The sequence below is a fragment of the Croceitalea rosinachiae genome, assembly GCF_031846445.1.
In the GTDB taxonomy this organism is placed as follows: domain Bacteria; phylum Bacteroidota; class Bacteroidia; order Flavobacteriales; family Flavobacteriaceae; genus Croceitalea; species Croceitalea rosinachiae.
The window spans coordinates 461,371-519,041 of record NZ_JAVRHR010000001.1 but is presented as its reverse complement, the minus strand read 5'-3'; the positions used below and the strand labels follow the sequence as shown (position 1 = coordinate 519,041).

The 57,671-nt window shown below is 35.9% G+C and carries 53 protein-coding genes, 1 tRNA gene and 1 pseudogene (2 of these 55 only partly in view); 37 read left to right on the top strand and 18 right to left on the bottom strand.

Translation table 11 applies throughout. From position 1 onward, the window contains the following. The 6 genes from RM706_RS02325 to RM706_RS02300 all read right to left on the bottom strand — a co-directional run. Nucleotides 1-341: the 5' portion of an aminotransferase class V-fold PLP-dependent enzyme gene (locus RM706_RS02325; protein ID WP_311349410.1), read on the bottom strand. The gene continues 928 nt to the left of window position 1, outside the view; the window shows 341 of its 1,269 coding nt (coding positions 1-341); it begins with the start codon at nt 339-341; the stop codon falls past the left edge of the window. A 96-nt stretch (nt 342-437) separates the two neighbouring features. Beyond that, on the bottom strand, nt 438-1,616 hold the full coding sequence (locus tag RM706_RS02320; RefSeq protein ID WP_311349409.1) for an acyl-CoA dehydrogenase family protein: 1,179 nt from the start codon (nt 1,614-1,616) through the stop codon (nt 438-440). Between the two features lie 56 nt (nt 1,617-1,672). Then, on the bottom strand, nt 1,673-2,386 hold the full coding sequence (locus RM706_RS02315; protein ID WP_311349408.1) for a tRNA1(Val) (adenine(37)-N6)-methyltransferase: 714 nt from the start codon (nt 2,384-2,386) through the stop codon (nt 1,673-1,675). Continuing rightward, nucleotides 2,383-3,813, bottom strand: coding sequence for a sulfatase family protein (locus tag RM706_RS02310; protein WP_311349407.1), 1,431 nt, complete (start codon nt 3,811-3,813; stop codon nt 2,383-2,385). Before RM706_RS02310 ends, RM706_RS02315 begins: the two co-directional genes overlap by 4 nt. 43 nt (nt 3,814-3,856) lie before the next feature. Then, entirely contained in the window at nt 3,857-4,384 is a 528-nt protein-coding gene (gene rimM, locus RM706_RS02305) for a ribosome maturation factor RimM (protein ID WP_311349406.1), read from the bottom strand. Nucleotides 4,385-4,393: 9 nt separating this feature from the next. Next, the gene (locus RM706_RS02300; protein ID WP_311349405.1) at nt 4,394-5,044 is read right to left on the bottom strand and encodes a 30S ribosomal protein S16; all 651 of its coding nucleotides are present in this window, start codon (nt 5,042-5,044) and stop codon (nt 4,394-4,396) included. A gap of 234 nt (nt 5,045-5,278) precedes the next feature. Between RM706_RS02300 and dnaE the strand changes: the two genes are divergently transcribed. The 12 genes and pseudogenes from dnaE (at nt 5,279) to RM706_RS02245 (ending at nt 19,300) form a co-directional block, all read left to right on the top strand. Beyond that, a complete protein-coding gene (gene dnaE / locus RM706_RS02295) occupies nt 5,279-9,664 on the top strand; it encodes a DNA polymerase III subunit alpha (RefSeq protein WP_311349404.1) in 4,386 nt (1,461 codons plus the stop codon). A 101-nt stretch (nt 9,665-9,765) separates the two neighbouring features. Continuing rightward, entirely contained in the window at nt 9,766-10,083 is a 318-nt protein-coding gene (gene trxA, locus RM706_RS02290; RefSeq protein WP_311349403.1) for a thioredoxin, read from the top strand. An 81-nt stretch (nt 10,084-10,164) separates the two neighbouring features. Beyond that, on the top strand, nt 10,165-11,094 hold the full coding sequence (locus RM706_RS02285) for a DUF58 domain-containing protein (protein ID WP_311349402.1): 930 nt from the start codon (nt 10,165-10,167) through the stop codon (nt 11,092-11,094). A gap of 115 nt (nt 11,095-11,209) precedes the next feature. Further along, nucleotides 11,210-11,283, top strand: a tRNA-Asp gene (locus RM706_RS02280). Nucleotides 11,284-11,518: 235 nt separating this feature from the next. Continuing rightward, nucleotides 11,519-11,791: pseudogene (locus tag RM706_RS16510) on the top strand (Arm DNA-binding domain-containing protein); the annotation flags it as partial. Between the two features lie 9 nt (nt 11,792-11,800). After that, complete coding sequence (locus RM706_RS02275) at nt 11,801-12,775, top strand: site-specific integrase (RefSeq protein ID WP_311349401.1); 975 nt, start codon at nt 11,801-11,803, stop codon at nt 12,773-12,775. A 767-nt stretch (nt 12,776-13,542) separates the two neighbouring features. Then, nucleotides 13,543-14,697, top strand: a complete 1,155-nt coding sequence (locus RM706_RS02270; RefSeq protein WP_311349400.1) for a helix-turn-helix domain-containing protein — start codon at nt 13,543-13,545, stop codon at nt 14,695-14,697. 122 nt (nt 14,698-14,819) lie between these two features. Beyond that, entirely contained in the window at nt 14,820-16,004 is a 1,185-nt protein-coding gene (locus tag RM706_RS02265; RefSeq protein WP_311349399.1) for an acyltransferase family protein, read from the top strand. 25 nt (nt 16,005-16,029) lie between these two features. Continuing rightward, entirely contained in the window at nt 16,030-16,734 is a 705-nt protein-coding gene (locus RM706_RS02260) for a DUF6090 family protein (RefSeq protein WP_311349398.1), read from the top strand. Between the two features lie 52 nt (nt 16,735-16,786). Continuing rightward, nucleotides 16,787-17,680 (top strand): alpha/beta fold hydrolase, encoded by an 894-nt coding sequence (locus RM706_RS02255; protein ID WP_311349397.1) that lies wholly within the window; start codon nt 16,787-16,789, stop codon nt 17,678-17,680. Nucleotides 17,681-17,720: 40 nt separating this feature from the next. Further along, nucleotides 17,721-18,158, top strand: a complete 438-nt coding sequence (locus tag RM706_RS02250; RefSeq protein ID WP_311349396.1) for a hypothetical protein — start codon at nt 17,721-17,723, stop codon at nt 18,156-18,158. A gap of 140 nt (nt 18,159-18,298) precedes the next feature. After that, on the top strand, nt 18,299-19,300 hold the full coding sequence (locus RM706_RS02245) for an adenylate/guanylate cyclase domain-containing protein (protein ID WP_311349395.1): 1,002 nt from the start codon (nt 18,299-18,301) through the stop codon (nt 19,298-19,300). Nucleotides 19,301-20,005: 705 nt separating this feature from the next. On the opposite strand, the gene RM706_RS02240 is transcribed toward RM706_RS02245, so the two are convergent. The 5 genes from RM706_RS02240 to RM706_RS02220 all read right to left on the bottom strand — a co-directional run bounded on the left by RM706_RS02240 (nt 20,006) and on the right by RM706_RS02220 (nt 26,905). Then, nucleotides 20,006-21,139 carry a serine hydrolase domain-containing protein gene (locus RM706_RS02240; protein ID WP_311349394.1) on the bottom strand — a complete coding sequence of 378 codons (1,134 nt, stop codon included), beginning with the start codon at nt 21,137-21,139 and terminating at the stop codon, nt 20,006-20,008. A gap of 613 nt (nt 21,140-21,752) precedes the next feature. After that, complete coding sequence (locus RM706_RS02235) at nt 21,753-22,592, bottom strand: LytTR family transcriptional regulator DNA-binding domain-containing protein (protein WP_311349393.1); 840 nt, start codon at nt 22,590-22,592, stop codon at nt 21,753-21,755. After that, the gene (locus tag RM706_RS02230; RefSeq protein WP_311349392.1) at nt 22,593-23,444 is read right to left on the bottom strand and encodes a GIN domain-containing protein; all 852 of its coding nucleotides are present in this window, start codon (nt 23,442-23,444) and stop codon (nt 22,593-22,595) included. 17 nt (nt 23,445-23,461) lie between these two features. Then, nucleotides 23,462-25,774 carry a S41 family peptidase gene (locus RM706_RS02225; RefSeq protein WP_311349391.1) on the bottom strand — a complete coding sequence of 771 codons (2,313 nt, stop codon included), beginning with the start codon at nt 25,772-25,774 and terminating at the stop codon, nt 23,462-23,464. Between the two features lie 120 nt (nt 25,775-25,894). Then, a complete protein-coding gene (locus RM706_RS02220; RefSeq protein ID WP_311349390.1) occupies nt 25,895-26,905 on the bottom strand; it encodes a helix-turn-helix domain-containing protein in 1,011 nt (336 codons plus the stop codon). 390 nt (nt 26,906-27,295) lie between these two features. On the opposite strand from RM706_RS02220, the gene RM706_RS02215 reads away from it, so the two are divergent. Further along, on the top strand, nt 27,296-27,469 hold the full coding sequence (locus RM706_RS02215; RefSeq protein ID WP_311349389.1) for a hypothetical protein: 174 nt from the start codon (nt 27,296-27,298) through the stop codon (nt 27,467-27,469). 243 nt (nt 27,470-27,712) lie between these two features. Here RM706_RS02215 and RM706_RS02210 read toward each other — a convergent pair whose 3' ends face one another. Next, entirely contained in the window at nt 27,713-28,726 is a 1,014-nt protein-coding gene (locus RM706_RS02210) for a formylglycine-generating enzyme family protein (RefSeq protein ID WP_311349388.1), read from the bottom strand. Nucleotides 28,727-28,825: 99 nt separating this feature from the next. On the opposite strand from RM706_RS02210, the gene RM706_RS02205 reads away from it, so the two are divergent. Beyond that, nucleotides 28,826-30,160, top strand: a complete 1,335-nt coding sequence (locus tag RM706_RS02205) for a GntP family permease (protein ID WP_311349387.1) — start codon at nt 28,826-28,828, stop codon at nt 30,158-30,160. A gap of 172 nt (nt 30,161-30,332) precedes the next feature. Next, nucleotides 30,333-31,289 carry an ROK family protein gene (locus tag RM706_RS02200; RefSeq protein ID WP_311349386.1) on the top strand — a complete coding sequence of 319 codons (957 nt, stop codon included), beginning with the start codon at nt 30,333-30,335 and terminating at the stop codon, nt 31,287-31,289. Nucleotides 31,290-31,406: 117 nt separating this feature from the next. On the opposite strand, the gene hutG is transcribed toward RM706_RS02200, so the two are convergent. The 4 genes from hutG to hutH are packed head-to-tail and all read right to left on the bottom strand — an operon-like array spanning nt 31,407 to nt 37,211. After that, a complete protein-coding gene (gene hutG, locus RM706_RS02195) occupies nt 31,407-32,360 on the bottom strand; it encodes a formimidoylglutamase (RefSeq protein WP_311349385.1) in 954 nt (317 codons plus the stop codon). Nucleotides 32,361-32,365: 5 nt separating this feature from the next. Beyond that, nucleotides 32,366-34,366: a urocanate hydratase gene (gene hutU / locus RM706_RS02190; RefSeq protein ID WP_311350445.1), complete on the bottom strand. Its 2,001-nt coding sequence runs from the start codon at nt 34,364-34,366 to the stop codon at nt 32,366-32,368. An 18-nt stretch (nt 34,367-34,384) separates the two neighbouring features. Then, nucleotides 34,385-35,629, bottom strand: a complete 1,245-nt coding sequence (gene hutI / locus RM706_RS02185) for an imidazolonepropionase (protein WP_311349384.1) — start codon at nt 35,627-35,629, stop codon at nt 34,385-34,387. 1 nt (nt 35,630) lies between these two features. Further along, entirely contained in the window at nt 35,631-37,211 is a 1,581-nt protein-coding gene (gene hutH, locus RM706_RS02180) for a histidine ammonia-lyase (protein ID WP_311349383.1), read from the bottom strand. A 94-nt stretch (nt 37,212-37,305) separates the two neighbouring features. On the opposite strand from hutH, the gene RM706_RS02175 reads away from it, so the two are divergent. After that, complete coding sequence (locus RM706_RS02175) at nt 37,306-38,184, top strand: LysR family transcriptional regulator (RefSeq protein ID WP_311349382.1); 879 nt, start codon at nt 37,306-37,308, stop codon at nt 38,182-38,184. Between the two features lie 31 nt (nt 38,185-38,215). Further along, nucleotides 38,216-38,770 (top strand): nitroreductase family protein, encoded by a 555-nt coding sequence (locus RM706_RS02170; protein ID WP_311349381.1) that lies wholly within the window; start codon nt 38,216-38,218, stop codon nt 38,768-38,770. Between the two features lie 201 nt (nt 38,771-38,971). Here RM706_RS02170 and RM706_RS02165 read toward each other — a convergent pair whose 3' ends face one another. Next, a complete protein-coding gene (locus RM706_RS02165) occupies nt 38,972-39,484 on the bottom strand; it encodes a DUF456 domain-containing protein (protein WP_311349380.1) in 513 nt (170 codons plus the stop codon). A gap of 107 nt (nt 39,485-39,591) precedes the next feature. On the opposite strand from RM706_RS02165, the gene RM706_RS02160 reads away from it, so the two are divergent. The 16 genes from RM706_RS02160 (at nt 39,592) to RM706_RS02085 (ending at nt 51,333) form a co-directional block, all read left to right on the top strand. Continuing rightward, nucleotides 39,592-40,071, top strand: coding sequence for a hypothetical protein (locus RM706_RS02160; RefSeq protein ID WP_311349379.1), 480 nt, complete (start codon nt 39,592-39,594; stop codon nt 40,069-40,071). Nucleotide 40,072: 1 nt separating this feature from the next. Beyond that, nucleotides 40,073-40,624 (top strand): crossover junction endodeoxyribonuclease RuvC, encoded by a 552-nt coding sequence (ruvC, locus tag RM706_RS02155; RefSeq protein ID WP_311349378.1) that lies wholly within the window; start codon nt 40,073-40,075, stop codon nt 40,622-40,624. Next, nucleotides 40,624-41,757, top strand: a complete 1,134-nt coding sequence (gene hemW / locus RM706_RS02150; RefSeq protein ID WP_311349377.1) for a radical SAM family heme chaperone HemW — start codon at nt 40,624-40,626, stop codon at nt 41,755-41,757. Before ruvC ends, hemW begins: the two co-directional genes overlap by 1 nt. A 16-nt stretch (nt 41,758-41,773) precedes the next feature. Next, the gene (locus RM706_RS02145) at nt 41,774-42,529 is read left to right on the top strand and encodes a cyclase family protein (RefSeq protein ID WP_311349376.1); all 756 of its coding nucleotides are present in this window, start codon (nt 41,774-41,776) and stop codon (nt 42,527-42,529) included. Then, a complete protein-coding gene (locus RM706_RS02140) occupies nt 42,519-42,881 on the top strand; it encodes a DUF4260 domain-containing protein (RefSeq protein WP_311349375.1) in 363 nt (120 codons plus the stop codon). The genes RM706_RS02145 and RM706_RS02140 overlap by 11 nt, the downstream gene beginning before the upstream one ends. After that, on the top strand, nt 42,874-43,497 hold the full coding sequence (locus tag RM706_RS02135) for a DUF4230 domain-containing protein (RefSeq protein ID WP_311349374.1): 624 nt from the start codon (nt 42,874-42,876) through the stop codon (nt 43,495-43,497). The genes RM706_RS02140 and RM706_RS02135 overlap by 8 nt, the downstream gene beginning before the upstream one ends. 6 nt (nt 43,498-43,503) lie before the next feature. Continuing rightward, complete coding sequence (locus RM706_RS02130) at nt 43,504-43,902, top strand: Dabb family protein (protein ID WP_311349373.1); 399 nt, start codon at nt 43,504-43,506, stop codon at nt 43,900-43,902. After that, nucleotides 43,902-44,255 (top strand): MmcQ/YjbR family DNA-binding protein, encoded by a 354-nt coding sequence (locus RM706_RS02125; RefSeq protein ID WP_311349372.1) that lies wholly within the window; start codon nt 43,902-43,904, stop codon nt 44,253-44,255. The genes RM706_RS02130 and RM706_RS02125 overlap by 1 nt, the downstream gene beginning before the upstream one ends. A gap of 155 nt (nt 44,256-44,410) precedes the next feature. Then, entirely contained in the window at nt 44,411-44,809 is a 399-nt protein-coding gene (locus RM706_RS02120) for a response regulator (RefSeq protein WP_311349371.1), read from the top strand. Between the two features lie 78 nt (nt 44,810-44,887). After that, a complete protein-coding gene (locus RM706_RS02115) occupies nt 44,888-45,430 on the top strand; it encodes a heme NO-binding domain-containing protein (RefSeq protein ID WP_311349370.1) in 543 nt (180 codons plus the stop codon). After that, nucleotides 45,423-47,783: a PAS domain S-box protein gene (locus tag RM706_RS02110; protein ID WP_311349369.1), complete on the top strand. Its 2,361-nt coding sequence runs from the start codon at nt 45,423-45,425 to the stop codon at nt 47,781-47,783. The genes RM706_RS02115 and RM706_RS02110 overlap by 8 nt, the downstream gene beginning before the upstream one ends. 5 nt (nt 47,784-47,788) lie before the next feature. Next, on the top strand, nt 47,789-48,916 hold the full coding sequence (locus RM706_RS02105) for an FIST signal transduction protein (RefSeq protein ID WP_311349368.1): 1,128 nt from the start codon (nt 47,789-47,791) through the stop codon (nt 48,914-48,916). Then, nucleotides 48,917-49,969: a sensor histidine kinase gene (locus RM706_RS02100; protein WP_311349367.1), complete on the top strand. Its 1,053-nt coding sequence runs from the start codon at nt 48,917-48,919 to the stop codon at nt 49,967-49,969. Continuing rightward, entirely contained in the window at nt 49,969-50,292 is a 324-nt protein-coding gene (locus RM706_RS02095) for an Hpt domain-containing protein (RefSeq protein WP_311349366.1), read from the top strand. The genes RM706_RS02100 and RM706_RS02095 overlap by 1 nt, the downstream gene beginning before the upstream one ends. 1 nt (nt 50,293) lies before the next feature. After that, entirely contained in the window at nt 50,294-51,010 is a 717-nt protein-coding gene (locus RM706_RS02090; protein ID WP_311349365.1) for a LytR/AlgR family response regulator transcription factor, read from the top strand. A gap of 20 nt (nt 51,011-51,030) precedes the next feature. Next, nucleotides 51,031-51,333, top strand: coding sequence for an STAS domain-containing protein (locus tag RM706_RS02085; protein WP_311349364.1), 303 nt, complete (start codon nt 51,031-51,033; stop codon nt 51,331-51,333). A 61-nt stretch (nt 51,334-51,394) separates the two neighbouring features. Here RM706_RS02085 and RM706_RS02080 read toward each other — a convergent pair whose 3' ends face one another. Then, entirely contained in the window at nt 51,395-53,128 is a 1,734-nt protein-coding gene (locus tag RM706_RS02080) for a T9SS type A sorting domain-containing protein (protein ID WP_311349363.1), read from the bottom strand. A 416-nt stretch (nt 53,129-53,544) separates the two neighbouring features. Here RM706_RS02080 and RM706_RS02075 point away from each other — a divergent pair, with 416 nt between their 5' ends. The 4 genes in view from RM706_RS02075 to RM706_RS02060 are tightly spaced (at most 2 nt apart) and all read left to right on the top strand, a layout consistent with a single transcriptional unit that may run on beyond the window. Then, the gene (locus RM706_RS02075) at nt 53,545-53,910 is read left to right on the top strand and encodes a response regulator transcription factor (RefSeq protein ID WP_311349362.1); all 366 of its coding nucleotides are present in this window, start codon (nt 53,545-53,547) and stop codon (nt 53,908-53,910) included. A 1-nt stretch (nt 53,911) separates the two neighbouring features. Next, nucleotides 53,912-55,138: a sugar transferase gene (locus RM706_RS02070; RefSeq protein WP_311349361.1), complete on the top strand. Its 1,227-nt coding sequence runs from the start codon at nt 53,912-53,914 to the stop codon at nt 55,136-55,138. A 2-nt stretch (nt 55,139-55,140) separates the two neighbouring features. Continuing rightward, on the top strand, nt 55,141-55,881 hold the full coding sequence (locus tag RM706_RS02065) for a TolC family protein (protein WP_311349360.1): 741 nt from the start codon (nt 55,141-55,143) through the stop codon (nt 55,879-55,881). A 2-nt stretch (nt 55,882-55,883) separates the two neighbouring features. Continuing rightward, nucleotides 55,884-57,671, top strand: partial view of a GumC family protein gene (locus RM706_RS02060; protein WP_311349359.1) — the 5' portion only. The gene runs 444 nt beyond the window's last position; 1,788 of the gene's 2,232 nt are visible here — the first part of the coding sequence; the start codon lies at nt 55,884-55,886; its stop codon lies beyond the right edge, outside the window.

The following is a 57,671-nucleotide window of genomic DNA, read 5'->3' as shown; positions in this document are numbered from 1 at the left end:
AGCTGAGCAACTTTTTCTCGTACTTTTTCTTTTTCACCTTCCCAACCGCCCCACATATATTTTGAAGGGAAACCATCCAGTAAATTCCTGAATTTACTGGTCTCTTGTTGAATATGTGTAGAAGAAGCTCCTAATGAAGCATTGTTGAAATAATGAAGTCCTTCGGCCAAATTGAATTGTTCCTTGACTAAACCCCAGTAGTTTTCAGAATTATCATTGGGTAAATGAAGTCCAACTTCTTTCCAATAGCTACCTAAAGTTTCCCCATAAACCGGCACGGCTAAAGAGGCAATAGTTCCTTGACTAAATCGCTGTAAAAATTTTCTTCTTGTCGTTCCCACTGTCCTTCATTTTATGAGTTGTACTGCTCATAAAAATACGAGAGAAAACATACTTGAAGTAACTAATAAAGCAAGAAAAATCTAAAAAAGCTACATTTACTTAAAAGCTGGGTGGCCTGTAATGTCCGCACCCGTAATCAGAAGATGTATATCATGAGTGCCTTCATAGGTGATTACACTTTCTAAGTTCATCATATGTCTCATAATACTGTACTCACCTGTAATACCCATTCCGCCTAGCATTTGCCTTGCTTCACGAGCAATTTTAATAGCCACATCTACATTGTTGCGTTTGGCCATGGAGATTTGTGCAGTTGTAGCACGCCCTTCATTTTTTAATTGTCCCAGACGAAAAGCCAATAATTGTGCTTTAGTGATTTCAGTAATCATTTCCGCCAATTTTTTTTGCTGTAGCTGAAAAGCAGCAATAGGTTTGCCAAATTGAATGCGCTCTTTTGCATAACGCAATGCCGTATCATAACAATCCATGGCGGCACCAATAGCACCCCAGGCAATACCATATCGAGCAGAATCTAAACACCCTAATGGAGCACCTAAACCAGATTTATTGGGAAGTAAATTTTCTTTAGGCACTTTTACATCAGAAAAAATAAGTTCTCCAGTAGCCGAAGCACGTAAAGACCATTTGTTATGGGTTTCAGGAGTTGAAAAACCTTCCATACCACGTTCTACTATCAATCCGTGAATGCGCCCTTCTTCATTTTTGGCCCATACTACAGCTACATCTGCAAAAGGAGAGTTAGATATCCATAATTTGGCACCATTCAATAAGTAATGGTCACCCATATCTTTATATTTTGTTTCCATTCCACCGGGGTTGGAACCATGGTTTGGTTCTGTTAATCCGAAGCACCCCATCCATTCACCAGAGGCTAATTTTGGAAGGTATTTTTTACGTTGTTCTTCGGTTCCATAAGTGAAAATGGGATACATCACCAATGAGGATTGTACGGAAGCCGTTGAACGAACTCCACTATCTCCACGTTCAATTTCTTGCATGATTAGCCCATAACTTATCTGGTCTAATCCAGCTCCCCCATACTCTTCAGGAATATAAGGTCCGAATGCGCCTATCTCGGCTAAACCGCCAATAATTTGTTTAGGAAATTCCGCTTTTTGGGCATATTCCTCTATGATGGGTGAGATGTCTCTTTTGACCCACTGACGAGCGGCATCGCGAACCAATACATGTTCTTCAGAAAGTAAATCGTCTAAATTGTAGTAATCTGGAGCTTCAAATAAATCGGGCTTCATGCAAAATAATTTTAGTCAAAGGTACTAAGCAAATGTAACAATTAACGCTTGTAATGTTACATTTTTAAATAGAATGATTTGGTCAATTCTTGATAATCGAACGTGTATTCATGGCGGTTTATTTCAATAACTAATTCGTTTTTTATACAGGTAATATTTTCAAAAGAGAATTGTAGTAAAGTTCTTTTGATTTTGGCTGTAGGTGTTCCTTTAATTCTCGTAATACGAAAGGGATATAGTCCAGACTTTTCTGATAATGAAAGAAAACGTTCTTCTTGGGTAAATGGAATAATAGTGGCGAAAGTGCCTTTTTTTGAAAGTAGTTTACTAACTGCATTTGTCAAATCTTCAAAAGGCATCGAATTTTCTTGACGGGCTATTGTTCTTGATGAAGTTTTGCGGCCAACATCTTCAGAATAGAATGGTGGATTTGTGGCGATAAGGTCATAAGTTTCTTCGATTTCATCAGCGAATTCTAGCAAACTAGCATGGTAACAAAAAAGACGGTCGCCCCAATCGGATTCTTCAAAATTCTGAACACATTGCTCATAAGCCTTATCATCCAATTCAATTGCGTCAATGGTCTCAGCATTGGAGCGTTGTGCCAATTGTAACGCAATCAAACCTGTACCTGCCCCGATATCCAAAATAGAAGTTGGATTGCTATCTAATGAGGTCCAAGCGCCAAGTAATACGCCATCCGTTCCAACTTTCATGGCACAGCGGTCTTGATGAATTGTGAATTGTTTGAATTTAAATGGTTTGTTCATTCTAATCTACCTGGTTCACGGGTTTCTGAACCTTCTAATTCCAATAAAGAATCCCCTAATCGATAACGCATTTTATTAGCCAATAATTTGATTTCTTCTACCACTTCAGTATTTGAATCTGCTACATTGTTTGTTTCACCAATATCATTTTCTAAATCATACAATTCAATTTCTTCAATAGCTCTCATCTGGTACTCTCCAGGGATTCCATCTTTCCCAGGTTCTTGACCTAACATTGTTCTGTAATGGTGCGGAAAGTAAAGTTTCCATTTTTTATAGCGTACACCAAATAGCTCGTTAGTTCTATAATAAAAGAAATAAGCATCTTGTGGGCTTTCTTTGGTATCACCAACCAATAATTTCCAAATACTTTTGCCGTCTATAACCTCTTTGGGAAGACGGGCATCGGTAAGCTCAGCAATTGTTGGTAATAAATCAATGGCCATAACAGGTGTTTCAATGACACTTCTTTTAGGGTATTTGATGATGAATGGCTCTCTTTGACCTCCCTCCCAAGCGGTACCTTTTCCTTCGCGAAGTGGGTAGGCGCTGCCAGCATGGTTACCGTACGATAACCAAGGACCATTATCTGAAGTGAAAATAACGATAGTATTCTCTTCTAAGCCATTGTCTTTTAGCGCTTGGTTTATTTGACCTACGGACCAGTCGATTTCCATAATAACGTCTCCGTATAACCCATTATCAGATTTTCCTTTGAATTTATCCGAAACATATAAGGGCACATGAGGCTGTGGATGCGGAACGTACAAAAAGAAGTGGTTGCCCTTATTCCGATTTATGAAATCCACACTTTTTTCTGTAATTAATGTGGTTAACTGTGATTGATCCTCTAAAATCGTCGTAATTGTCTCATTTTCATAAAGAGGTAAGTCTGGAAAATTAAAGATAGGACCCTGTTGGGGATGTTTAGGCCACATATCGTTAGAATACGGAATGCCAAACCATTCATCAAAACCATGTTGGGTCGGTAAAAATTGAGAAGCATCACCAAGATGCCATTTCCCAAAAATTGCCGTTTTATACCCTTCATTTTTAAGCATTTCAGCAATTGTAGTTTCCTTAGGATTCAATCCTATTTTTGCATTGGGCATCAAAGCGTTATGAATACCGATTCGATTAGGGTAACAACCTGTAAGTAAGGCTGCCCTTGAGGCGGAGCAAACGGCCTGTGCGACATAAAAATTAGTTAATTTTACACCTTGCGAAGCCATTTTGTCTAGATGGGGTGTTTTGATTGTGCTACCAAAGACCCCTAAATCATTATAACCCTGATCATCAGTAAATATGATTACTATGTTTGGTCGTTGTGGTGTTTCAATCTGTTTATCAGTAGAGGAGTGCTTGCATGAAATCAAGCAAAATACCAAGAAAAAGAAAGAAACCCGCTCGGGTGATATAAAATGCATATGAACTTAAAGATAAACTAATATCGTGAGATTATCTTTAACCCTAGTCAAGGTAGAGTTCAACCAAACCGTCAGGGGTTTTTACGTGAATGGCTTTAGATTTTCTGTCTACTTTTGTGATGATGTCATCCGTAACAGGAATCAACAATTCTTTTTCCCCTTTTTTGGCTTCAAATAGTACTTGTGAAGCAGAATCATTCACAGATTCGATAACCCCAATATCCCCATGGGTAGCATCTATTAATGTGAAACCAATGACTTCATGATAATAGAATTTATTTCCCGATAATTTAGGAAGTAGTGTAAGAGGCAAATAAAGTTCTGCGCCAAGAATCCGATCTGCTGCCGATTCATCTTTGACTTCTTCAAAATCTATGCGTAGCAGCGCAGATTTATGTAAACGACACCTATCAATAAAAAATGGAACCAGATTGTTTCCTAATAAAACAAGAACTGATTCCATGCTTTCATATAAATGGGGCTCATCAGCATCAATTTTGGCTAATACCTCACCCTTAAAACTGTATTTTGAAACAACTTTGCCCAGGTAGAAACAATCTTCCTTGCGCATCCGTTAAGCTTACTCTTTTGGAGCTTCTTCTTCACTAGCTTCAGGTGCAGCCTCCTCAGCTTTTGCTTCAACTGCAGGAACTTCCTCCTTAACTTCTTCCACAGCCTCAGCCACTTCTTCTTTTGCTTCTTCCACAATTTCTGCGGCTTCTGCCGTAGCCTCTTCAACAACTGGAGCGCTTTCTTCAACTACTTCTTCGGTCTCTTCAACTTCTGGTAAAGCAGCGGCAGCACGTTTGTCACTAAATTCCTTTTCAGCTTCCAAAGCTTTTGCCTTAGCAGCAGCTTCTTCTTTGCTCAAACCATCTCTTTTGGCCTGTATAGAAGCTTCCTTCTCAGCAAGCCAAGCATTGAATTTTTCTTCGGCTTGCTCTTCTGTCAAAGCTCCTTTTCGCACACCTCCTAAAAGGTGATGCTTCATCAATACTCCTTTATAGGAAAGAATAGCTCTAGCAGTATCTGTTGGTTGCGCACCATTGCTTAACCATTTAACTGAGCCATCAACATTTAAGTCTATAGTTGCCGGGTTGGTATTAGGGTTGTAGATACCTAATTTTTCTAAAAATTTACCATCTCTTTTTGAACGTGCGTCAGCCGCAACTATCCAATAAAATGGTTTTCCTTTTTTACCGTGTCTTTGCAATCTAATTTTTACTGGCATATCACATTAATTTGTAGGGTGCCCGACCCTGATTATTAATTCTTTTTAATTCACTTTAAATACAAAGCGGGTGCAAAAATACATCAAAACCTTAATTTTACAATAACTATTTGCTGTTTTTTATTGGTTAATAACTGCTTACAACTCGATTTTATCAAAAAATCCATTTTAAGTATTTTTATTCATTGCATTTTTAACAGTTCTTGACTCCGCTTGAACTAAGATAATTTATATATGTACCTCATCTTTGACACCGAAACTACTGGTCTTCCCAAGCGTTGGGATGCACCAATTACTGATTCAGGCAACTGGCCTCGATGTATTCAGATTGCATGGCAATTGCATGATGATATGGGTAATATATTAGATCATCAAGATTATTTGGTAAAACCAGATGGTTTTAATATTCCCTATGAGGCTGAACAAATACACGGAATCTCAACCACCCTTGCAGAGCAAAAAGGAATTTCACTTACAGAAGTCTTAGAGAAATTTAATAAAGTGATGTCTAGAACTAAATTTATTGTCGGTCAAAATGTAGGTTTTGATGTCAATATTATTGGGGCGGAATTTCATAGGCTTGGTATTGAAAATTTGTTGCAAGAATTACCTGTTTTAGATACTTGTACAGAACATACAGCTCAACTCTGTCAAATACCGGGTGGTCGTGGAGGCAAGTTCAAACTGCCCACACTTACTGAACTCCATGAGTATTTGTTCAAGCAATCCTTTGCTGAAGCCCATAATGCAACTGCAGACGTAGAGGCAACGACACGTTGTTTTTTAGAACTCATTCGCAGAAAGCAATATACTCAGGAACAATTGGATGTTCAGCCAGATTATTTCCAAAATTTTTCTGAAGCTAATCCTCAAGAAATTAAGTTGATAGGTTTAAAGCATATCAATCTTAAAAAAGCTTCGAAAAAAATAGCAGATGCCTTATGGGAGAAAGATACCGTTGGCGTTTCTCAAGAAGAACTCAATGAGAATATTGCAAGTTTGGAAGGAGCTTCTTTTTCGCACCTTCATAACCATTCTCAATTCTCCGTATTACAATCGACGATTAATATCAAATCACTTGTAAAAGCAGCAGTAGAGAATCAAATGCCAGCTGTAGCCCTGACTGACCATGCCAATATGATGGGAGCTTTTCATTTTGTAAAAGAAATAAAAGCTCATAATAAAATAGTAAAAGAACAAAATGCGGAATCCATAGCGAATGGTGAAGAAGCAAATGCAAAAGAATTAAAGCCGATTATTGGCTGTGAATTTTTTGTTTGTGAAGATCATACCAATAAAAATGTAAAAGACTATGGCTACCAAATTGTGTTATTGGCCAAGAACAAGAATGGGTATCATAATTTAGCTAAGATGTCTTCTATCGCCTATACTGAGGGCTTTTATTATGTGCCTAGAATTGATAGAAAAGTCATTCAACAATATAAAGAAGATATCATCGTATTGACCGGAAATCTTTATGGTGAAGTGCCCAATAAAGTTCTGAATGTTGGTGAAAACCAAGCAGAAGAGGCTTTGCTTTGGTGGAAAGAACAGTTTGGTGATGACCTTTATATAGAATTAATGCGACATGGTCAAGAAGATGAAGACCGTGTAAATAAAGTATTACTAGAATTTTCAAAGCAACATAGTGTTAAAATCATCGCATCTAATAACACCTATTATTGTGATAAAGAAGATGCTGAAGCCCATGATATTCTGCTTTGTGTAAAAGATGGCGAAAAACAAACAACACCAATAGGTAGAGGTCGTGGTTACCGATACGGATTGCCTAATCAAGAATATTATTTTAAATCTCAAGATGAGATGAAGGCTTTATTCAAAGATACACCTAGTGCAATTTTTAATATTCAGGAGCTTGTTGCCAAGGTAGAGCCTTTTGAATTGGCAAGAGATGTGTTACTTCCAAAATTTGATATTCCTGAAAATTTTAAAGTTCCTGAAGATTTAGAAGATGGGGGTAACCGTGGTGAGAATGCCTATTTAAGACATATTACCTACGAAGGGGCTAAAAAACGATATGAAGAAATTACCCCTGAAATTAAAGAACGAATTGATTTTGAGCTGGAGACCATTAAAAATTCGGGGTATCCAGGCTATTTCTTGATTACCGAAGATTTTATACGAGAGGCTCGAAATATGGATGTTTCTGTTGGTCCTGGTCGGGGTTCTGCCGCTGGGTCGGTAGTGGCTTACTGTTTGACTATTACTAATATTGACCCATTAAAATACGACTTACTTTTTGAGCGATTCTTAAACCCTGATAGGGTATCCATGCCTGATATTGATATCGATTTTGATGATGAAGGGCGTGGCCGTGTTATGGATTATGTCATTAATAAATATGGTGCTAATCAGGTTGCTCAAATTATTACCTACGGTACTATGGCTGCAAAATCATCTATTCGCGATACTGCCCGCGTATTAGATTTGCCATTGGGAGATGCGGACCGAATTGCCAAGTTGATACCTACAATGTCAAAATTGGGAAAAATCTTTGGTCAGTCTGATGCTGATTTAAAGAAGAAATTCAGATCTGATGATTTAGACAAAGTACATCAATTATTAAATATAGCTGAGGGAGACGACCTAGAAGGTCAGACCTTAAAAATGGCGAGAACCTTAGAGGGTTCGGTACGAAATACAGGCATTCATGCTTGTGGGGTTATTATCACTCCAGATGATATTACCAATTTTGTTCCAGTAGCCACCGCAAAAGATTCTGATTTATATGTTACCCAATTTGACAACTCTGTTGTAGAAAGCGCAGGATTGTTGAAAATGGATTTCTTGGGATTAAAGACCTTAACTTTAATTAAGGATACTGTCAAAATTGTAAAAGCTAAACATGGTATCGAGTTGGTACCGGATGAATTTCCATTAGATGATGAAAAGACCTATGAGCTTTTTCAAAGAGGAGAGACCGTAGGGATATTCCAGTATGAATCCCCTGGAATGCAAAAACACATGAAGGATTTAAGACCTTCTGTTTTTGATGACCTCATCGCTATGAATGCGCTTTATCGCCCTGGGCCAATGGAATATATTCCAGATTTTATTCAACGTAAAAATGGCATGGCAGAAATCAAATATGACCTTCCGGCCATGGAAGAGTATTTGAAAGAAACCTATGGCATTACAGTATATCAAGAACAGGTGATGTTATTGTCTCAGAAGTTAGCCGGATTCTCTAAGGGTGATGCCGATGTATTGCGAAAAGCAATGGGGAAAAAGATATTCGCCTTACTACAAAAATTAAAACCCCAGTTTTTAGATGGTGGCGAGAAAAACGGACACCCAAGGGATACTCTTGAGAAAATTTGGAAAGACTGGGAGGCATTTGCTGCGTATGCCTTTAATAAAAGTCATTCTACCTGTTATGCGTATATCGCTTATCAGACTGCTTATTTAAAAGCGCATTATCCAGCCGAATATATGGCCGCTGTTTTGTCAAATAATATGAACGACATCAAACAAGTGACTTTCTTTATGGAGGAATGTAAGCGCATGGGATTGGATGTGTTAGGACCCGATGTCAATGAATCTTATTACAAATTTGCTGTAAATAAAGATGGGGCTGTTCGCTTTGGTATGGGTGCTATTAAGGGCGTTGGACGTTCTGCTGTTGAAACGATTGTAGAACATCGTAAAAAGGATGGTAATTTTCAATCTGTTTTCGATTTGGCAAAGCGAATCGATTTGAGGTCAGCAAACAAAAAAGCTTTTGAAAATTTAGCTGTTGCTGGTGGGTTTGATTCTTTTGGTACGACGCATAGAGCTCAATATTTTCATGATGAGGGAGATGGAATCACATTTTTAGAAAAAGTGATTAAATCTGCTGCAAAATATCAAGAGAATAAAAACTCATCACAAATGGATATGTTTGGTGGTATGAGCGAAGCACAAATTCCCGAACCAGTTGTACCGCCTTGTGAAGAATGGGGTACTATGGAAAAGCTGCGTCGTGAAAAAGAAGTGGTTGGAATTTATATTTCTGGACACCCGCTAGATGATTTTAAAACAGAGATCAATGCTTTTTGCAATGCAAGTGTTTCCCATCTGAACGAGATGGAGAATTACATTAATAGAGAATTATCAGTAGCTGGGGTAATTACCGATGTTCAACATCGAATTTCAAAAAATGGAAAAGGATGGGCGGCCTTTACAATGGAAGATTATACAGATTCGTATGAATTTCGAATTTTTGGTGAAGAGTACCTTAAGTTTCGCCATTTTTTAATGGTCAATTCTTTCGCCTATGTGAAAATTTTCATTCGGGAAGGCTGGGTAAATCGAGAAACTGGAAAAAAAGGGGACCCTAGAATGCAGTTCAACAGTTTTATGCTCTTGCAAGAAGTTATGGAGAGCTACGCTAAAAAGTTGACCATTAAATTAGATATTGCAGCATTGCAAGAGAAAAGAATACAGACCCTAAAAGATACACTGAGGTCTTTTAAAGGTAATCACCCTCTAAACTTTATTGTTTACGAGATGGAAGAGGAGATTAAATTGAATTTATCAAGCCGCAAACAAAAAGTACAGATTACGAGTGAGTTATTAAATACCCTAGAAGAGCAAGAGGTACACTATAAGTTAAATTAGTATAAGTTTTACTAATGCTTTTATAGCCAAAACGAATATGCAATGGGTAAGGAATCAGCTATATATTTGACTAACTTTGCGTAATAGTAAAATAAATAAACATGGCACTAGAAATAACAGATGCAACTTTTGATGAAGTTGTTTTAAAAAGTGATAAACCGGTAGTAGTAGATTTTTGGGCAGCTTGGTGCGGTCCTTGTCGTATGGTAGGCCCCATCATTGATGAGGTAAGTTCAGAATATGATGGAAAAGCCGTTGTAGGTAAGGTAGATGTTGATGCAAACCAAGAATTTGCAGCTAAGTATGGTGTACGTAATATTCCTACGGTTTTAGTATTCAAAAACGGGGAAATTGTAAATCGTCAAGTTGGTGTTTCACCAAAAAAAGTTTATACAGATGCTCTTGATGCGCTTTTGTAAGTAATACAATACGTTAAAATTTATAAAAGGTCTGGTTCCGATGCCTCGGGGTCAGGCCTTTTTATTTTATCTTAGACTGCAATGGATATTAAATCTGAACTTAATAAAGCTAAACTATTCTCTAATTTAGAACTTCTCGCTAAACAAGTAGTAGAAGGTTTTATTAGTGGTATTCATAAAAGCCCTTTTCATGGTTTCTCGGCTGAGTTTGCAGAACACAAGATTTATAATAGTGGAGAAAGTACGAAGCATATTGATTGGAAGCTTTTTGCACGTACCGACAAATTGTACACCAAACGTTACGAAGAAGAAACCAATCTTCGCTGTCATATGATATTGGATAATTCAACTTCAATGTATTATCCTGAGGTGAAAAATCTATCCATCGAAAACTTAAATAAAATAGGTTTTGGAGTATTGGCCATTGCAGCTATTATGAACCTTCTAAAAAAACAACGTGATGCAGTAGGATTGAGTATTTATTCTGATGCGTATGACTTTTATATCAATGAAAAAAGTAGCGAGCGCCATTTTCAGATGCTTTTAGATAAATTAAATTCAGTGGCTGTAAACACTAATGTATCAAAAGAAACAAGAACCTATCATTATCTCCATCAAATAGCTGAAAAGATTCATCGTAGAAGTTTGATTTTTCTGTTTTCCGATATGTTTCAAACTGAAGTGGAAGAAACACAGCTATTTGAATCACTACGTCACTTAAAGTACAACAAACATGAGGTGGTGCTTTTTCATATGATGGATGCAGTCCATGAGCATAATTTTGATTTTGATAATTCTCCAAAACGCTTTGTAGATGTAGAAACGGGTAAACATATTGATTTATATGCCGATACTATCAAAGAAGCATATGAACAAAAAATTTCAGATTATCTCAATGATTTAAAATTGAAATGTTCTCAATATAAAATTAAGTATGTTGAGGTCGATGTGCGTTCAGACTTTTCTAAAGTCTTGAATACATTCATGATGGAGCGACAAAAATTTAATTGAAAATTTTGTTTGTTCAAAAGAAAAAGTGAGTGTATATTTGCCCTCGCTTTGAGAGAAGCAATTTGAACAAGATTTGAACCTAACTGTAGTTAGGGTCTTTTAAGATAAAATCATTGGTCTGGTAGTTCAGTTGGTTAGAATACCTGCCTGTCACGCAGGGGGTCGCGGGTTCGAGTCCCGTCCAGACCGCTTTAAAGATTCAATAAGAATCAAAAAGCCCTGATAAACAATTAGTTATCAGGGTTTTCCTTTTTTTGGCAATCATATAATATCAGATGGAACCAATAAAATAGGTGACCAATTCGGTTACCATGGTTGCTACCATTTATAAAATCCTCAAAACTTAGGGAATATCATGTTAAAACAATGTACATCAGCCTTTTGTGCCTAAAGGATTGGTGAAATTAACTGTAAAGCCTAAGTTATGAGACAGAAATTTTCATTGTTGTTCTACCTAAGGAACAACAGAATGGATTCCAACGGTATGATCCCCATATTTATGAGGGTGACCGTCGATGGAAAACGTAGCGAGGTGAGTACCGGGAAAAAGATAAGGCGGACATCCTGGAACCCACAAGCTGGGAGGGTCAAGGGATATGGTCAAGAAGCACAAGAGATAAACGGCCATCTCCAACAAATGGAATCAGGAATCTGTAAGATACAACAACAATTAGTTGATGAGGGGAGGATCTATACTGCGAAGATATTGTCCAACACCTTTTTGGGAAAAGGCGAACAGCCGAAACTACTCCTAGAAATCTATCGAGGCCACAATAATGACCTTAAAGGCAACGTAGGCTCAGGATATTCCCATAGCGCGTACATGAAGCACGTAAGAACGTGTAAACACCTTGGTAAATTCTTAGAAAAAGAATACGGAATGGGCGATATCCGTTTGGGCCTTATAGACCTCATGTTCATAAAACGTTTTGAACGCCACCTCAAAGACCAAAGGATAGGACAGCAGAACACCATAACCAAATATGTGACCAATTTCAAGAAAATTGTACGGATCGCCCATGCGCATGGATGGATAGAACATGACCCCTTTTACCATTGGAAAGCAGTATGGATTCCGGTACAAAGGGAGGCGCTAAGCGAATCAGAATTGAAAAGTTTAAGTGAGGCCTATATGAATACCCCAAGACTGGAAGAGGTCAGAGATATATTCTTGTTCTGCTGTTTTACTGGATTGGCCCACTCCGATGTAAAGCGACTTTCCGAAAACGATATGACCATCGACATAAAAGGAAGGAAATGGATTCGGATAAATAGAAAAAAGACCAAGGTACGCTGCGATATCCCACTTTTGGGAATGGCGGAGGAAATCATGCTAAAGTATAAAGATAGATGTCCTAAGAGGGGAGGTACGGGTCTACTTCCTGTAATCAGTAACCAAAAGACCAATCTTTATCTAAAAGTAGTGGCCAAGCGGTGTGGAATAAAAAAGAACCTTACCCATCATTTGGCAAGGCATACCTTTGCCACTACCGTAACACTTTCCAATGGCGTACCCATCGAATCCGTGAGTCGGATGCTCGGCCATCGTTCCCTTAAGACCACGCAGATATATGCCAAAGTGGTAGACAGGAAACTTCGAGAAGATATGGACGACCTCCAGGAACGATTGGTAGGGAAAAGGTTTATGGGTTGGACAAACACAAGACAAGGCAACATATAATGTCCCCAAATTTTACCCCAAAACTTTGCGCTTGGATCCTGTCGGGTTTTTGTAGTGTTCCGATAGATAAGCGTAAAGCAAAAACACGATAGGGCGCAATCTATTTTTTGCAAGGCCGAAGGTATACCGAACAACGACTTTAAAGAGTTGGGTGGTATAGCAAGAGGGTAGCGCGCTAAAGCGACGCTACGACAACACACTTTTCTTACAAACCCTTATCTCAAAGAAGGTTAGAAGTGAAATTACAACTATGTAAATCTTAAAAATTTGGCGCAAAACCTCTCGAATCCCCTATAAAAACCGAAAAAGTTTGGCGCAAACCCTTCATTTATCCATGGGTTTCACTTTACCTCGCTCAGTAGTATTAGTCCCTGGTAAGACATGGGGCTTGCAGCGTGAAACTTTGTTTCACTCGCTTTTCATTTCTTGGTTCTAAGTGATTTCCTAATGTGTAGTTTTCTTTTGCAACCTACGGGAGCAAAAGCAAGATTGTCATGACAATGACACATCTTGAATTATCTGACTTTTCCATGAAATGTTTCTGAAAAATTCATTTTCAGTCTAAGCGTTCAATTGTTCCTTAAAACGTTCTTTTTGTGAGACTATCCTTGGCTTATATAATACTACCATTGACATGTTATAATTCTCATGGGATATAAATCTTGAATTTTGCAGCCCGTTTGGTAAATGTCAGATTCTAACATGGGAATCTTTTTTTTGACTGCTTTTACATCCACCCATGGAATTATCGTTACTTTGAATATAATATGGAAATTCCTATACATATAGATTTTATAGCCTTAGTTATATTGTTAGGGGTTTTTCTTGGCCTATTCGTATCCTACTTCATCATCAAAAAATCACTACGCAACAATCTCCCCAACCTTTTTATGGGGCTTTTTATTCTTGCCATATCGCTAACGATGTTGGAAGGCTGGCTGAATTACACAGGGTATATTTTTAGGTTTTTATGGTTATCGAATTTTGCTGAGCCACTGAACTTTTTAATGGCGGGGTTACTCTATTTATTTATCGACTCACAACTTGATGGCCATAGGAAAAAATGTTATTGGGTGCATTTTATCCCTTCACTGCTCTGGTTTGGCATTTGTATGTTTTATTTCTTGCAACCGGATGCAGTGAAATTTAATGATAGTCTTGAGGTAATGGATATGGATTATCCCAGATTAGATGAAAACCAAACTTTTTCAGATGATCCCCTTGGCGTTCGTTCGTATACAAATCTATTGACGGGCATTTATTTTGTAGTTTACATAATTCTTGGGTCACGTAAACTATTGCTTAAAACCAAATCTTCGGGAGAGTCAATTTTTGTGACGAAAAACAAAACCCTTAAGACTATTCGTAATATCTCGTTGCACATAATAATCGTGACGATAATTTTTATTCTGGTAAAGAATACTTTTCATGACGACGTAGGTGACCATTTTATATATCTCTACGTTTCTTTTATGATATTTATGACCGCAATCCAAATCATGAATCAATCTACCTATTACAACGAGGTTTCTTCCTTTTTAGAAGTCCCATCGCTAAAATATATAAAGTCGTCTTTGGAGGAATCTGAAAAAAATACCATTCTCGAGAACATTTTTTCCCAAATGGAGAATGAAAAGTACTTTAAAAGTAGTACGGCCTCATTGTCCGGGTTGGCGAAAGCCATTCATGAAACCCCGCATCATGTTTCACAGGTCATAAATGAGAAAATTGGTAAGTCTTTTTTCGAGCTTTTGGCAACCTATCGTGTCAAGGAAGCGCAGGCCATTTTAAAAACGGATTTGGGTAAAAAACTGACCATTGAAGAAGTTGCGGAACGTGTGGGCTACAATTCAAAGTCCGCCTTCAATTCCGCTTTTAAGAAAATTACTTCTGAGACTCCCTCCGCCTTTCGGGATTCGTAACTCGCTGATATACAATATAAAAATGTGCTTTCCGATAAGGACGAACACCGTACTTATAGGCGAGGTCGTTGGAAGGAGGCGTTGTACAATAGCTTTGTTTCATAATCAAAGAACGAACAGTTATGTACACACAGGCTACACCTAAAAAACCAAGAAAGTATTTTATCGATTGGCTAAGAATCGGACTTATAATAAGCGTATTCTTCTTCCATGTTGGAATGATTTTTAGACCGGAACAATGGCACGTGAACAGTGCGGAATCATTTGAGTTTTTAGACCCTATAATGTGGTGGTTACATCTATGGCGCATGCCGCTATTGTTTCTGGTCTCTGGCATCGGAACATTCTACGCTATGGGCCATAGAACAACTTGGCAATATGTGAAAGAGCGATTGAGAAGACTGTATATCCCATTTACAGTCGGCTTTTTCACTTTAGTACCACTTATGGTCTATGTAGAACGAATTGATCTATACGGCTCATTCTTGGATTTCATCCCCCATATGTTCGATGGAGGACCTTATCCAGTTGGAAATATCTCATGGCACCACTTATGGTTCATTCTTTATTTATTGTTGATTTCATTGATAATAGCACCGTTTTTAAATTATACCAAAAGTGGACATTACAATATGGTCAGGGGAAAATTGATAAACATTGCCTCGAGGAAAATGGGGTTGAATTGGCTGTTGCCCGTTCTCATCATTTCCCAGGTTATTTTGAGACAGTATTTTCCAAACAGTACCCATGCCCTTTATAATGATTGGGCTTACTTTTCCTACTACTTGTTATTCTTTTTGGGCGGATTTATCCTATTTACAAGTGACAAAGTAATTAGGGCTCTTACCAAGGATAGGCGATTGTACTTGTATCAAACCATCCTATTTACTGTATTGCTCTTTTCATTGCAATCAATTTTCGTAGAACCTTCCATAGTTCAGGATTACACTCGAGGAATAACCGAAATGGTCATTTCATTGTCCTGCGGATTGACGGCAATCGGCTATTGTAAAAGATACTTCAACAAGGATCATGTATCACGAAAAGCGTTGAATGAAGCCATTTATCCCTTTTACCTTTTGCATCAACCTGCCTTGATTTTTGTAGGGTATGTCGTCTTACAATGGGATGTTTCCTATGGAATGCAAGCAATTTCAATAACCCTGCTATCATTGGTGTTCATTATAGGATGTTATTGGTTCATTCAAAAATTTAATGTTCTGAGAGTTGTTTTTGGAATGAAGCCAAAAAAGAAACAAGGTGTGGTAGCCAACGCAGTCCCAAAATCCCCCGTATTTGATAAATAACTGGTTCAACCCTTAAAAAACAAAGATGAAACTATTCAGAAAAATACGACAGTCCCTTATAGAAGAAGGGAATTTAAAACGATATGTTCTATATGCCCTAGGCGAAATCCTGTTGGTCATGATCGGGATAAGTTTGGCCTTTCAAGTCAATAACTGGAACGATAATCGAATAAAGGGCAATGCTGAGATTCAATATTATGAAAATGTACGTAATCAGATAGCGAACGATAGAGAATTGATTTTGGAGCAAATGAACATGAACAAGAGCTTTATGTTTCAATTTAATTACGCCAACGAAATTCTGGAAGATAATAATAGAAGCAAAATGGACACTCTGGGGCTTATTGTTCGTAAACTGACCCAATATACCGATTTTGACCGTCAAGGAAATATTTACGAAACCTTGGTAAACAGCGGGGAGATCAAACTCTTACGCAATCACGACATCATTAATGGGATTCGACTCCTAGAGGAAAAATACCTGTATATCAATCGAATTGAGAACATTCATTATGATGCCATGATGAATTATGTAGTGCCCAGTATAACTCCCCTTTTAAAATTTTCGGACGGGAAAATTCAGAGCCCTGATGAATTGTACACTTATGAATTTCAAAATCTAGTACTCGCTCTGCTACAAATCATGGAAGAAAAGGACAAGGTATATCAAGAAGCTTTGAACGAAATTGAAGTGATTACAGCTGAAATAAGCAAGGAACTTCTATCCTGAACTTTAACATAACACATTTTAAATATTAATAAATCAATTGAAAACAATCAAAATGAGAACAGTTACAATGAAAACAAGTAAAATTCAAATGAAAATTGCAATGATGGCAATAATGTCCATCTTATTTATCACATCATGTAATAATGACGATGACAATGGTAATTCGCAACCGAATGCAAGTAGGAATGAACCACAGCAGGTAAGTATCGATCTTGGCACACACAAATTAGAAACTTATAGCCAAATCAATGATACAGAATATCTTGTTGTATTTGAATCTGGACTTGGTTATGGTGCTTTCGAGTGGTTCACAACAGGAATAGTAGACGAAATTGGAGATTTATCAGATGTATTGCTTTATGATAGAGCAGGTTATAATAATTCTGAAATTGGTCCAAGCCCCAGAGATATTGAGACTTTAACCTCCGATTTGGAAATGGTCGTGGAGCCCTATTTAAATGGAAGAAAAATGATATTGGTTTGTCATTCTCTTGGAGGACTAATTGCTAGAGATTATGCAATCAAAAATCCAGATAAAGTAGCATCAATCCTTTTTATTGATCCAACACATGAATCTTTTCACAATCTTAATCAAGCTAAAGAAGATTTCGTCTATGAAATTTATGTAGGTCTTTTTGGAACGGAAAATCATGGGGCACCAATGGAAGCCAGAGAGTTAATAGAAGATGATATATATGCCACAAACTTTACCGATTTGCCGAACATACCCATAACGGTGCTTACAAGTATGAAACAGGATCAGAATAATAACGATACCGATGAACTTCATGAAGGTACTAGACAAACTTGGTATGATGCACACGAAGAATTAGGAGTTGGCATCTCCGACTTTACTCATATTAGTACGGTACACTCAGGACATGGTATAAATTTCGAGGAGCCAAGTCTAGTAATAGCACACATCATAATATTATTATCAAAATAGAATTGACAATTATAAATCAAAGAATTAAAAGTAAATCAAAATGAAAACAATAAACAAAATTTTAGTAGGATTAACATTGCTAGTAGTATGGTCAGCCAGTGTTACAGCCCAAGAATTAAAGGTAGAAGCGGTATCTTCTGTAAGCATTGATGAACTTCCCGAATACGTGGTTGTTACTTCAGAGAATACCAAACTTATTGGGGGAATCAATATTAATATCGATTATAAAAAATCTGCTTACGAAAAGGTTTTAAGGGAACTGGAATCCTTACTTCAAAACAGGAAAAAACTTCGAATCAGAAATCAAACCGATTTATTGAACGCCATGTCCAAACTTGGCTTTGAGTATATCAATGCCTATAATGGCAAAGAGAACAATATAAGTCTTGGTTCAGGAAAGGATGTAGAAGTCATCGGTGGTCAGGCCAAGTACCGTGTTAATATGGTATTCAAAAAGAAGGAAAAGTATCAGAGTTGATTTAAAAAAGAAACGAAGACCAATGAGCTCAATCGTAACTTGTTTGTGCTCATTGGTTTTTAATTTGATGAATGCCCGTAAACCCGAACCGACCGATGAAACCAGAGAGAAAACTAAGCCTACAAAACATTTACATAATCATGGGAATTTCCATGGTTTTTGGGCTTTCATATAACTACTTCTTCTATTCACATACGTTTATAGAGTTTTTTGAGGCTGGCAGTATAGGTGTTATTTTAGGTCTGCTTATTGGAGTTTTGGAAGAGTTTGTTTTCAAGAAAGCATTTCATAAAATTTCTTCTCTAGCTGTAACCATAATTAGGTCATTGTTATACTCTTTGCTTATAAGCACCATTTTGGCCTTGGTATTGGCTATCGAAAATGTTTTTAAATATAATACCAGTTATTCAGAAGCAGTAATTCAATATCTGATTGGCCCTGAGTATAGACGAGATTTTCTATTCAGTTTGTCGTTTATTGCAATAACACTCTTTTTACTGCAGATTATACACCTCATTGGGAGGGCGAATTTTTTAAGATTATTTTTTGGGATGTATCGTCAACCACGTGAAGTTTCTAGATTGTTCATGTTTCTAGACCTTAAAAGTTCGACATCTATAGCTGAAAAATTGGGCAACAAAATGTACAGTGCCTTTATAAGGGATTTCTTTTATGATATTTCGGATGCCATTATTTTGTTCAAAGGAGAAATCTATCAATATGCTGGAGACGAGATAATCTTGGTATGGCCTATCGGAAAGAATAATTTGAATGCTATCCAATGCTTTTATAAGATGGTGGAAATCATTAAAAAAAAGTACAATGAGTATCTTACCAAATATGGCATCATTCCTGAATTCAAAGCGGGCATACATGCCGGAAAGGTTATCGTAACGACCGTTGGAAAACTAAAAAAGGAAATCGTCTATCATGGCGATGTTCTGAACACCACCGCAAGAATTGAGGGAAAGTGTAATGAGTTGCAACAAAAACTATTGGTTTCAGAAAATATATTGCCATTTCTACAAAAGGAAAAAGACTATTATATAAAGGTAAAAGGCGAAATTGAACTTAAAGGTAAATCACAAAAACTTCCTCTTTATGGAGTGCAATTAGCTACCCAAAGACAATTTTTGTGTTAGTTTCGTCGTCTCAAAAAACGGCCGTTTACTTTTACTCAGCTGAAGATTTAATTTAAATTCTTCAACAAGTCCCATTTCTGGTCTTTTTTAATGGTATCGTTAAAAGACCTTTTATAAAACCAAAGATTTGAAATTCCAGACACCACTACTCATCTTTGATTACACTTAATTATTCTAATTCAGATTATATCAAGTAATTTTTTTATTAATAGGTAAAAGATGTACAAAGAAAAATGTAATTTGGGATAGCGCGGTGAAATAATGATAAAAGGAATATTATCTCGGAAAATTAAATCCTTTTCTTAGAATTTTGTCTCCCCTTTACTGAAATTTGGCTATTTTTAAAATCAATTGATGTTCTTTTAGTTTTTTGGATTAATAGGCGACCACTTCGGTTACCGCCCAAGGAAATAAAAATGTAAGTAATTGTTTTTCAGTATAATAGATTATAGGTTTGGGACCCGTCCAGACCGCTAGAAATCCCTTTTAACTTTATGGTTATTAGGGATTTTTATTTTTATTCAGGTTCGTTTCCCCATCTATTCCCCATTTTTGCTGAATTGTAGATTATTCTTACTTCTTGGGTAGATATATATCGTGCACAAGCACTTATGAATAATGCGGCCAGCTACGAGCAAATTAATATTTACTGCTTTGAACTTTTTAAAGACTTTTTTGAAGAAGAATATTTTACTTGAGGATAACTTATGGTTTAAATAATTCTTGTTTAAGAATTCTCTCTAAATCTCCAAACCATCTTCCTCCACTCGTAGTTAGCATTATTAATCCTACATTCTTTTCAGGTGAGAAAACATAACAACTGGCGTAACCATCTAAATCTCCACCGTGGCCATATCTTGTCCAGTTGTCTTTAATAGTTTTGGATAAGCCAAACCCATAATGCGAGCCATCAATTCCATCACTTTCTGTTAGTATTAGAGGATTATCTGTAATGCTGTCTTTGCTAAAGTTTCTGTATGCCTCAATTTGAGAAATCATCAATTTAGATAGGTCCGTAATATTGGAATAGATACCGCCAGCAGGTGTCATTTTTCCCATTTTCCAAGGCTCAGACTTTAAAGTGCGGTCGTCTTTTCTGTAAGGGAAAGCTATGAGTTTACTTTGCCGCTGGTCTGGATGAATAAAAGTATTATCCATACCGTACTTATCTGTAATGTAAAACTTAACAAGTTCTGAATATGTTTTGCCACTGACCAACTCACAAACATATCCAATAATGGCATAACCATAATTAGAATATCCCATTTCAGAATTAGGTTCGAAAGCAAGTTCTGTAGAATTTAAGTCAGCAATTAAATCTTTTTCGCTGTAGGGAATTAACATTGCATCACCATCAACTCTCTGGACACTTTTTGCTCGATAAGGAACACCTGAACGTTGTAAAAGCAACAAGCGAGTGGTTATATCTTTTAGCTTCACTTTAGTTTCAGAACTTACAGAGTTTGGTAGATAATTTACCAAAGGCTCATCTAGATTCAGTTTACCGTCTGTAACCAAATTCCTTGCAATTATCGCGGTGAACTTTTTGGTGTCAGAGCCGATTTGAAAAATTGAATTCTTATCAATTCTATCTACACTACTTCTCTCTAAAGTACCAAATCCATCGGTTTGTATTGTAGTGCCATCTATTATACCCACTGCTAAACCGGGAATATTATTGGCAGTCAGAATACTGTCTATAACTCTTTTAATTGAAGAATTATTTATAGTTTGCTGTACAGTTTTACTATCTTCTTTTATGGCTGTTGCTTTATTTTTTTTTGTTTCGCAAGAGTTAAAAACAATAACAGTTAAAAGCGCAAAGAATAACCTTTTCATATGATGAAGTTTTGATGAATATTTAATCTTAAAATATAGTTTTTGTTATTAATTTAATCTTTGAAGAATCTTTGAATTGTTGTAAAATGCCTTATATAAGTTGCTAATGGTAATTATTTATTTGCTCCTTGAATATTTTCAATAATTATGAAGCCGTCTTACCAATTACTATTTCTGGAAATTTGGCACCCTAAAGAAAACTTTGTGTGAGAAGCAACTAATGCCATCGAATTTTGAATCAATTGTATAGAAGAACTTCATAAATTGAAAACATTAGAATAATTGAAGAATGTAGTTAAAGATATAAGAATAATGCCAACTATCAAATATATCTTATTTGCAGCCTGTTTCTCTTTTGACAACAGATAATTAGCATACAGTAAAAGAAGACATTGCAGAATAAAAAGCGGAGGCCCATTCGCATTTTCTATAACATTTAATATAGAAGTATCATCAATTACCAATTTATCGGTAAAATAGGACAGTAAGAAACACACACTAAAAATAATGCTTACCAGAAATAGGATAAGTGGCTTTTTATTTGACATCTTTTTTTTATTTAATAAAATGCTTATAGTATTTTCTTGAATAAGCTAGTAGTAGTTGTAAAATGTTATGATTTATTTGAGAATGGTACTTGCTTTAATACACTCTCTTTTTTAGCCCTAGATACCGGTACTATTAAATTATATTTCAACTCTATTGATACTTTGTCATTATCTCTCCGCAATCTTCTAAAGTATTTTGGATTAATTAAGTAGGACCTGTGGTTCTTAAACAACTCAGGAAGTATTAATTCAATTTCAGATATCTTAATTCTTAAAGATTGCTGTATGACTTCATTATTTTCTTCATAGAATATATCTACATAAATATTATCAGACTTTACATAAATAATATTCTGTTTCTTCAATTTAAGCAATTCATATTTTCCGGAACCTCTAATGACAACTTCTGCTTTTTTGGCCTCATCCTTTTCGGCGTCTTTCTTACCTTTTATCAAAGCACTAAGAATTCTTGAAATAATGATAAAAGGCAAAATAATTATAAGTGAAGGAATGTAGATAAGTCTAGCGTATTTTAAATATGAATAGGCGTATCTATAATGTTCTATTCCAAAATAGTAAACAACATACATAAAACCAGAAGCAATTAAGAGTGCAGTAGCCAAAAAAATGATTTCAAAACCAAGGTTCCAAGACTCATATTTTTGGTACAAATATCTTTGAGGATAAAGGGCTAGGTAATAACTAAACCCTCCGAAAAATCCATAAAAGGGAATTACTTCTAGCTTCTTATAAAAATCAAAGCGAGATAACTCAAAAGGTTCTGGAAACCATAAGAAAACAAATATCCATAACGCAAGAGCAACAGAAATAATAAAATGAGGCCTGTTTCCTTTTTGAAAAGGATATTTGTTTTTGAAAACTTTATAGATATTCTCTACTCCCATTTATTTAAAAAGTTTAATCAATTGGTTTTCGTTTTCTTCAGTTACTATTACTAATAGTTCTCTTGAACCCAATTTACCCTCCTTGTAAACTTTACTTCCTACAGTCCATCTTTCTTTTTTAGTTGTTCCGGGCATCATTGCAAAACCATAGCTAAACTGACTACCGTCATTTTTAGGGCCTACTACTACAAGATTTTTACGATTCCAAGAATTATTTTTTATTCTTATCCATTTTATTGCCTGATTAGGTTGTGTACTTTTTTCTACACTATCACCAATAACAGAAGTAGGCTTATTTACAAATTCAAGTCGCGCTTTATCACTCAAAGTTTGTTTCACTTCGTTAACGACATTAATAATTGTCTTGCTGCTTCCCGTAATAGTTATTGAAGCATTTTTTGCTATTAATTGTGATGCATCTACAATTCCTTTTTTTGCTTCAATAATTAAATTATCTGTAGTTCCACTGGTTTTCAAATTGCCTATAGGTGCTATTATTTTTAATTTTTCGTTACTAAAATTCTTAAGAATAGTATTGTCGTGCGTTCCTGTTTCAATCATAGTTAAGTCTGGTGCACCAATCTCTATTTCTATTTTTTGTGATGCTTGTATCCATTCTAACTGATTTAAGTGCAATATGCCATTTTCAACATTTCTGTCAATAAGATTTATAAGGTTGTCATCTGCTTTAATAGTAATCTTATTATCGGCTTTATCATCTACTATAACTTTTGCATAAATATCGATTTTCAGACCTTGAATTTTTTCTAATTCAAAAGTTTTAGTTGTTATATTTTTATCTCCTTTTACCTGCGCAATTCCTAATGAGCTTATCAGTAAAATTGCAATCACCACTTAGTTTTTTATATTTATTTTGTTTTAATTAAGGTTATTAGTGTGTTAAGTTCAGTATCCTGATTATTAATAAAGTCCTGTGCGTTTTTCTCAATAGAGATGTGTGGTTTAACACCTCCATCTATAGGTTTTTGGCTCGTGGGGACATATTGATGTATTACTGGAATATCCAGTTCAACCTTTGTATTAGGTAATCGTAAAAAGAACATATAACCACCGTTAGTACCCAATTGATTACCTCCAGTTTCTTGACCAACTAATGTTATGTTATCCATTTGTTTTGCATACGTTGCCATTAAATGAGTTGCAGAACTGTTTGAGGCATCCGTCATTAAGAAAACCTTACCATTATAGTTGTCTTTTTTTGGTTTCATTATTTTTTCACCTACCGAGTATTTCTCTTTTAAGAAATATCTTCCCTCTTTTTGTGTTTCAATCTTTCCATTGAAATCATATGGAAACTTGGCCCAAGTATTTATGTGGTTTTTGAAGCCTGATGGAATATTTAAATACCGAACAGAAGACTGCATTGCTGTAACTTTCAACTGTTTTTGTACAACTCGTTCCAATATGTATTGACCTACCTCGCCTTGTCCACCCTCATTTCCTCGTATATCGATGATGAAATTTGGAATTGACTTGTCGTTAAGCTGTATAAATACATTATCTAAATAAGCTTTCCAATCAAATTCGTTACGATGTACAGAGAAGGACTTAATAGAAAGTCTGGCAATATCCTTATTGATTATTTCAAAATTCCATCCATCTTTTACAGATGTATCCAATTTTCCGTAGCGCTCTATCAGTAGTTTTGTTCTATTTGTTTTAGAAATTGAGTTTACCACTGCTTGAGATTCTTTACCAGTATTTAAATCCTTTAAGCGAAGCGAAAATGTCTTTTGGGTACCAAATTCAATAGGGTAGAAAATATCGAACATCGAAAACTTTTCTTCTCCTGTAACTGCTAAACGTTCTAGTTTCTTTTCATAGTTATTACCGTCTGATGTTACATATTCAGCTAATCTTGATAACACATCATCAGTAGCTATATGATTGATAGTGATTATCTCTAATCCTTTTCTTAACTGTGTGTTTTCGGAAGCGTTTTTGTCAATGAATAGACGTTTTCCAATTCTGTTGAAGGTGAATGGAATTTTATCTGGGTGATAAAAATTAGCCTTTTCCATAAACCCGCCCTGATTCCAAGGATTTGTGAACGTATGGCTACACTTAATTTTTGCTGCAAATTTTGATACAGCACCATAAACTTTAGTCAGCTCGGGATTGCGCTTCATTTCTTCTTCTAAAAGTTGAAAGTCCTCTTGTAATGCAATAGAGTCTCTAAACTTGTAAACATTAGGGTGTATATATTGTACAATTTCTTTTAAGACAGCTATATCTTCTTCAATTTGCTTATCAGTAAATACTAATTTATCTAGTTCTTCTTGGTTGTAATAATTAAACTCGTTGTATATATAATTTCCTGATACTGGCTCGTCTTTAAACCAAATAACCCTATTGTCCGAACCTTGTAACTCGGCTTGACCATTAATTAAGAATTTGAATTTTACATTACGTTTAGAAGTATTGAAATCAATAGAAGCTTCGTAGACTCCATCTCCATCATTATCTACAAGTTTATAATCTTCTTTTTGGGAAAGCGGTGCAATATTTCCTCTGATTGAAACAGTGTTTACATCTTCAAAGTTTTTTGTATCTACTTTAAAGGATACATTTTTCTCTTGTGCATCTGCAGTACATATCATCAGAAAAACAAGAATATGTCCAACGGTCTTTACTCTGCCGTTTATTTGGTTAATAGGTGTTGTTAAAAGTCTATCGTTTTTTAACCTATTACTTATGATGTAATCAAGTCCTAAACGACCAGAGCCCATAATTAAATTATAAAGACTCACCCATAAAAAACCTAAAGCTGGTAGCATTGCCCAAAGACCATTATCCCATTGCTGAAAGAAAATGGCAACAAGCATTGTAACTATAAGAAAGAATGATGAAACTCTTGTTTTTAAGCCTAAGGCTAAACATAAGCCACCAATAGCTTCAGATGCGGCAGCTAACCAAGCGAATAGAAGAGGAAGTGCAGCAAATATCCCTCCGAAGTTTGAAACGTCCTCTACAAACCAATCGGACACCTCAAATAATGATAGATTAGAAGCTTCTGGTGACCAAGGCATCCCAAATTTTGATGCTCCCAAACTAAATGCCAATAACAATCCACAAAATACGCGCGGTATGGCAATAGCTATATCATTTGGTAAATTTGATTGCCTTGTAGATCTAGTAAGTTTTTCTAATAACAATTTCATAAGTATGTTTTTATTGAACAAGTCAAAAGTCCGAAGAACATACATTTTTAGGGTTTCAACTTGTGGTAATGAGGTATCATCCACGAATTGAGACGTATCATTTCATCTAAATAAAGTGTGTTACATTAGTGTTCGCAAGTATTCGGAAGGGGATTTGTTAGTGGCTTTCTTAAAAGCTCGATTAAAGGTTGGTTTACTATTAAAACCGCATTCATATGCAATTCCGATAAGCGATAGTTGCTTGTGCTGACCTTCTGATAATTTGGTTTTAAACTCTTCGATTCTATAACCATTTATAAAGTCATTAAACTTTAGGTGAAATCCTTTATTAATGGTTTCTGAGAGTTCTTCGCGAGAGATAGATAATTTATTTGCTAAAATGACCAGTGTCAAATCTGGTTCCAAAAAGGGTCTGTTACTAGCGAAATAGTGTTCTAAATCTGTCTTTGCACATTGCAGCTTTTCAGATAGTTCGATTGGCGCGACTTCTTGCTTAAGATTTTGAATAGAGTCTCTTTTTTCTTCTTTTAAAAAAGAACCAATTTCAACACCTTTTAAGGCAGATAAATTGGTATAGAACCCTTTAATTCCAACATAGATAATAATTAATCCCGACAGCAAATAGTACCACCATTCTTGAATCCAACTAAGATTTACAATAGTTTCGTCTATCACATTCTGTACGTTATGATATACGTAAAGAATTGTATAGATAACCAAAAAGTTTCTAAGCCATCTAAGCTCAATCTTGTATGTGTTTGAAAAGTATTGTTGTATTTTTTCCTTATAGTTAAATAGTAATTGAAAAGAGAGCACTAAGTAAATTAACATCTGGAATGTAGATGTTAATGTGACAACAGGGTCCAAAAACTTCCATTTAAAATTAATTACCAGGTAGCCATTTTGAGTATCGGCGAAACCAATTTGATTAGCATCATAGACCAAAATGAACGCCCTTATAGCAATAAGTATCAATACAGGGATAAAATGTAGCAGATGCTTTCTGTTAAATCCTTTTTTTGGATTGGTGACTGATATTATATAAAAATAAATTAATGGGGCTAGTGCTAATGATAGAGGTACTAAATAGTAGTTTACTTTAGTATTTCTGAATGTATCATACCAAGACATAAAACCAATAGTGTAACTGGTTTGATGATAGCAAGTGATAAGTAATATGAGAGCTAGGAATAAGTCAGAAATATTTTTGGACTTATAGTATCTTTGAAATAGAAGTAACGTAAAGATTATGCCTTGTAAAGAAAGAAATAATAATGGTGTACTGTAAATGTTAAAATCTGGAAACAAAAAATATTTAGGGTATTATGAATTACGGTTAACTACAAAATTAACATTTTTGAAGGGCAAACTAAAATTCAAGAAATGAATAAGAATATACTTTTCGCAACTCACAACAATAACATACATTTCACAACAAATTATAGCAACCCTAATTTTTAAGACTATTTATCGTGGTATGTTGAAACTAATTTTTAATTAGTGATTTGTAAGAGAAAAATATTGAAATACTTAAAGTCAATACTTTCAGTAGCTATACTTTTTGGATTGTTGGGCTGTTCAAAAGAAAGTAAAAGGATTATTCAAGAAGACAAGCAACTATTGGACTATTACTTGGCAGAAGAAGAATCTGATAGCAGAGGTTATAGTTATTTTGTAATTAAAGGAGATAAATAACGTTTACCAACATATTGTATAGCTGCGGACGGAATTTCCACTCGTAAATTCCAGCCTGATTCGCTAACTTCGGTTCAACGACATAAAAAATATTATTTATGTTAAGTGGAGATGTCAAACACATGACCGTTACTAACGTTTAAACAAACGACCATCTGACAGGCCTTTAATACAGGATGTTTCAGCAAAAAGTTTGAGTCCCTACCAGAACGTAAAAAGCTCTTAAGAAATTAAGAGCTTTTTTTATTCCCTCAATATACATCGAAACCCCGTATGTTCAAGACCGGTATCTGGCGTTGAGCTCATTCTGGCGGCTAGCCGATAACCAGTACAATAGCTTTCTGCACAAAGAAAAGAACCACCTCGAACTACTTTTTGTTGTTTTTCATTATGGTATTTTTTAAAATAACCATTCTCACGCTTATCCAGTAAGGTGTAGGCGTTCGGGTAATAGGTGTCTAAACACCACTCCCAGACATTACCTGCCATATCAAATAAGCCATAACCGTTGTTTGAAAATGTTTTTATGGGAGCGGTTTTTATGTAGCCATCTTGATTACTGTTTTGAACTGGAAAATCGCCCTGAAAGAAGTTTGCACTCCGTGTGGCTTTTGAAAATTCATCACCCCAGAAATACTTCAGGTCTTCAGTACCGCCTTTGGCAGCATATTCCCATTCCGTTTCTGTAGGTAGTTGTTTTCCTGCCCAGTGGGCATAAGCCATTGCGTCATACCAAGATACTTGAACTACGGGGTGATTGTCTTTTCCTTCAATAGAACTATTAGGGCCATAGGGATGTTTCCAATTGGCGCCAATTTCAAATTTCCACCATATCGCCGAATCCAACTCATCGAACACCAGTGATCCAGCTTCATAAGTTTTTCCTTCTATGATAGCTGGTCTTTCTGCTGTGGTTGTATAGCCAGTGGCTTCAATAAACTTACTGAATTGACTATTGGTGACTTCAGAAATATCCATCCAAAATCCGTTTACTTTTTCCATATGTCGTGGAAGTTCATCTGCCCGTGCCTGATTGCTTATACCGCCCATCATAAAAGAACCTCCATTAATTTTCTTCATTTGTAACGTGTCTTTTAACGGATTTTCTTTTTTAGGGAGTTTGTCTATTTCGAGCAGGTAAGACTCATGATAACTTAATTTTTTTACAGGGCTACTTTTGACATCACTTTTTTCTTTTGTATTGCAGGCAGCGAGTATGGTCAAAATTAAAATGACAGAATAAATGCTTTTTTTCATTTTTGTTAGGTTGCAACTTAGAGGTTGTCTACTTTAATTGACAAAAAATAAAGATATTTAAACGGGTTCATTTATAGAAATCTAAGAAAATAGATAATCATGATTATTCTTTTGCTTTTAATTAGTGTGGCATTGATCATAGTATTAACTGTAAAGTGGAAAGTTCATCCATTCTTGGCATTATTGGCTGCTGCGTTTTTTTATGCGCTATATGCCAACATGTCTTTTGAATTGATACTCACCTCCATCGAAGATGGATTCGGAGGAACTCTCGGAAAAATAGGCTTGGTCATTTTGCTGGGAGTTATTATTGGTGCGTTTTTAGAAAATTCAGGAGGGGCTTATAAAATGGCCGAAGTAGTTCTTAAAATTATAGGTAAAAAGAGGATACATGCCGCAATGGCGATTATTGGATACATAGTTTCGATTCCTGTTTTCTCTGATAGCGGGTTTATCATCTTAAATCCCTTAAATAAATCATTGTCTAAAAAAGCAGGACTATCCATTGCTGGTACTGCAGTGGCCTTGGCTTTAGGACTATTATTGACCCATGTTATGGTTCCGCCTACACCTGGCCCCATCGCAGCAGCAGCAATTCTTGAAGCCGACATTGGTTTGGTGATGTTGATAGGCATTAGTGTGAGCGCATTGTCATTAATAGTAGCCATAGTTTATTCTAAAAGAATTGCGGGTAAAACCTATATTGACCCAAACCCCGAGTTATCCGAGAATCAGATTAAAACCAAAATGTTGGAAGCTCCAAGCGCTTTTAAGTCATTTTTGCCCATATTAATCCCTATTTTATTAATTGTGACTAAATCATTATCCACCTTTTTATTGGGAGATGCATATACAGTTGAAGCCTGGTTCAAATTAATTGGTTTTATAGGTTCCCCAGTTATTGCATTGATTATTGGTGTTTTGTTGTCATTTTTATTACCTAAAAAGTTTGATGTGCAATTACTTTCTGATACAGGTTGGGTAGGTAAGGCATTGTTAAGTGCTTCTTCAATAATTTTAATAACGGGTGCTGGTGGAATTTTTGGTAAGATTCTTCAGAACTCAGGGATAGGTGATACCCTTGCCCATTTATTGTCAGGTATTAGCTTAGGTATTTGGTTACCTTTTATATTGACAGCAGCAATAAAAACAGCTCAAGGTTCTTCAACCGTAGCGTTGATTACAGCTGCTTCAATTATGGCTCCATTGATGGTTTCTATGGGTTTTGATACGGAAGCTCAAAGAGCTATGGTCGTAATTGCCATCGGTGCTGGAGCTTTAGTAGTGCCCCATGCCAATGATAGTGGATTTTGGGTAGTTACCCAGTTAACAGGCATGGATATTAAAACCGGTTATAAGCTCTATACTCTTGGGGCGTTTATAACAGGCGTATTTGCGGCTTTAATGGTTTTTCTCATTTCATTTTTCATTTAATTTTACGCGATAATGGAGATTGGAATGATTCGGGCCTTACCTCGAAAATTTAAAGTTGTTTTCTGATGAATGTCTCATGAACTTGTCCAGAGATAGTTACCCAAAAAGAAAAATAAGAGTACTACCCAAATTTTCATAAAACGACTATCTTTAAGTAGCCAATAAACAACATATGGATTTAGTAGTAGGAATAGATATAGGAGGAACCAAAACTAAAATAGGTTTAGTCGATAAAGATGGTAATGTTCATGGACAAGATTTTTTTAGAACGAAAGAATATCCATTACTAGAGGATTATTTAGGAAGGACCAAGAAAACTGTAGATACCCTGATCAAATCGCTTGATATTAAGCCTAACATTTTGGGTTGTGGTATTGGGGCTCCTAATGCCTCCAGTAAACGGGGTACTATTGAAAGTGCTGCCAATTTATTATGGAAAGGCAGTGTGCCTATTTTAGATAAGTTTAAAGAAAAAATGGATGCCCCCATGCGCATTATGAATGACGCGAGTGCAGCTGCTTTGGGTGAAATGCTTTTTGGCAGTGGGCGTAAGATGACTGATTTTATTGCCATTACTTTAGGCACTGGCTTCGGTGCCGGCATTGTTGCTAATGGACAGTTAATCGATGGGTATGATGGTTTTGCTGGTGAGCTTGGTCATGTAGATATGACCATTGGTGATGGTCGCTTAACTGGCCTGGGTGTTCGGGGTGGCTTGGAAGCCTATGTTTCTGCAACAGGTTTAAAGCGAACCATAATGTATATGTTGAGCAAGTATATGGACGATAGCCGTTTTCGAAATATTGCTTATAATGACTTACATGGAGAAGAAATTACCCAAGCTGCCGAAGAAGGTGATATTATTGCTATAAAAGCTTTTGATTATACCGCTAAAATGATGGCACAAGCCTTAGCTAATTTTACTGCGTTTACCCAGCCAGAAGCCTTTGTTTTAATGGGTGGACTTACCAATAGTGGTAAATGGATCTTAGATCCCTTGAATACATATTTTAATGAGTTTTTATTGGATGTTTATAAGGGGAAAGTAAAGATTATCGAATCAGGGATGCCCGGAAAAACTGCAGCGATTTGCGGAGCTGCCGCATTGATTTGGGAAAAACACAAATAGAACAATTTCTTTCATATCTTTGTGCCGTTGTGTTGAGTTTCAACTTAAGTTGAGACTAGGTAATGCACAAAATGTGCAAACCAATGAAAGGCTTTCCTTATGGGAGGCTTTTTTTGTTTAAGGAAATTCTGAGTGAATTACGGTATGTACTAATGATGCGGCAAGCTTTGCTGTTTGATTGTCTATATCGAATTTAGGATTCATTTCCGCAATATCTAGGCTTATCAATTTGCCTGAGGCTATAATGATCTCCAATGATTCTAAAACAATATCTGGTGAGAAACCTAGAGGAGAGGGAGCACTTACACCAGGGGCGTAAGCAGATGAAAAGCCGTCAAGGTCAATGGTAACATAGACATGATTGACTTTTTCCATAAAAGCACGAATCCAAGTGTTGATTTCCTTAGTGAATTGAATTCGGAACGTATTTTTTTCTACATAGGTAACATCAGATTCTTGGGCAGTTTGAAAGAGTTTTTTATCATTGGCATCACTTCTGATGCCAAGGCACAAATAATGAAATGGTTCATTTTCGTTTGCAATCTGAAAAAAAGGTGTGCCCGAAGTGGGGCCTTGATCATCTGTTCTCAAATCAAAATGGGCATCAAAGTTTATAATGCCGATTGAAGGTCTTTTGTTGGCCTCCATCAAGTGTTTTTTGATACCGTTAAAATGTCCGTATGCAATATCATGTCCTCCACCCAAAAGAATTGGGATTGTATTTTTTTGTAGAAGCTCATAAACCAAATGAGCAAGGGCGCCTTGTATTTTTTCTAAATCTCCATTGGGGCAAATGATATCACCGGCATCAATTAATGATACATTTTTTTCTAAGTGATTCGGCATTTTCGCCAAAGCTTGTCTAATTACCAATGGGCCTCCTTTGGCACCGATACGTCCTTGATTTCTCTTGACACCTTCATCGCAAGCATAACCCAATAGAACGAAAGTGCTTTTGCTTTTTTCGATTTTAGAAATGGTCTTCAATTCAACTTTTTCATGCAAATAGAGCTCAGCGTCTGATGTTCTGCCATGCCAATGCTCTTTTTTTGGGGGAATATAGTCTTGCATTTTTTCTAAATCAAATTTTCAAATACCTCATCATCTACGATATTAGGTAACGTAACCTTAAGGTTTTTAGAACGCTCCATTTCACGTTTAATTGCGAAAAGGGCTTCTTCGTTTCGTGCCCAACTTCTTCTGGCAATACCATTATTCACATCATAAAATAGCATGTTTTTTAATCGGTTTTCGGCTTCTTTACTCCCGTCCAATAACAGTCCAAAACCTCCATTGATGACTTCGCCCCATCCAACACCACCACCATTGTGAATAGACACCCAAGTTGCACCCCTAAAACTATCACCGATTACATTGTGCATGGCCATATCTGCTGTAAACTTACTACCGTCATAAATATTGCTGGTCTCTCTATATGGTGAATCCGTACCGCTAACATCATGATGGTCGCGCCCCAATACTACTGGTGAAGAAATTTCACCGGTGGCAATAGCATGATTGAAAGCCTCGGCAATTTTTGCCCTACCTTCTGCGTCTGCATATAATATTCTAGCTTGTGACCCCACGACTAGTTTATTTTGCTCTGCTTCTTCAATCCAAGTGATGTTATCTTGTAATTGTTGTTGAATTTCATTTGGAGCTGTTTTTTTGATTTCTTTCATGATTTCAGCTGCAATATCATCTGTTTTAGAAAGATCTTTTGGATTTCCAGACGTACATACCCACCTAAATGGCCCAAACCCATAATCAAAACACATGGGTCCTAATATGTCTTGCACATAAGATGGATATTTAAAATCAATATTATTTTCGGCCATAACCGCTCCGCCAGCTCTTGAAGCCTCTAGCAAAAAAGCGTTGCCATAATCAAAAAAGTAAGTTCCTTTTGAACAATGGTTATTTATGGCCGTTACTTGTCTTCTTAAAGATTCTTGAACTTTGACTTTAAATTGATTAGGATTTTCAACCATTAAAATATTTGATTCCTCATAAGATAAACCATCTGGATAATATCCTCCAGCCCAAGGATTATGTAACGAAGTTTGGTCTGAACCTAAATGAATATAGATTTCCTCTTCATAAAATCGTTCCCATACTTCAACGATGTTCCCTATGTAAGCAATAGAGACGATTTCATTTTGTAATACAGCTTTTTTAGTTCTTTTAACTAATAGGTCTATTTGGTCGATTAAGACATCAACCCAACCTTGTTCATGTCTTTTTTTAGCTGCGGCAGAATTCACCTCGGCACAAATGGTGATGCATTTGGCAATATTACCGGCCTTGGGTTGAGCCCCACTCATTCCCCCCAATCCTGCAGTCAAAAAGATTTTGCCTTCTGGTGATTCTCCTTTATTCAGTACTTTTCTAAAAGCGTTCATTACCGTAATGGTGGTTCCATGAACAATCCCCTGCGGTCCAATATACATATAAGAACCAGCGGTCATTTGTCCATATTGGGTAACCCCTAAGGCATTGTATTTTTCCCAATCATCTGGTTTGGAATAATTGGGAATCATCATTCCATTGGTGACTACAACTCTAGGTGCCTCTTTTGAAGAGGGAAATAACCCCATAGGATGACCAGAATAGCTATGAAGGGTTTGTTCATCTGTCATTTCTGACAAATATTTCATGGTCAATAGGTATTGTGCCCAATTTTGAAATACAGCACCATTGCCACCATAGGTTATCAATTCTTCAGGATGCTGTGCTACCGCTGGATCAAGATTGTTTTGGATCATCAACATGATGCCTGCAGCCTGTTGTGATTTTGCAGGATATTCATGTATGGGTCGAGCATACATTTTATAATCGGGTTTAAACCGAAGCATATAGATTCGACCAAATTTAATCAGCTCAGCTGCAAATTCATGGACAAGCTCTTTGTGCCAATCTTTTGGAAAGTAGCGTAGTGCATTACGAATAGCCAGAATCTTTTCTTCATGATTTAAAATATCTCTTCTTTTTGGTGCAGGATTACCATTTTTAGGATACGATTTTGGCTGGGGTAATTCATTAGGAATGCCTTGTTGTACTTGAGTTTTGAAATCCATTTCTATTCTAGCTTCCATTTATTGCTCATTTCTATTGACTACACTGACTCCATTTTTCCATACCCCGTTCGGTTTCAACTGCCCTTGCTGATAGGTGATTTCTTGGTAGTTATTGGTTGGATAACTGACAAAATCAGCAAGAAGGCCTTTTTCCAATATCCCCCTATCTTTCAGTTTTAAGGCTGCAGCAGCCCTATAGGTAATACCAGCCAGTACTTCGGCATTTGATAGTTTTTCGAATGTTCCCAAAATCGTTGCTTGAGTAAGTAAGTCACCCATAGGTGCGGAACCAGGGTTATGGTCGCTAGCAATGGCCAAAGAAGCGCCAGAATCCAATAATTTCCTAGCTGGGGTGAAATCACATCCCAAGCCTATTGATGCTCCTGGCAGTGCAACAGCAACAGTGTTGCTTTTGGCAAGTAAGGCAATTTCCTTATTCGAACTTGCTTCTAGATGATCTGCACTAACCGCTTGATAGTGTATGGCAATTTCACTACCACCAGTACTGAACTGATCTGCATGTACCGTGATATCAAAGCCCAACTGTGTAGCCATGTGAAAATATGGGGCAATATCCAATGCCGAAAAAGCGCCTTCTTCTAGAAAGGCATCGATACGGTTGGTAAGTTGTTCTGATTTTAATAATGGGAATAAATCAACGCTTATTTTGGTTAGATAATCCTTTGCCGAACCTTGCCAATCTTTGGGAACCATATGTGCTGCCAAACAGGTGGGTACTAAATCTTGCAATACGGTTTTATTTGCGATTTTGATAGCTCGTAACATTTTCAGCTCTTCTTCAACGGACAGCCCATAACCGCTTTTAACTTCTAAGGTCGTCACCCCATTTTTGAGATGATGATTACTTCGCTCAGTAACCTTAGCAATGAGCTCGTCTTGATTCACTTTTCTAGTCTGAGTAACGGTATCCCAAATACCTCCGCCTGCTTTGGCAATCTCTAAGTACGTTTTGCCAGAATTGCGCATAGCGTAATCATTGGCACGTGTACCACCAAAACAAATGTGGGTATGGGCATCTATTAATCCGGGCAGGCAAACACGATCTTCTCCAATAATCTCTAGTTCAACTTCATTATTCTTTAGCTCCTCGTACGCACCAATCGCGAGAACTTTGCCCTCAGAAACCAAGATGCCAGCATGCTCCATAATATGAAGTTGCTCATCTTTCAGAGCTCCCTTTAAAGGAAGTCCGCTCATAGGAAGTATTTGAGTAAAAGGGCCTATTAAAATGGGTTTGTTCATATCAGTATGTTTCAAATTCTTGTGAGAAAGGACTGTTCCAAGTGAGGTTGTTTTTTTTCATTGTTTTTTCTACCTGCTGAATAACTTCAATATTTCTTATCATTTGAATTCCAATCGCTATGTCATCTGAAAAGACCCTGTCCTTTGCCGCAAATGAGACCTTACTTCGTATTAAATTATGGACATCATCCAAAAGAACCCCAGATTTTAAAGGTTTTCTAAACTCGAAAGCCTGAGCTGCCGTCAATAATTCGATCGCTAAAATCTTTTCCACATTTTCAATAACCTGGAGGGCTTTACGACCACTTATGGAGCCCATACTGACATGGTCTTCTTGCCCTAAAGAGGTAGGAATGCTATCTGCGCTTGCGGGAAAGCAAAGACTCTTATTTTCACTTGCTAAGGCAGCAGTTGTGTATTGCAAAATCATATAGCCAGAATTGATTCCGGTTTCTTCCATTAACAGTTTTGGTACCCCAGGGCTATTCCCCTCTAAAGCTAAATAAATTCTTCTATCTGAAATATTTCCTAGTTCGGAAGCTGCAAGAGTAGCATAATCCAGAGCCATGGCCAAGGGTTGACCATGAAAACTACCACCACTAATTGTCAATTCTTTATTGATGATAACAGGATTGTCTGTAACAGAGTTCAATTCAATTTCCAATAACTCTTTTAGATGTAACCATGTATTTCTTGATGCGCCATGTACTTGTGGCATGCATCTAAGCGAGTAGGGGTCTTGTACCCGTTCACAATCAATATGGTCTTCTAAGATTTCCGACCCTTGCAATAGTGTTCTAATTCTTGCGGCCACATGTTGGTTTCCTTTGAAGGGACGTAGTTCATGTAATTCTTTGAAAAAGGGTTTTATTGACCCTTGTAGTCCCTCTAGCATCATAGCGCCGATAATATCGGCATGCTTAAGACAGTGTTGTAGTTTTTCAATAACTTTTACAGCATGGGCCGCAATGAACTGTGTTCCATTGATAAGGGCTAAACCTTCTTTGGGTCCAAGTTCAATGGGTTGAAGTTGTTTTTTTCTATATAACTTTTCGGTATTGTATGTTTGTCCTTCATAATCTACTTTTCCCATTCCTATTAAGGGCAAGAATAAATGTGATAAGGGCGCTAGGTCCCCTGAAGCCCCCACAGAACCTTGCGATGGTACTACCGGAATAACATCATTTTCAACATGCCATAACATACGTTCTAAGGTATTTAAGGCAATACCCGAATGGCCTTTGGCAAGGGCATGAATTTTTAAAATGAGCATTAGTTTGGCCACCTCTTTTTCTATTGGTTTTCCGACCCCAACACTATGGCTTTGCAAAATATTTGTTTGTAGAATTTTGGTATCCTCTTTAGATATTTTGGTATTACATAGAGGGCCAAACCCAGTATTGATACCATATACGATGTTGCCTTTTGCTACAATAGCTGCTACGGTTTGAGCAGACTGTATAATTTTTTTGCGTGCTTTTTGAGAAATAAAGCCAGAAATAGTACCTCTTGCCAGGCCTAAAGCTATACCTGCAGTGAGATGGCCTTCACCATAATAGAACGACTTAGGGAGCTGTTGCATGTAGAAAGTTTGATGTTTATCAAAATTAAAGTGTATTTTTAATAATTGCCAATATTACTTTTTACAATAGATAATAACTATGAGTTATTAAAAAATGGAACTTCGACATTTAAAATACTTTTTAACCGTTGCAGAAGAATTACACTATAGAAAGGCAGCAGAGCGATTGTTTATCTCACAACCAGGCCTGAGTAGACAGATAAAACAATTGGAAGAACTCTTAGGCACTCCACTTTTTATTCGTGACAAAAAAAAAGTGACGCTTACTGCTGCGGGTACTTACCTTAAAAAAGAAGCAGAAATTATTTTGGCTCATCTAAAGAGATCTTCAAAACAAGTGAAAGCTATTGGAGACGGTAAATTAGGTGAGGTACGCATTGGATTTTTGGGCTCAGCGATGCAACAGGTTATTCCAAAGATGTTATTGCAGTTGAAAGATACTTTTCCTGAGATTCATACTAGTTTGGAGGAATTGTCTAATAGGGCACAGGTAAATGCCATATTGAAAGATGAGTTGGATATTGGTTTTGTGCGTCTTTCTAGAATTCCGAAAGGATTACGGGTTAGACCCGTATATGAGGATACTTTTTCGCTTGTTTTACCAAAGGATCATAGGTTAGGCACAGATACTTTTAAAGGAATTCATCAGTTGGCAGATTCAGATTTTATCTTGTTTTCAAAAGATTATAGTCCGCTTTACTATGACACGGTAATGAGTATATGTGAAGAGGAAGGTTTTAGCCCAATAATTTCTCATAAATCAGTACATGCACAAACAATTTTTAAATTGGTTGAGAATGGCTTAGGAGTTTCCATAGTGCCAACAGCTTTACAATATGGTTTTCAACTGAACGTGAAATTCATAGAGTTGACGAACATTTCACAACGCGCCGTACTATCTGTTTTATGGAAAGACAACCATCGAAACCTAGCACTTCAACATTGTTTGGATTTGCTCTTTAATGAAGAATAATTTGATAATTTTGGAGTAATAAAAATCCACTATGATATTTGAAACCATAGCGAAAAGACGTTCAGTTTTTCCCATACAGTATAACGATAAACCAATCTCAAAAGAAATCATCGAAAAGATATTAGAGGCGGCTAATTGGGCGCCAAACCATAAAAAAACAGAACCTTGGCGGTTCAAAGTATTACAGGGAAACTCTAAAGATGCATTAGGCACTTTCTTGGCTATTAAATACCAAGAAGTTGATAAAAATCCAAAGAAAATAAAAATTAAAAAACTCCTTGAAAACCCTTCAAGGGCTGGTGCGATAATTACCATTTGCATGCAGCGAGACCCAAATGAAAGCTTGCCAGAGTGGGAGGAAATCGCTGCTACGGCAATGGCGGTCCAAAATATGTGGTTGTGTTGCACTGATATGGGAATTGGAGGCTATTGGAGTTCGCCTGGGTTGATAAAATTTATGAATGAATTTTTTGACTTAAAAGAGGGTGAAAAATGCCTAGGTTTCTTTTATATGGGGTACTATGATGAAGAGTTGCCCGAAGCAAATAGAAAACCAATCGGTGATAAAGTGGAGTGGATGGATTGATACCTATTAAGTGCCTAAACATAAATAAAAGGCTTATTCTATTCATGTTGTTTTGAAGTGTCACTTCGAGTGAATTTTGAGGTACGAAAAAATTAGTATCAAGAAGCAAACGTGTTCCAAATGGTTCTTGATACACTTTTCAGTTGGCATCTGCTGTACTCGGCCAACCGAAAACCACTCGAACTGACAGAACGTTGCTTCCTAACTAAAAGAAAATAATTCGTTGCCATGTTCAATGGCTTTCCATAAAAAGAGACCAGCGTAGATAACGGTGATCAAAAACTTCATAAAAGTTCCGGTCAAAAACCCTAAGAAAGAACCGAATGCAGCTTTTAAAGCCGTTTTTTGGTCCGCTTTATTGGATAGTTCGCCAACTAAAGCACCTACAAAAGGCCAGATAATGATTCCTAACGGCCCTAATACCGGAAGGAAAATGGCAACTAACAATCCGATTACAGTACCTATCATTCCTGCTTTGCTGCCACCAAATTTTTTAGTTCCCATAGCGGGGATGATGTAATCCATTACCGTTATCAAGACAGCAAAAAACAAAGTGATGCCTAAAAACCACCAATTATCAGGTACCGCTTTGGTGAGGTATAAAAGTAGTAAACCAATCCAGCTGATTGGAGGACCCGGAAGTACGGGTAAAAAACTACCCAATATTCCAATTAACATTAATATAAAACCAATAACAAGTAAAACAATATCCATATTGAGTAATCTATTGATTAGACAAATTTATACTGCTTTTGTTACATTGGAATGTAAAATTCATTATTTAAAATTATCGTAATTTCAACCAAATTCCTAGGGCTATAATGCAAAAGTTTTTGTTCTTGCCAATTGTTGTTTTGTTGGTCTCATGCGAGCTTTTCCAATCAAAAGAGGTACGTACTGAAAATAAGGTGAATGAAGAGCTCTTGTCTATTGATTGGAATGATGTGGATGCGTATCCTCTTTTTGATACGTGTGATGAGAATATGACCAAGCAAGAGCAAAAAGAATGTTTTCAAGAAAACATGTTTGCCCATTTTTCTTCTGCATTTGAAGATGCTAAATTTGAGGTAGAATCAGACGTGGATGAAACCCTTTATGTTGATTTTAAAATTGATGAGCACGGCTTTATTAACATATTGGAAATAGAAGAAAGTACAAGAATAAACAATTTGATTCCTGGTTTCAATAATGAAATTACGAATCGGTTGAATGATTTAACTACCGTTGCACCGGCACTAAAAAGAGGAAACCCGGTAAGTATGAAATTTCGACTTCCGGTTGTCTTAAATACCACCAACTAATTTGGCAAAAGAGAAAATCATATTGGGTATTGATCCTGGCACTACGATTATGGGTTTCGGAATCATCAAGGTGGTCAACAAAAAAATGCACTTTGTTCAAATGAATGAATTGTTATTAAAAAAGTACAATGACCCATATACCAAGTTGAAATTGATTTTCGACCGAACCATTGAGCTTATTGATACGTATCACCCAGATGAAATTGCCATAGAGGCTCCTTTTTTTGGTAAAAATGTGCAGTCTATGCTCAAATTGGGTCGTGCTCAGGGTGTAGCTATGGCGGCTGGCCTATCAAGACAAATACCGATTACCGAGTATCTTCCTAAGAAAATAAAAATGGCGATTACTGGCAACGGTAACGCTACTAAAGAGCAGGTGGCTAAGATGCTACAAAGCATGCTAGGATTAAAGGAATTACCTAATAATTTGGATAGCACAGATGGCTTGGCAGCTGCAGTTTGTCACTTTTATAATGAAGGCCGTGTTGAGATTGGTAAACAATATAGTGGTTGGGCCTCTTTTGTGAAGAATAACCCCAGTAAGGTCAAATAATGGCAGGCATCTATATTCACATCCCTTTTTGCAAGCAAGCTTGCCATTATTGTGATTTTCATTTTTCGACAAGCATGAAAAAAAAGTCGGAAATGGTCGAGGCTTTAAAAAAGGAGATTCTTCTGCGTAAAAACGAGTTTAAAGATGAAGTTGTTGAAACCATTTATTTTGGGGGAGGTACCCCTTCGGTTTTAACGGTTTCTGAAATTGCAGGGCTAATCCATTCAGTTTATGATAATTATTCGGTTATCGATAATCCAGAAATTACCTTGGAAGCCAATCCTGATGATTTAAGAATTGATAAGATTGAAACATTGGCAACCGGCCCTGTCAATCGGTTGAGTATTGGGGTGCAGTCTTTTTTTGAAGAAGATTTAAAACTGATGAATCGGGCTCATAATACCCAAGAAGCAGAAGCGTGTATTCGTGAATCAAGAAAATATTTTGACAATATTTCAATAGATTTAATTTACGGTGTTCCTGGCATGTCAAATGAACGATGGCTAAATAATATTGAAAAAGCCTTATCATTTGAAATTCCTCATATCTCAAGTTATGCCCTTACTGTTGAGCCAAAAACAGCCTTAAAAAAGTTTATTGAGAAAGGCATAGTTCAAAATGTTAATGATGAGGTTGCACAAGAGCACTTCGAGATTTTAAACGAAACTTTAATGGCTAAAGGTTATTCATGTTATGAAATATCAAATTTTGGAAAGCCCGGGTATTTTTCTAAAAACAATACTGCATATTGGCAACAAAAAAAATATATTGGCATTGGTCCTTCCGCACATTCTTTTGATGGTGATAGTAGAGGATGGAACATCAATAACAACTTAAAATATCTAAAGTCAATTACAGAAAATAAACTTCCCATTGAAGTTGAGGCGCTTTCTAAAACCGATAAATATAATGAGTATGTAATGACCGGTTTGCGAACGATTTGGGGAGTTTCATTAGAAAAAATAAGAACTAATTTTGGCGATAACTATCACGATTATCTTTTAATACAGTCGGAAAAATATCTAGAAAACCATTTATTGTATCTTGATGATGAGGTGCTTTTGACGACCAAGAAGGGAAAGTTTTTGGCCGATGGTATCGCAGCGCACCTTTTTATGTTAAATTTATCGTGAAACTGTTTCAAAATATATGATTGCCAGCATAAAATACAATAGTCGCAACTATAAAATTGATTTATCTAAACCATTGGATATTTCTATAGCGATGCGGGGCAATGAGAAAAATGTAAATGCATGGTATTTAAGACACCCCACAATTAAACCACATGAGGAGGATGGTTTTATTGGTAAAGTATCTGAAGGCTCTTCAGTGAACTTTAATAATATTTGGTTCAATCCACATTCACATGTGACTCATACGGAGTGTGTGGGTCATATAACCAAAGTGGTCCATTCGATAAATCAAAAGTTAAAGCAATACTTTTTTTTGGCTGAAGTGATAACAGTAGCACCCGAAAAGCAAGGTGAGGACTTTGTAATTTCAAAGAAGCAACTGCAATATGCTTTAGGAACCAAGAAAAGAAAGGCTGTGGTCATTAGAACCTTGCCTAATTTAGAAAACAAAAAAACAGCACAATATTCAAATACAAATCCGCCATATCTTTTAGAGGAGGCTATTCTTTTTTTGAAGAACAAACAGGTCGACCATTTATTGATTGATTTGCCATCGGTAGATCGTGAAAAAGATGAAGGGGTTTTGGCCGGGCATCATGCATTTTGGAACACTCAAGGAAAAATAAGGGCAAATGCTACTATCACGGAGTTTATTTTTGTGTCAAATGCCATTGAAGACGGAACTTACTTTTTGAATCTTCAGGTAGCGCCTTTCGAAAATGATGCTAGTCCTTCTCGACCAGTACTTTATAAATTAATTGATGAAGAATAATATCAGACTTGAAGAATTTATGCTTTTACTACTGGGTTTTTTCCTGTTCATGGAAATGGATTTTGAATGGTGGTTGTTCTTTGCTCTATTAATAGTACCAGATATTGGAATGTTGGGATACTTAGGCGGAAACAAAATTGGGGCTTTCTTATATAATTTATTTCATCATAGGGGATTGGCCATTTTCTTATTGCTGGTAGGGAAAAGCTTTTTGAATTTACCTTGGTTAGAATTAATTGGAATTATAATGTTTTCTCATATTGCTATGGATAGAGTATTTGGATATGGTCTTAAGTATGATAAAGGATTTAAATATACTCATCTTGGAGAGATAGGAAACAAAAATGGATAGCATGATTGAAGCTCTGTTAGGACTCATCTTAGGTGCAATACTAATGTATTGGGTTTACTCAATGTTCGCTAAAAAGAAAAAACGGGAACTTACCGAGCATCAGTCTACGGTTATATTGGACAAAATCAAAAGAGTTTGTAAGTTAGTGTCAGTAGAAGGTGATTTTGCAGAAATCTATCGCTATGAAAATATAAAAGATGGATTTATGAGTATCTTAAGTAGCAAGAAAAAAGCGCTTGTAGTCATTAATGCCAAAGCTCAAATAGGGTATGATTTAAAAAAATTAAAATTAAGCGCAGACAATGAAAAGAAACGAATAATTCTCACGGAGTTCCCAGAACCAGAAATACTTTCAATTGAACCCGACATTCAGTTTTATGACATTAAAAATGGTCTGTTTAATTCTTTTTCACCTGATGATTTGACTAAACTTAACCAAAATGCCAAAGAACATATTAGAGAAAAGATTCCTGAAAGCGGTCTAATAGATACTGCAAAAAAAGAAGCTTTAGAAGCTGTATTTCTTATAGAAAACATTGTAGAGACCATTGGTTGGAAATTGGATTATTCAGCCTTAGAAATAAGTAATTCGAAGAAACCATTTTTAGAAAATTAAAGAATAATGAGAACATTTATTTGTACTGTATTATTTATTGGAATACTTTCCAATACAATAGCCCAAAACACTACTGATATGAAAGATTTTGACCCAGCTTTTGCCCATATCGTCTATTTTTGGTTTAAGGATCCTGCCAACGTAAAGGATAAAACTCATTTTGAAGTTTCATTGAAAAAGTTTTTGTCCACTTCGAAATATGCGAAGACCAATTTTATTGGAACACCGCCTAAAGCTACCAGAGATGTTGTGGATGGTACTTTTACATATTCGCTAATTGTCACTTTTGAATCGGCAGAAGCGCAGCAATCTTATCAAGAGGAAGATGTGCACTTGGTCTTTATAGAAGAGTGCAAACATTTATGGGATAAGGTACTTGTCTATGATTCCAATGGAATAAAATAATGAATGTAGAAGAATTTCGAGAGTATTGTATCCTCAAAAAGGGGGTTACCGAAGAATTTCCTTTTGATGAACACACTTTGGTATTTAAAGTAATGGGCAAAATGTTTGCTCTTGTGGCACTAGAGCGTTTACCTTCTCAAGCAAACCTAAAGTGTGACCCTGAGCGTGCGATAGCTTTGCGAGAAATGCATGATGGGAACATCATACCTGGGTACCATATGAGCAAAGTACATTGGAATACACTTTATTTAGAAATTTTAAGTCCAGACCTTATTAAAGAGCTTATAGACCATTCATATGACTTGGTAGTATTGAAATTACCAAAAAGGGTTCAGAAAGAGTTGGGAAATTGAATGGAAATAAAGAGCTAATCTTAATTGTAAGAATTTTTTTACTAATTTCATCTATGGTTTTCTGCCATTCATCGATGGTAAATTACATTTTATCCCCCAAGAACAGTTTTTTTTTTCTTTTTAAACCAATTTTGTAACATCTAAAATGTGTACTTGTGAATGTATTATTTATAGAAGATGATATGATTGAAACCATGAAAATGCAGCGAGCAGTTTCTAAAATGGAATCAAAACATGTTATCGTTGAGGCTAAGAATGGAGAAGAGGCATTGTCAATTTTGAAGGATGGAACCTTACCAGATATCATACTATTAGATTTAAACATGCCCAGAATGAGCGGTATAGAATTTTTAAGCGTTCTTAAATCTGATGCGCGTTTAAAATACTTGCCCACCATCATTTTGACCACATCCGAAAATAGGGTCGATTTATTAAAATGTTTTGAAATTGGTATTGCGGGTTATATCATAAAGCCTTTAAAATATGAAGATTACGAAAAAAAGCTAAAGCGAGTTTTTGATTACTGGGAGATTAGTGAGCTAATCAAAGCCTAACTAAAATTACCATTTCACAACAAATATTTTTATATAAAGTAGTACAATTCCTACTTTTAATTCATAATATTCTTCATTATGAAAGGAATTGTGTTTACGGAATTTTTAGATATGGTAGAAACTACTTACGGTTTAGAGGTAGTTGATTCCATTATCGAAAATTCAAATCTTCAATCAGAAGGTGCATATACATCTGTCGGGACTTACGACTTTAATGAGATGGTACAGTTGCTTACTAATTTGAGTAAGTTAGCCAATATACCTGCAGATGATTTATTATATTCTTTTGGTCACTACCTATTCAATGGTTTGCTTAAAGCCCATCCTGAAGTAGTTAGCAGCTACAAAAATCCTTTAGGACTTCTATATTCTATAGAAGACCATATTCATGTTCATGTAAAGAAGTTATATCCTGACGCTGAGTTACCATCTTTTAAAATCTTAGAGAAAACAGATAAAACGCTTACAATGATTTACAGCTCATCTCGAGGTCTGTATTCACTGGCACATGGACTTATTAAAAAAACTTTTGAGCATTTTGAAAAGAGTGTACAAGTAGATTTTGAATTATTAAATGAACAGGGAACTGAAGTCAAATTTGCTATCATACAACATGGATAAGGTCGATGTATCTATATTACATCGAGCTCTTTCTAGAGAGAGAAAAGCTCGTCAAGCGGCTGAGCGTCTCTTAGAAGATAAATCTAAAGAGCTATATGACGCTTCTTTGCATTTAAGAGAGGCTAATGGTAAACTTGAGGCCATGTTAAATAAAGGCGCTTCAAATTTTGATGGCGCCTTTGTCAATATAATAGATCCCTATGTTGTGATGGACATGACCACTAAAGTGTTAAATATGAACACTAGTGCAAAAGAGTTTTTGGGTTATGACAATACAAAAGAAGAGGTAGTACTTGCTGAAATGGTCCACTCTGATTACTTAGAATATACTGCAGAATCATTTAAGACATTACTTCAGGTAGGGGTTCTAAAAAATTACAATGCGAAGATCATCACAAAAAATAGTGGAGAGAAGTATGTAAATATCAATGCCAGTCTTATTTATGATGAGAAAGGTAGTCCAATCGCCGCACAAGGTGTTATACGTGATATTACTAGAGAAATTGAAATTAAAGAATTACTTGAAGATCAAAAAAAGCAGCAAGACATTATTGTTGAAAATTCTTCATTAGGTATTGTTCTTATCGTGGAGGATAACATCGTAAAAGTGAACAAAACCTTCACGGAACTTCTGGGTTATTCTGAAATGGAATTGCAAAAACTCACCATTAACCAAATATCAACCATTGAAGATATCAGTCTATATCAAGATTTAATTGAGAATACAGAGCGCGGTGAATCAGATAAGTTTTCCATAGTAAGAAAATTTTACAAAAAAAATGGGGAAACCCTTTATGGAAAAACTTCGGTCAGTGCAGTAAGAAATGAGAAAGGAGAGATTATTTATAAGGTGGCTATGATAGAGGATGTTACGAATGATAAAATATCCGAAGAAAAACTTAGAGCATCCGAAGAACGGTTGACGACATTGATAAGTAACCTTCAAAATGGAATATTATTAGAGGATGAGAACCGAAAAATGATATTAACTAATCAAAAGTTCTGTGACCTGTTTAAAATCCCATTGGCACCTGAAAAACTAAAAGGTGTTGATTGTGAAAAATCATTGAATAAATACAAGCACCTTTTTGTAGACTCTGAACATACTATAAAAAGAATAAACCATGTATTAAAAAAGAAGGAATTGGTTCTTTCAGACGAATTAGAATTGTTAGACGGTAGAACTTTTGAGCGTGATTATATTCCATTATTTATTGACGATACTTACAAAGGTCATTTATGGAGTTATAATGATATTACGTTTCGAAAAAACTACAGAAGAAATCTTGAAATTCAGAAAGAAAAGTATGGTAGTATTATTGCCAATATGAATTTAGGTTTAGTTGAGATTGATGCAAACCAAAAAATATTGATGGTGAACAATAGGTATTCAGAAATGATAGGGATTCATAGTGATGATTTGATAGGTGAAAATGTGCTCAATATAATGGGATTGGATGATGAAAATCTATCAAAAATGAAATCTCAATTTGAAAAGCGTAGAAAAAACCAATCGGACTCTTATGAAATAGAAGTAACGCTACATACCAACGAAAAAAGACATTGGTTAATCAGCGGCGCTCCCCGCTATGATGAGACCGGTGAGATTTTGGGCTCCATAGGCGTTCATTTAGATATCACAAAACAAAAAGTTTTAGAGAACCAAAAACAAGAGTTGGTCAATGAGTTAGAATCTAGCAATAAAGGTTTGCAAGAATATGCTCATATTGTTTCCCATGATTTAAAATCACCATTACGAAGCGTTAGTGCATTGGCTACATGGCTTTATGATGACTATAAAGATAAGTTGGATGAAAGCGGTAAATACAATCTTAAAATGATGCTTGAAAAAGTTGAGGGGATGGATAAGCTTATTTCTGGTATTCTTAAATATTCAACGGTAAATAGTGACGCTCTGGATAATATAGAAGTAGATGTCAACGAAATTATCAAGAGCATCGAGGAAATTATCTTTATTCCTGAACACGTGACTATTAAAGTTGTCGATAAACTCCCTTTGATTCATGCGGATAAGACAAAGATCCATCAATTGTTCCAAAACTTTTTAAGCAATGCCGTAGTGAACATTGATAAAAAAGTTGGCTTGGTCGAAATTGGGTGTAAGGAAACAAAAACCCATTGGCAATTTAGTATAAAAGACAATGGTGTTGGTATTCCCAAAGAATATCATGAAAAGATATTTCAAATCTTCCAATCAATTGGCAATAATGAACGTTCCACTGGTATAGGGCTTTCTATCGTTAAAAAGATTATTGATAGGTATGAAGGTACTGTATGGTTAGAAAGCGAAATAGGTATTGGAACTACTTTTTACTTCACAATAAAAAAATAAAAATCATGAAAATTAATCAAGGTAAAAGAACAAAAGACGGAGAGTGGGTATTTAACAAAACAGTTAAACTGGTAAAGCCACTAGTACTGGTATTTGCGGATCGTTACATTCTCGAATCAGAAGGCATTTACGATGAAATCAGGTCAATGTATCCCGATGGGGAACTGGTTTTTGGATCTACTTCGGGCGAGATTATGGATACTAATGTATTTGAAGAGACCATTACATTGACTGCCATCGAATTTGAAAAAACAAGATTTGAGATTGTTAGCGAAAATGTTTCTGATTATGTTGATATAAAAAAAATGGGGCGTGCCATATCCGATAGATTCAATAAAAAAGGCCTGAGTCATATGTTCATTGTATCAGACGGTAGTTTTGTTAATGGCAGTGGATTAATTGAAGGATTAGAATCTGATAAAAATTTCAATGCTTCCATTACTGGTGGTCTTTGTGGTGACGGGGCGCGCTTTGAAAAAACGTTGACTTCCTATAATGAAAAACCAAAACAAGGTGAAGTAGTGGCGATTGGTTTTTACGGAGAAACTTTAGAAGTCTCTTACGCAAACTATGGAGGTTGGACACCCTTTGGGCCAGAACGTACCATCACCAAGTCTATTGGTAATGTCTTATATGAAATTGATGGACAACCTGCGCTAGATCTTTATAAAAAATACTTGGGGGATAAAGCAAAAGAGTTACCTCAGGCGGCACTATTGTATCCGCTTACTGTTCAACAAAATAAAGATTCAGAACCGTTGGTACGCACTATTTTAAATATAGATGAAGAGGCCAATTCAATGATATTGGCAGGTGATGTTCCCGTAAGTTCAAAAGTACAATTAATGATGTCTACTATGGATGATATTGCGGAAGGCGCGTCAAATGCAGCTGAGCTTGCGATGTTGAACCGCACAAACCAACCTGAATTGGCAATTTTAGTCAGTTGTGTCGGTAGAAAATTGGTTTTAGCTGAACGAACGGAAGAAGAAATAGAGGAAGTAATGGATGTTATTGGAGGTCAGGCCAAAATAACCGGGTTTTACTCTTATGGTGAAATGGCACCTTTTGCAGGTAAAAATGAATGCCAGTTACACAATCAAACCATGACCTTAACCTTAATGAGCGAATAAATGCACTCTCTGCTGAAGCGTCAAATAAAGAAGTTTTTACCAGATGATTTGAAAAATCATCCAGGGCTTGACTCATTTTTTGAATCGATAGATAAGTCGTATTCAGATTATGATGATAAACTCAGTATGATTCAACGGGCTACATCATTAAGTTCAACAGAGCTTTATGAGGCTAACAAACGCTTGAATAAAGAGACGGAGAGTCAGCGTAAAGTACTTGAAGCGCTTAGCAAAGCGGTTGCTTTCATGGAAAGCAAGACCAGTGAAAAAAATCATGGGGAATTTGGTTTTGACCCTCAACGATTACTTGAAAATATTGAAAATCAAACCAATAAGATTGTTGAGATGACTGCTGAGAAAGACAATCTGCTGCGCAATTTAGAACAGCAGAACGAGTCGCTGAACAATTATGCCCATATGGTATCACACGATTTAAAATCCCCTATACGCAATATCCATTCTTTGGTCAGTTGGGTATTAGAAGACGCTGAGAAAGAGTTAAAAAATGAAAATGAAGAAAGTTTTAATCTCATTTTTCAAAACCTGCATAAAATGGATAGCCTAATAGATGGTATTCTAAGGCATGCAACCATAGATTCGCTTGAAGAAAAAATAACAAAAGTCGACCTTAATCTTTTAATCAGAGAAATTGAACAGACCATATATATACCTCAAAATATAAAAATTGTAATCAAGGGAGAACTACCAGTTTTATACACTGGAAAATACCGAATTGAGCAATTGTTTAAAAATATATTGACAAATGCAGTTAATGCTTTAGAGTATGAAAAGGAAGGATTTGTCATGGTAATGGCCGAAGAGAATGAAGATAAGTGGCTTTTTAGTGTTAAAGACAACGGAAAGGGAATACCAACCCATTTACAGGCAGGGATTTTTAATATGTTCAAGAAGTTAGAGAATGATGCTAATGCAACTGGAATTGGCTTGGCATTGGTCAAAAAAATAATCAATTATTACAAAGGTGATATTTGGCTTTCATCAGAAGAAGGCGTTGGGACCACCTTTTATTTTACCATCAAAACCAAAATATAATGGGCGAAGAACCTAATTTAAATTACATAAAAGAAATTGCTGGAGGAAATGAAGAATTTGAAAAAAAGTTCTTGGCTATTATTCAAACGGAGTTTCCAAAAGAGAAGGAAGAGTATCTAAAGAATCTTGATGACAAAGAATTGGAAGAATCAGCAAAAGTAGTTCATAAAATCAAGCATAAACTCGGTATTTTAGGTCTTAATGATGGTTATAAACTAGCTATAAAGCATGAAGAAGGCTTGAAGTATGGTGATGCAAAGTTAAAAGATGATTTTATGGATGTGCTGAAGGTGGTAGAAGAGTTTATTTTAAAAATTGCTTAAAGTGAATTGTATAATCATTGACGATGAGTTAACGGCAAGGACAATCGTATCCGAATTGTGCGAAAACACTTCTGAACTTAAGGTTGTGGAGCAGTTTCCAAATGCGGTGGAAGCACTTAAATATTTAAACCACAATACGGTTGATGTAATTTTTTTAGATATTCACATGCCCTTTTTAACGGGAATTGATTTTATCCAAACCCTTAAAAGTCCACCTCGAATTGTATTTACAACTTCTGATACTGATTTTGCCATTGAAGCTTACGCTTACGAATTTATTGTTGACTATTTGGTCAAACCTATTACCGCCCAACGTTTTCAAAAAACCATATCAAAACTCAAGAATGCCATGCAACCTGTTCTGGTTGGCCAAACGGTTGATACCAAAATACCGGAGTTGCTCCAAGATCCAGATTTATATATCAATATTGACAGACGCTTGATAAAATTAAAGTTTCAAGATATACTATTGATCGAAGCGAAGGGGGACTATATTGAGATAAAGACTGTAGATTCTTTTTACAGAGTACACTCAACCCTAAAGAAAATAAAAGAAAAACTGCCCGAATCATTGTTCATGCAGATACATAGATCTTTCATTATCAACTTTACCAAAATAATCGATATACAAGATAACAGTGTATTGATTGAACGTAGTGTAATCCCCATAAGTAGGTCGAATCGACCGAACTTGATGCAGCGACTAAATTTATTATAACAATTAAAAACCACTTAAATATGGCATTGGAAATAAAAGAAAACAGAGGAATTTTTGAAATACTTGGAAAAATTTCTTCCCAAAACCTCGGGGCGTTAAAAATCTACTTTGAATCCGTCTTGGAAACAACGGAAGAAATGATCGTAAGCTTGGAAGGTGTTACGGAGATGGATTCAAGCGCAGCCTTGTTTTTTGAAAGTTTTTATCTTGAATCCGTCAAGCAAAACAAAGTTGTCGTCTTGGTAGGTAAGCAAAACCAGGATATTTCAGCTATTATGGATATCACAAACACGAACTATATTTTAAGTTCCGACAGAGTTTGATTCTCATTGTCAAAAGTTCTTGGAAAACCAACAAAAAAGCCTCATCAGTGAGGCTTTTTTATTATTGGATCACCAATTGATGGGTCTCTAAAAAGTTTGGTGCCCTTAACCTTATAAAATACAATCCAGAAGCCATTTCTTCTACGTTGAACTCACTACCAATAGCATAACTATCTTGGTATAAAATACGGCCTTGCAGAGATATCAATTCTAGCTGTACTTGTTCAAACCTTTTATTTTCTATACGGAACGAAGTCTTTGCCGGATTTGGGTAAAAGACGGTTGAGGTATTGTTTTTTGAGTTAAGTGCACTAGCTGTGCCAACAGGTAACTGTGCGGTTAAGGATGTACCCCCAGATTGCTGAAATTCATAAGCTCCTATATCATGAGTATTGCCTGAGGGTCTTGAATCGTTATCAAAGTCAAAAGTTATACCCCAAGAAGATAGATCTGTACCAGAATCAACTACATCGGAAAGTAGAGAGGCAGGACTGTAATCATTGTTGGTAACATCTGTTAGCCCCAAGGTGTCCATATCTCTAGTAAGGAGGTTCGTATAGATATTTATGGCCATACTATCTCTTGTGGACCTATCGTTAAAGTCAATATAGCTTTCTTGATTCTGTTTCCAGGTATTGCCACCTTCAAAGTCATATCCTGGATCAACAATCAGATTGTTCACAAAGAAATTGGGAACCTCATCTTGCTTTCTATACTTATCCAGGGGGTCAATGGGATGGATGATTTTTGAGTTGTAATGTATACCAGCCCTTTCTGCCTCAATAATAGTATTGTTTGCAACATAATAGCCCTCTAAAGGGTCATCGAAATCATGTCGCTGATGTAAAAAGATGCCATGTTTTTTTGGATTGACGAAAACATTATTAAAAATTTTTGTCCCGCTTTCTCCACTTATCAATTGCATGCCCCATCCTTTTTCTAAGTTGTTGTTTTCAATATAATTATTGAAAATGGAATATGTTCCTCCTCCAACGCTCATTGCGAAAGATTGTCCCCAACGCCCATCTGTGCCATAGTCTTTGACAGTATTATTTCTAATAGTTCCATTTGATCTTACCAAGTTCAGCTGTATGGCATCCCAATCAATAGCCTCAAAAATATTGTCATGAACATCAACATCTTCAAGCCAATGCCCATAAATGGGATCGCCACTACAAGAGCGGTTGGAGTCTAATTTATATCCCCCGGTAAAACCGATATAGATTCCTTCCCCACCGGTATCGTGCACGTAATTATGGTGAATGTTTAAGTTTTTCATGATAAAACCATTTCGTCTCCAGGTCTCTGGTCTACTACATTGCGGGTCGGTCTTAGCCATAATACCCGCAAAACCTGCATATGAGACTTCAACATGATCCACCTCAATATCGGTACTTAAATTTTGAAGATTGACACCAACCGATCCACCTCCAGTATCAATAACTTTAAAACCATATTGATAACCCGTATCACCAGTTCCGGTTAAATGTATGTATTTGCTTCGTTGAAAGTCGATGCCCGAATAGTGTGATTCATCAAGAATCACCTGGCCACCACAATTTTTAATGACAACAGGTGCCGTTTCAGTACCTTCAAAATCATAAAAACGAATACCACGATAAGTGCCTGCTTGTATACAAATTGTATCACCCGGTGCATAAGAGGTTTGGCTGGCCCAAATAATGTTCAGTGATGTAGATGATAACCCTGTAAGAGTTACGTCACAATTGCAATTTTGCCCATGACAAAATAAAAATCCAAAAAGAAATAATACAAGTAGTTGTCCCCGTTTCATAATGCTCAAATAAGGTTGGTCAATAAATTATATGGTACAGCTTTGAATGGTCAAAGCGAAATATTTGTGTAGGGAACGATACTAAAGTATTAAAAATGAAAGAAAAAGCTTACAATTATTGTATTTTTTTGTAAAATATACTTAGTGGAAGACTACAAAAGGTGAGATGTTACTATAATTTTAGTCTTAGTCAATATTCTTGACGCTACTTATATAGATTAAAATACCGAAAAGCACATAATTAATTACTGTTGTCATATTCATTTTGTGTTTCGTCTTTAATCTGGGTATCATAAAGCATCACACCTATATTACATGAACTTACAACACCTATGTAGTGTTTGACAACAATCACTTCAAAATAAGTAATATAAATCCTACTTTTCGTTTAAATAAGTACTACAAATCTTACAGTTATGAAAATATTAGTCGTAGACGATAAACAGTCACTTAGCGAATTGGTCGCTCAATTTTTAGGACAATCATATCAGGTATCTACAATGGATAATGGATTGGCAGCTATCACATGGTTACAAGAGGGTAATATGCCTGACTTGATTATTACGGATCTTGAAATGCCCGAAATGGATGGTTTTGAGCTCATCAAAAGAATTAAAGAAACTGGTTTGTTCTCAGATATTCCAATTATAGTTTTAAGTTGCCGTGATAGTTCAGCGGATCGTGTTGAATGCTTGCGATTGGGAGCCGATGATTATTTGGTAAAACCTTTTAACCCTGAAGAACTATTAATTCGGGTGGATAAACTTTTAATCCGTAGTTAGTATGGAAGTTCTGACTCAGAAAAAGACTCAAATACTTTATATAGGTAATAATAAACGGTTAGCTGAAGAGTTTCACCGAGACTCCGATTTGGTTGAGGTATATACTGCTGAAACGATTTCTCAAGCTTTAAAATGGTTACACAATCAAGGAGAATTTAGTAAAGGCAAATGGCATGGTATTGCTGAAGGCATGGATGCTTTTTTATGTGAGCAAAATATTGATCCTAGAGATTTAGTAGAGTTCAAGGCTTATGTTGAGAATACATTTGACCCTGCTCAGAAAGTTCCCTTCTTGCTTTTGGGAAGCGAAATGAATAAAAAAGAAAAGAAATCAGCTATTGAAAATGGTTTTGATGATTTTTTTGTGCACCCAGTGAATTTTGATCAACTTCTTGAGCGTGTTAACTTTTTAAAAGAGTTAAAATCAAATCTGCGAAAACAACAGATTCAAACAAAAAGTGAACAAGTAAAAAAATATAAGGCTGGTTTTTGGAAACGAAGCTTTGATATCCTTTTGGCTGGTTCGGTTTTATTGGTTGCGGCCCCATTTCTACTATTGGTCATTCTCGCAATTCGATTAGAATCTAAAGGAAAAGTCTATTACATATCAAAACGTGTTGGTACGGGTTATAGAATTTTCAATTTCTTAAAATTACGGTCCATGTATCCCGATGCAGATAAAAGACTAAAAGAGTTTGAACACTTAAATCAATATGTTCATAGCGAAGAGAGTAAAGAGGAGGTTGTAGAAAGCAGTTCCGCAGAAAGTACCGGTACCGTCTTAATCAGTGATGATTCAGAAGTAGATGAGGTTTTACATAATCAAAAGAGAAAGCAAAGCGCAAAAAGCGCTTTTGTGAAATTTGATAATGACCCCAGAATTACCAGAGTGGGTAAAATCATAAGAAAGCTCAGTATTGATGAATTGCCACAGTTGATTAATGTGCTAAAGGGAGACATGTCCATTGTTGGCAACCGACCATTACCATTATACGAAGCTGAAATGTTAACCACTGATGAATGGACTGACCGTTTTAATGGACCTGCCGGAATTACGGGTCTTTGGCAAGTTGAGGCTCGAGGGCGCAGTTCTAAAATGTCACCAGAAGAGCGTAAACAATTAGACATAAAATATGTAGAGTATGCCAATAGCAAGTATGCTTTTTTAATTGATATGTGGATCATCTTAAGAACCTTCAAAGCAGTATTTCAAAAAGAAAATGTTTAGAGATGATGAAAAGATTTGGGGTAATATGCGCAATTTTCTTAATTGTAAACATTTCATTTGGGCAATCTCTTAACGATTTTGTAAATAAAGGCCTTGAAGATAATGATATATCACAACGGCTTCCCCAGTTAGATACTTTAATTACGATAGCAAAGAACAATTCTCCAAGGCTTAAATTTTTTGATTCTGATTTTGAATATTGGGATGGTCAAATTACTCTTGAAAAAAGAGCATGGCTTAACAATATAAACTTAGATGCTGCATATGGTTATGGAATATTTGATAATCTCAGCGATCAACAAATAGCTGGTGACCCGGGCAGTCAGACCCTTTTTTCTACAGAGCAAAGTAGATACACCGTAGGTGCATCAATCAAACTGCCACTATCATCAATTTTTAATAGGGGAAGAAAAATAAAGAATGCAAAAGCTGAAGCAGATAAATCAAAATATCAAAAAGACTTTGCAGAATGGGAGCTTGAACAACTTATTGTTCGCCAATACAACGATTTGATTAAAGCACATCGCTTGTTTTTTATTTCAAATTCCATAGTAGAGTCTTATAAAGTGCAAGCTGTACGTGCTGATAAAGATTTTGCCAATGGGGCAATAAATGTTACTGAATATACCCGTTTACAGCAAATGCTGAACCAGGCGATAAGTGCTTTTGAATCACAGCGTTCAGAATTTTTAATTGCACTGAAATCTTTAGAAGGAACAGTGGGAATCAAAATTGAGTTTTAAGTATGAAGTTCAATCTTCTGTTTTTTGTAAGATTATTATTAAGGCATATTGCCTTATTGCTTTTGGTGCCAGTTATCTTGGCATCATTAGTATTTTATCTTACCCAAGATCAGCCTAAAGTATTTAATTCCAAAGCTCGGGTTTATACCGGTATTGCTTCAGGATCAACAATTGAATTAGACAATACAAAGTTAGATTTTAGAGCTACAAATACGGCTTATGATAACCTTTTGAATCTTATAAAGGCACGAACTACCATTGAAACAGTAGGCCTAAAATTGTTCGCACAACACATGTCATTGGATAGTGTGAACACAAAAATTATTTCAAAAGAAAAGTATGATGCTTTAATGGAAATTGTACCTGATGAAGTAAAAAAATTAGCTGTTAAAGGCAACATAGGTAAAACCTTTGAAAACTTTCAAAAACTAAAAGGCTCTAATCATACTAATTTTATTTATGAGCTTATAAATCTGAAACACCCAGATTATAGTATTGAAAAAATTATTGGTCGCATAAGTGTTCGTAGAATACTTAGTAGCGATTTTGTTGATATTGAATTTGAATCGGAAGATCCGGCAATTTGTCAAAATACTTTATTGATTCTTGCAGAGGTCTTTGTAAAACTAAATGCTGAAATAAAAGTCAATCAGTCTGATGCTGTAGTAAAATATTTTCAAGGGCAATTAAATACTTCAACAAAACAGTTGCGTTTTGCGGAAGATGAACTACTTGATTTTAATAGAACTCATAACATCATCAATTATTATGAGCAGACTAAGCATATAGCTTCAGAAAAAGAACACTTTGAATTAGAATATCAAAAGGTTCATATTAAGCATTATGGAGCTAAAGCTGTTTTGAAAACCTTAGAATCTAAAATAGAATCACACGAAAAGAAACGCCTTTCTAGTGAAGAAATAATGGCGTTGAGAAACGAAATGGCAGATATTAATTTTGAAATTTCGATGAAATCTTTAGGGGTCGAAACTGATTCTACGACGCGAATTCAAAATGCCAAAGATGTTATTGACCTTGAAAAAAGGGCTGAAGATTTAAAAAATAAACTAACGCAACAAGTCAATGAACTTTATTCCACAGACTATGATGAAAAGACCTTGGCCTCAACTGATATTTTAACAGATTGGTTAGAAAACACTATTCTATTTGAAAGCACTAAGGCTCAATTGAAGGTCATGGATTTAAAACGACTTGAATTTGAAAAATTGTATCAAGTCTTTTCCCCATTAGGGGCTACAATGAAAAGGCTTGAAAGAAAAATTGATATTGCTGAGCGCGAATATTTAAGCCTTTTGCATAGTCTTGGTTTGGCTAAATTAAGACAACAAAATGTAGAGTTGAAATCAAACTTAAAATTAATAGAAGTCCCTTTTTTTCCTATTAACCCCAAACCAAGTAAACGAATGATTCTGGTCATTGTAGCTGGAATGGCAGGTTTTATTTTGGTGACTTTTACTGTTTTAATACTTGAATTCTTAGATGGTAATCTGAATACATCGGCAAGAGCCGAAGATAAAATTGATTTAAAAGTTTCATCAATATTTCCAGTAATCAATGAGAAAAGCAAAAAAATTGACTTTGATTATTTAACCAATAAGGCCGTAAATGCTATTTCTCGTAATATCATTTTAAATCAATTTAAAAAAGAGAAAGGGGAAATGCCTGTAGTTAATATGTTTTTCTCTACTCAAGATGAAGAAGGTAAAACATTCATTTGCAAACATTTGATAACAAAGCTTTGTGAGTTGGACTATAAAACACTTCATGTT

Excerpts from the sequence above, each read along its gene's own strand:
- RM706_RS02320 (WP_311349409.1), bottom strand. The coding sequence starts at position 1,616 with ATGAAGCCCGATTTATTTGAAGCTCCAGATTACTACAATTTAGACGAT.
- RM706_RS02315 (WP_311349408.1), bottom strand. The coding sequence starts at position 2,386 with ATGAACAAACCATTTAAATTCAAACAATTCACAATTCATCAAGACCGC.
- RM706_RS02310 (WP_311349407.1), bottom strand. The coding sequence starts at position 3,813 with ATGCATTTTATATCACCCGAGCGGGTTTCTTTCTTTTTCTTGGTATTT.
- rimM (WP_311349406.1), bottom strand. The coding sequence starts at position 4,384 with ATGCGCAAGGAAGATTGTTTCTACCTGGGCAAAGTTGTTTCAAAATAC.
- RM706_RS02300 (WP_311349405.1), bottom strand. The coding sequence starts at position 5,044 with ATGCCAGTAAAAATTAGATTGCAAAGACACGGTAAAAAAGGAAAACCA.
- dnaE (WP_311349404.1), top strand. The coding sequence starts at position 5,279 with ATGTACCTCATCTTTGACACCGAAACTACTGGTCTTCCCAAGCGTTGG.
- trxA (WP_311349403.1), top strand. The coding sequence starts at position 9,766 with ATGGCACTAGAAATAACAGATGCAACTTTTGATGAAGTTGTTTTAAAA.
- RM706_RS02285 (WP_311349402.1), top strand. The coding sequence starts at position 10,165 with ATGGATATTAAATCTGAACTTAATAAAGCTAAACTATTCTCTAATTTA.
- RM706_RS02270 (WP_311349400.1), top strand. The coding sequence starts at position 13,543 with ATGGAAATTCCTATACATATAGATTTTATAGCCTTAGTTATATTGTTA.
- RM706_RS02265 (WP_311349399.1), top strand. The coding sequence starts at position 14,820 with ATGTACACACAGGCTACACCTAAAAAACCAAGAAAGTATTTTATCGAT.
- RM706_RS02260 (WP_311349398.1), top strand. The coding sequence starts at position 16,030 with ATGAAACTATTCAGAAAAATACGACAGTCCCTTATAGAAGAAGGGAAT.
- RM706_RS02255 (WP_311349397.1), top strand. The coding sequence starts at position 16,787 with ATGAGAACAGTTACAATGAAAACAAGTAAAATTCAAATGAAAATTGCA.
- RM706_RS02250 (WP_311349396.1), top strand. The coding sequence starts at position 17,721 with ATGAAAACAATAAACAAAATTTTAGTAGGATTAACATTGCTAGTAGTA.
- RM706_RS02245 (WP_311349395.1), top strand. The coding sequence starts at position 18,299 with ATGGGAATTTCCATGGTTTTTGGGCTTTCATATAACTACTTCTTCTAT.
- RM706_RS02240 (WP_311349394.1), bottom strand. The coding sequence starts at position 21,139 with ATGAAAAGGTTATTCTTTGCGCTTTTAACTGTTATTGTTTTTAACTCT.
- RM706_RS02235 (WP_311349393.1), bottom strand. The coding sequence starts at position 22,592 with ATGGGAGTAGAGAATATCTATAAAGTTTTCAAAAACAAATATCCTTTT.
- RM706_RS02225 (WP_311349391.1), bottom strand. The coding sequence starts at position 25,774 with ATGAAATTGTTATTAGAAAAACTTACTAGATCTACAAGGCAATCAAAT.
- RM706_RS02220 (WP_311349390.1), bottom strand. The coding sequence starts at position 26,905 with ATGTCTTGGTATGATACATTCAGAAATACTAAAGTAAACTACTATTTA.
- RM706_RS02210 (WP_311349388.1), bottom strand. The coding sequence starts at position 28,726 with ATGAAAAAAAGCATTTATTCTGTCATTTTAATTTTGACCATACTCGCT.
- RM706_RS02205 (WP_311349387.1), top strand. The coding sequence starts at position 28,826 with ATGATTATTCTTTTGCTTTTAATTAGTGTGGCATTGATCATAGTATTA.
- RM706_RS02200 (WP_311349386.1), top strand. The coding sequence starts at position 30,333 with ATGGATTTAGTAGTAGGAATAGATATAGGAGGAACCAAAACTAAAATA.
- hutG (WP_311349385.1), bottom strand. The coding sequence starts at position 32,360 with ATGCAAGACTATATTCCCCCAAAAAAAGAGCATTGGCATGGCAGAACA.
- hutU (WP_311350445.1), bottom strand. The coding sequence starts at position 34,366 with ATGGATTTCAAAACTCAAGTACAACAAGGCATTCCTAATGAATTACCC.
- hutI (WP_311349384.1), bottom strand. The coding sequence starts at position 35,629 with ATGAACAAACCCATTTTAATAGGCCCTTTTACTCAAATACTTCCTATG.
- hutH (WP_311349383.1), bottom strand. The coding sequence starts at position 37,211 with ATGCAACAGCTCCCTAAGTCGTTCTATTATGGTGAAGGCCATCTCACT.
- RM706_RS02175 (WP_311349382.1), top strand. The coding sequence starts at position 37,306 with ATGGAACTTCGACATTTAAAATACTTTTTAACCGTTGCAGAAGAATTA.
- RM706_RS02170 (WP_311349381.1), top strand. The coding sequence starts at position 38,216 with ATGATATTTGAAACCATAGCGAAAAGACGTTCAGTTTTTCCCATACAG.
- RM706_RS02165 (WP_311349380.1), bottom strand. The coding sequence starts at position 39,484 with ATGGATATTGTTTTACTTGTTATTGGTTTTATATTAATGTTAATTGGA.
- RM706_RS02160 (WP_311349379.1), top strand. The coding sequence starts at position 39,592 with ATGCAAAAGTTTTTGTTCTTGCCAATTGTTGTTTTGTTGGTCTCATGC.
- hemW (WP_311349377.1), top strand. The coding sequence starts at position 40,624 with ATGGCAGGCATCTATATTCACATCCCTTTTTGCAAGCAAGCTTGCCAT.
- RM706_RS02145 (WP_311349376.1), top strand. The coding sequence starts at position 41,774 with ATGATTGCCAGCATAAAATACAATAGTCGCAACTATAAAATTGATTTA.
- RM706_RS02140 (WP_311349375.1), top strand. The coding sequence starts at position 42,519 with ATGAAGAATAATATCAGACTTGAAGAATTTATGCTTTTACTACTGGGT.
- RM706_RS02135 (WP_311349374.1), top strand. The coding sequence starts at position 42,874 with ATGGATAGCATGATTGAAGCTCTGTTAGGACTCATCTTAGGTGCAATA.
- RM706_RS02130 (WP_311349373.1), top strand. The coding sequence starts at position 43,504 with ATGAGAACATTTATTTGTACTGTATTATTTATTGGAATACTTTCCAAT.
- RM706_RS02125 (WP_311349372.1), top strand. The coding sequence starts at position 43,902 with ATGAATGTAGAAGAATTTCGAGAGTATTGTATCCTCAAAAAGGGGGTT.
- RM706_RS02115 (WP_311349370.1), top strand. The coding sequence starts at position 44,888 with ATGAAAGGAATTGTGTTTACGGAATTTTTAGATATGGTAGAAACTACT.
- RM706_RS02110 (WP_311349369.1), top strand. The coding sequence starts at position 45,423 with ATGGATAAGGTCGATGTATCTATATTACATCGAGCTCTTTCTAGAGAG.
- RM706_RS02105 (WP_311349368.1), top strand. The coding sequence starts at position 47,789 with ATGAAAATTAATCAAGGTAAAAGAACAAAAGACGGAGAGTGGGTATTT.
- RM706_RS02100 (WP_311349367.1), top strand. The coding sequence starts at position 48,917 with ATGCACTCTCTGCTGAAGCGTCAAATAAAGAAGTTTTTACCAGATGAT.
- RM706_RS02095 (WP_311349366.1), top strand. The coding sequence starts at position 49,969 with ATGGGCGAAGAACCTAATTTAAATTACATAAAAGAAATTGCTGGAGGA.
- RM706_RS02085 (WP_311349364.1), top strand. The coding sequence starts at position 51,031 with ATGGCATTGGAAATAAAAGAAAACAGAGGAATTTTTGAAATACTTGGA.
- RM706_RS02080 (WP_311349363.1), bottom strand. The coding sequence starts at position 53,128 with ATGAAACGGGGACAACTACTTGTATTATTTCTTTTTGGATTTTTATTT.
- RM706_RS02075 (WP_311349362.1), top strand. The coding sequence starts at position 53,545 with ATGAAAATATTAGTCGTAGACGATAAACAGTCACTTAGCGAATTGGTC.
- RM706_RS02070 (WP_311349361.1), top strand. The coding sequence starts at position 53,912 with ATGGAAGTTCTGACTCAGAAAAAGACTCAAATACTTTATATAGGTAAT.
- RM706_RS02065 (WP_311349360.1), top strand. The coding sequence starts at position 55,141 with ATGATGAAAAGATTTGGGGTAATATGCGCAATTTTCTTAATTGTAAAC.